Annotated in this window: 50 protein-coding genes (2 of these 50 cut by a window edge); 33 read left to right on the forward strand and 17 right to left on the reverse strand. The window is 68.3% G+C overall.

Going from position 1 to position 57,671, the window contains the following annotated elements:
* The 3 genes in view from QH168_RS02195 to QH168_RS02205 are tightly spaced (each overlapping or abutting the next) and all read right to left on the reverse strand, a layout consistent with a single transcriptional unit that may run on beyond the window.
* On the reverse strand, positions 1-1,119 hold the start of the coding sequence (locus QH168_RS02195; RefSeq protein ID WP_280232675.1) for a DUF5682 family protein. It extends 1,356 nt beyond the left edge of the window; 1,119 of the gene's 2,475 nt are visible here — the first part of the coding sequence; its start codon is at positions 1,117-1,119; its stop codon lies off the left edge, out of view.
* Positions 1,077-2,165: an ATP-binding protein gene (locus QH168_RS02200; protein WP_280232676.1), complete on the reverse strand. Its 1,089-nt coding sequence runs from the start codon at positions 2,163-2,165 to the stop codon at positions 1,077-1,079. Before QH168_RS02200 ends, QH168_RS02195 begins: the two co-directional genes overlap by 43 nt.
* On the reverse strand, positions 2,162-4,669 hold the full coding sequence (locus tag QH168_RS02205) for a DUF5691 domain-containing protein (RefSeq protein ID WP_280232677.1): 2,508 nt from the start codon (positions 4,667-4,669) through the stop codon (positions 2,162-2,164). Before QH168_RS02205 ends, QH168_RS02200 begins: the two co-directional genes overlap by 4 nt.
* 449 nt (positions 4,670-5,118) lie before the next feature.
* Here QH168_RS02205 and QH168_RS02210 point away from each other — a divergent pair, with 449 nt between their 5' ends.
* The 4 genes from QH168_RS02210 to QH168_RS02225 all read left to right on the forward strand — a co-directional run bounded on the left by QH168_RS02210 (position 5,119) and on the right by QH168_RS02225 (position 8,832).
* On the forward strand, positions 5,119-7,545 hold the full coding sequence (locus QH168_RS02210; RefSeq protein WP_280232678.1) for an AAA family ATPase: 2,427 nt from the start codon (positions 5,119-5,121) through the stop codon (positions 7,543-7,545).
* 155 nt (positions 7,546-7,700) lie between these two features.
* Complete coding sequence (locus QH168_RS02215) at positions 7,701-8,033, forward strand: hypothetical protein (RefSeq protein ID WP_280232679.1); 333 nt, start codon at positions 7,701-7,703, stop codon at positions 8,031-8,033.
* A 43-nt stretch (positions 8,034-8,076) separates the two neighbouring features.
* Positions 8,077-8,466, forward strand: coding sequence for a YchJ family protein (locus QH168_RS02220; RefSeq protein WP_280232680.1), 390 nt, complete (start codon positions 8,077-8,079; stop codon positions 8,464-8,466).
* Positions 8,467-8,556: 90 nt separating this feature from the next.
* Positions 8,557-8,832 (forward strand): SelT/SelW/SelH family protein, encoded by a 276-nt coding sequence (locus QH168_RS02225; RefSeq protein ID WP_280232681.1) that lies wholly within the window; start codon positions 8,557-8,559, stop codon positions 8,830-8,832.
* Between the two features lie 32 nt (positions 8,833-8,864).
* On the opposite strand, the gene QH168_RS02230 is transcribed toward QH168_RS02225, so the two are convergent.
* Positions 8,865-9,083 (reverse strand): FmdB family zinc ribbon protein, encoded by a 219-nt coding sequence (locus tag QH168_RS02230; RefSeq protein WP_280232682.1) that lies wholly within the window; start codon positions 9,081-9,083, stop codon positions 8,865-8,867.
* Between the two features lie 111 nt (positions 9,084-9,194).
* Between QH168_RS02230 and QH168_RS02235 the strand changes: the two genes are divergently transcribed.
* From QH168_RS02235 to QH168_RS02265, 7 genes are all read left to right on the forward strand, one after another.
* On the forward strand, positions 9,195-10,343 hold the full coding sequence (locus tag QH168_RS02235) for an ROK family transcriptional regulator (protein ID WP_280232683.1): 1,149 nt from the start codon (positions 9,195-9,197) through the stop codon (positions 10,341-10,343).
* Between the two features lie 171 nt (positions 10,344-10,514).
* On the forward strand, positions 10,515-11,555 hold the full coding sequence (locus QH168_RS02240) for an ABC transporter substrate-binding protein (protein WP_280232684.1): 1,041 nt from the start codon (positions 10,515-10,517) through the stop codon (positions 11,553-11,555).
* The gene (locus QH168_RS02245) at positions 11,552-12,403 is read left to right on the forward strand and encodes an ABC transporter permease (protein ID WP_280232685.1); all 852 of its coding nucleotides are present in this window, start codon (positions 11,552-11,554) and stop codon (positions 12,401-12,403) included. The genes QH168_RS02240 and QH168_RS02245 overlap by 4 nt, the downstream gene beginning before the upstream one ends.
* Complete coding sequence (locus QH168_RS02250; RefSeq protein WP_280232686.1) at positions 12,379-13,101, forward strand: ABC transporter ATP-binding protein; 723 nt, start codon at positions 12,379-12,381, stop codon at positions 13,099-13,101. Before QH168_RS02245 ends, QH168_RS02250 begins: the two co-directional genes overlap by 25 nt.
* 12 nt (positions 13,102-13,113) lie before the next feature.
* Positions 13,114-14,472: an LLM class flavin-dependent oxidoreductase gene (locus QH168_RS02255; RefSeq protein WP_280232687.1), complete on the forward strand. Its 1,359-nt coding sequence runs from the start codon at positions 13,114-13,116 to the stop codon at positions 14,470-14,472.
* Positions 14,473-14,540: 68 nt separating this feature from the next.
* Complete coding sequence (locus QH168_RS02260) at positions 14,541-18,386, forward strand: ABC transporter ATP-binding protein (protein WP_280232688.1); 3,846 nt, start codon at positions 14,541-14,543, stop codon at positions 18,384-18,386.
* Between the two features lie 153 nt (positions 18,387-18,539).
* On the forward strand, positions 18,540-20,108 hold the full coding sequence (locus tag QH168_RS02265) for a carboxylesterase/lipase family protein (protein WP_280232689.1): 1,569 nt from the start codon (positions 18,540-18,542) through the stop codon (positions 20,106-20,108).
* 110 nt (positions 20,109-20,218) lie between these two features.
* Here the strand turns inward: QH168_RS02265 and QH168_RS02270 are convergent, their stop codons facing one another.
* The 3 genes from QH168_RS02270 to QH168_RS02280 all read right to left on the reverse strand — a co-directional run bounded on the left by QH168_RS02270 (position 20,219) and on the right by QH168_RS02280 (position 23,829).
* On the reverse strand, positions 20,219-21,526 hold the full coding sequence (locus QH168_RS02270; protein WP_280232690.1) for a cytochrome P450: 1,308 nt from the start codon (positions 21,524-21,526) through the stop codon (positions 20,219-20,221).
* Between the two features lie 119 nt (positions 21,527-21,645).
* Positions 21,646-22,368 carry a TIGR03089 family protein gene (locus QH168_RS02275; protein ID WP_280232735.1) on the reverse strand — a complete coding sequence of 241 codons (723 nt, stop codon included), beginning with the start codon at positions 22,366-22,368 and terminating at the stop codon, positions 21,646-21,648.
* Positions 22,369-22,407: 39 nt separating this feature from the next.
* Positions 22,408-23,829, reverse strand: coding sequence for an LCP family protein (locus QH168_RS02280; protein WP_280232736.1), 1,422 nt, complete (start codon positions 23,827-23,829; stop codon positions 22,408-22,410).
* Positions 23,830-24,074: 245 nt separating this feature from the next.
* Here QH168_RS02280 and rfbD point away from each other — a divergent pair, with 245 nt between their 5' ends.
* From rfbD to QH168_RS02310, 6 genes are all read left to right on the forward strand, one after another.
* The gene (gene rfbD, locus QH168_RS02285) at positions 24,075-24,956 is read left to right on the forward strand and encodes a dTDP-4-dehydrorhamnose reductase (RefSeq protein ID WP_280232691.1); all 882 of its coding nucleotides are present in this window, start codon (positions 24,075-24,077) and stop codon (positions 24,954-24,956) included.
* A gap of 11 nt (positions 24,957-24,967) precedes the next feature.
* On the forward strand, positions 24,968-25,867 hold the full coding sequence (locus QH168_RS02290; RefSeq protein WP_280232692.1) for a glycosyltransferase family 2 protein: 900 nt from the start codon (positions 24,968-24,970) through the stop codon (positions 25,865-25,867).
* Positions 25,868-25,910: 43 nt separating this feature from the next.
* Entirely contained in the window at positions 25,911-26,990 is a 1,080-nt protein-coding gene (locus tag QH168_RS02295) for an NDP-sugar synthase (protein ID WP_280232693.1), read from the forward strand.
* 170 nt (positions 26,991-27,160) lie between these two features.
* On the forward strand, positions 27,161-27,739 hold the full coding sequence (locus QH168_RS02300) for a TetR/AcrR family transcriptional regulator (protein ID WP_280232694.1): 579 nt from the start codon (positions 27,161-27,163) through the stop codon (positions 27,737-27,739).
* A 331-nt stretch (positions 27,740-28,070) separates the two neighbouring features.
* A complete protein-coding gene (locus QH168_RS02305; protein WP_280232695.1) occupies positions 28,071-29,531 on the forward strand; it encodes a phytoene desaturase family protein in 1,461 nt (486 codons plus the stop codon).
* 120 nt (positions 29,532-29,651) lie between these two features.
* Positions 29,652-30,725, forward strand: coding sequence for an HtaA domain-containing protein (locus tag QH168_RS02310; protein ID WP_280232696.1), 1,074 nt, complete (start codon positions 29,652-29,654; stop codon positions 30,723-30,725).
* Positions 30,726-30,911: 186 nt separating this feature from the next.
* Here the strand turns inward: QH168_RS02310 and QH168_RS02315 are convergent, their stop codons facing one another.
* The 7 genes from QH168_RS02315 to QH168_RS02345 all read right to left on the reverse strand — a co-directional run bounded on the left by QH168_RS02315 (position 30,912) and on the right by QH168_RS02345 (position 37,485).
* Positions 30,912-31,832, reverse strand: coding sequence for a cation diffusion facilitator family transporter (locus QH168_RS02315; RefSeq protein ID WP_280232697.1), 921 nt, complete (start codon positions 31,830-31,832; stop codon positions 30,912-30,914).
* Between the two features lie 199 nt (positions 31,833-32,031).
* Positions 32,032-33,252 carry a mannose-6-phosphate isomerase, class I gene (manA, locus tag QH168_RS02320; protein ID WP_280232698.1) on the reverse strand — a complete coding sequence of 407 codons (1,221 nt, stop codon included), beginning with the start codon at positions 33,250-33,252 and terminating at the stop codon, positions 32,032-32,034.
* Complete coding sequence (locus QH168_RS02325) at positions 33,252-34,475, reverse strand: tobH protein (protein ID WP_280232699.1); 1,224 nt, start codon at positions 34,473-34,475, stop codon at positions 33,252-33,254. The genes manA and QH168_RS02325 overlap by 1 nt, the downstream gene beginning before the upstream one ends.
* Positions 34,476-34,710: 235 nt before the next feature.
* Complete coding sequence (locus tag QH168_RS02330; protein ID WP_280232700.1) at positions 34,711-36,087, reverse strand: phosphomannomutase/phosphoglucomutase; 1,377 nt, start codon at positions 36,085-36,087, stop codon at positions 34,711-34,713.
* A gap of 68 nt (positions 36,088-36,155) precedes the next feature.
* Complete coding sequence (locus tag QH168_RS02335) at positions 36,156-36,536, reverse strand: DUF3499 domain-containing protein (RefSeq protein ID WP_163824197.1); 381 nt, start codon at positions 36,534-36,536, stop codon at positions 36,156-36,158.
* A 142-nt stretch (positions 36,537-36,678) separates the two neighbouring features.
* Positions 36,679-37,158: a metallopeptidase family protein gene (locus QH168_RS02340; protein WP_280232702.1), complete on the reverse strand. Its 480-nt coding sequence runs from the start codon at positions 37,156-37,158 to the stop codon at positions 36,679-36,681.
* 93 nt (positions 37,159-37,251) lie between these two features.
* Positions 37,252-37,485, reverse strand: a complete 234-nt coding sequence (locus QH168_RS02345) for a WhiB family transcriptional regulator (protein WP_029901515.1) — start codon at positions 37,483-37,485, stop codon at positions 37,252-37,254.
* A 378-nt stretch (positions 37,486-37,863) separates the two neighbouring features.
* On the opposite strand from QH168_RS02345, the gene cofD reads away from it, so the two are divergent.
* From cofD to ahcY, 9 genes are all read left to right on the forward strand, one after another.
* Positions 37,864-38,997, forward strand: a complete 1,134-nt coding sequence (gene cofD, locus QH168_RS02350) for a 2-phospho-L-lactate transferase (RefSeq protein ID WP_280232703.1) — start codon at positions 37,864-37,866, stop codon at positions 38,995-38,997.
* On the forward strand, positions 38,994-40,340 hold the full coding sequence (locus QH168_RS02355) for a coenzyme F420-0:L-glutamate ligase (RefSeq protein WP_280232704.1): 1,347 nt from the start codon (positions 38,994-38,996) through the stop codon (positions 40,338-40,340). Before cofD ends, QH168_RS02355 begins: the two co-directional genes overlap by 4 nt.
* Positions 40,337-40,855 carry an NUDIX hydrolase gene (locus tag QH168_RS02360; RefSeq protein ID WP_280232705.1) on the forward strand — a complete coding sequence of 173 codons (519 nt, stop codon included), beginning with the start codon at positions 40,337-40,339 and terminating at the stop codon, positions 40,853-40,855. The genes QH168_RS02355 and QH168_RS02360 overlap by 4 nt, the downstream gene beginning before the upstream one ends.
* A gap of 198 nt (positions 40,856-41,053) precedes the next feature.
* Entirely contained in the window at positions 41,054-42,295 is a 1,242-nt protein-coding gene (locus QH168_RS02365; RefSeq protein WP_280232706.1) for an alkane 1-monooxygenase, read from the forward strand.
* Complete coding sequence (locus QH168_RS02370; RefSeq protein ID WP_280232707.1) at positions 42,292-42,474, forward strand: rubredoxin; 183 nt, start codon at positions 42,292-42,294, stop codon at positions 42,472-42,474. The genes QH168_RS02365 and QH168_RS02370 overlap by 4 nt, the downstream gene beginning before the upstream one ends.
* Positions 42,475-42,498: 24 nt before the next feature.
* Positions 42,499-42,681, forward strand: coding sequence for a rubredoxin (locus tag QH168_RS02375; protein WP_040869242.1), 183 nt, complete (start codon positions 42,499-42,501; stop codon positions 42,679-42,681).
* 40 nt (positions 42,682-42,721) lie between these two features.
* Positions 42,722-43,342 carry a TetR/AcrR family transcriptional regulator gene (locus tag QH168_RS02380; protein WP_280232708.1) on the forward strand — a complete coding sequence of 207 codons (621 nt, stop codon included), beginning with the start codon at positions 42,722-42,724 and terminating at the stop codon, positions 43,340-43,342.
* 285 nt (positions 43,343-43,627) lie between these two features.
* Positions 43,628-44,788 carry an alkane 1-monooxygenase gene (locus QH168_RS02385; RefSeq protein WP_280232709.1) on the forward strand — a complete coding sequence of 387 codons (1,161 nt, stop codon included), beginning with the start codon at positions 43,628-43,630 and terminating at the stop codon, positions 44,786-44,788.
* Positions 44,789-44,878: 90 nt separating this feature from the next.
* Positions 44,879-46,363, forward strand: a complete 1,485-nt coding sequence (gene ahcY / locus QH168_RS02390) for an adenosylhomocysteinase (RefSeq protein WP_280232710.1) — start codon at positions 44,879-44,881, stop codon at positions 46,361-46,363.
* Between the two features lie 71 nt (positions 46,364-46,434).
* Here ahcY and QH168_RS02395 read toward each other — a convergent pair whose 3' ends face one another.
* Positions 46,435-46,671: a hypothetical protein gene (locus QH168_RS02395; protein ID WP_280232711.1), complete on the reverse strand. Its 237-nt coding sequence runs from the start codon at positions 46,669-46,671 to the stop codon at positions 46,435-46,437.
* Between the two features lie 196 nt (positions 46,672-46,867).
* Here QH168_RS02395 and QH168_RS02400 point away from each other — a divergent pair, with 196 nt between their 5' ends.
* The 7 genes from QH168_RS02400 to QH168_RS02430 all read left to right on the forward strand — a co-directional run bounded on the left by QH168_RS02400 (position 46,868) and on the right by QH168_RS02430 (position 55,068).
* The gene (locus QH168_RS02400) at positions 46,868-47,515 is read left to right on the forward strand and encodes a dTMP kinase (RefSeq protein ID WP_280232712.1); all 648 of its coding nucleotides are present in this window, start codon (positions 46,868-46,870) and stop codon (positions 47,513-47,515) included.
* Between the two features lie 78 nt (positions 47,516-47,593).
* Positions 47,594-48,271: an MtrAB system response regulator MtrA gene (gene mtrA, locus QH168_RS02405; protein WP_280232713.1), complete on the forward strand. Its 678-nt coding sequence runs from the start codon at positions 47,594-47,596 to the stop codon at positions 48,269-48,271.
* A 93-nt stretch (positions 48,272-48,364) separates the two neighbouring features.
* Positions 48,365-50,161 carry an MtrAB system histidine kinase MtrB gene (gene mtrB / locus QH168_RS02410; RefSeq protein ID WP_280232737.1) on the forward strand — a complete coding sequence of 599 codons (1,797 nt, stop codon included), beginning with the start codon at positions 48,365-48,367 and terminating at the stop codon, positions 50,159-50,161.
* Positions 50,158-51,981 (forward strand): MtrAB system accessory lipoprotein LpqB, encoded by a 1,824-nt coding sequence (lpqB, locus tag QH168_RS02415; protein ID WP_280232714.1) that lies wholly within the window; start codon positions 50,158-50,160, stop codon positions 51,979-51,981. The genes mtrB and lpqB overlap by 4 nt, the downstream gene beginning before the upstream one ends.
* 64 nt (positions 51,982-52,045) lie before the next feature.
* Entirely contained in the window at positions 52,046-52,678 is a 633-nt protein-coding gene (locus tag QH168_RS02420; protein ID WP_280232715.1) for a ComF family protein, read from the forward strand.
* Positions 52,679-52,921: 243 nt separating this feature from the next.
* Positions 52,922-53,605 (forward strand): ribosome hibernation-promoting factor, HPF/YfiA family, encoded by a 684-nt coding sequence (gene hpf / locus QH168_RS02425; protein ID WP_280232738.1) that lies wholly within the window; start codon positions 52,922-52,924, stop codon positions 53,603-53,605.
* 170 nt (positions 53,606-53,775) lie between these two features.
* Complete coding sequence (locus QH168_RS02430; protein WP_280232716.1) at positions 53,776-55,068, forward strand: acetyl-CoA C-acyltransferase; 1,293 nt, start codon at positions 53,776-53,778, stop codon at positions 55,066-55,068.
* A 105-nt stretch (positions 55,069-55,173) separates the two neighbouring features.
* Here QH168_RS02430 and QH168_RS02435 read toward each other — a convergent pair whose 3' ends face one another.
* The gene (locus QH168_RS02435) at positions 55,174-56,427 is read right to left on the reverse strand and encodes a fatty acid desaturase family protein (RefSeq protein WP_280232717.1); all 1,254 of its coding nucleotides are present in this window, start codon (positions 56,425-56,427) and stop codon (positions 55,174-55,176) included.
* 96 nt (positions 56,428-56,523) lie between these two features.
* A protein-coding gene (locus tag QH168_RS02440) for a fatty acid desaturase (protein WP_280232718.1) crosses the window boundary here: on the reverse strand, positions 56,524-57,671 show its 3' portion. It continues 283 nt past the right edge of the window; only the last 1,148 of its 1,431 coding nucleotides appear in the window; its start codon lies beyond the right edge, outside the window; it ends in the stop codon at positions 56,524-56,526.

Below are 57,671 nucleotides of genomic sequence, written 5' to 3' on the forward strand. Positions count from 1 at the left end.
GCGCAGTGCGGTCGCGACCTTGGTCAGCCAGCGGGCGATGGGCTGCTCGGTCTCGGTGAACAGGTGGTGGTACCAGCCGGGGGAGGTGACGCCAGCACCGTAACCGGAGGCCGCCGACAGCCGCGAATGTGTCCACGGCACCCAGGTGAGTCGGGCCTTCACCTTCGGCAGGCCTTTCAGCAATCGCGTGTCGGGTGCGGCCGGACCGAATGGCTCCACCAGCGCCGGTGCGTGCCAGGCGCCACATACGATCGCCACCCGCTGGGCGCCGCCTTTGAGTGCCTTCCTGATCGTCTGCCGCATATACGCCTCGCGTCGCAGCGTGTGCATATCGATGGTGGGTGAATCTTGTTCTTGTGCGGTGTTATCGCTGGTACCCCCGTTGCCGCGGTCGGCATCGATGTCGGGCGGGTACCGGGTTCGGTCGACCGGTGCGACTTCTGGCGGCATGGCCGCGTCATCGGTGGTCGCGACGGCATCCACCACCGAACCGGACTCGGGGAAGAATTCGGTTCCGGGATCGCCGGGCACAGTGGACGACGACCCCTGATACCGGCCGACACTGTCGCGAATGGCACCCATCGCCTCGGTCAGCGCATCGAAAGTGCTGATGTCGGAGGACGATTCGACGACCGCGTCCCACCAGCGTTCGGGGTCGTCGTATCCGGCCGCGCTGGCGAGTTCGGCGAGCGGGTCGATGCTGTCACCGGGTTCGGCGTCCAGAGCGAGCACCGTGGTGGCGGGCAGATCGCAGAAACGCACCGGCACATCGTGTTCGGCGCCGTAGCGCAGCGCCTGCCACTCCGGGGAGAACAGCGCGAAGGGCCAGAAAGCGGCACGGGTGGGCGTATCCGGCACATAGGCGAGCATGGCGACCGGCGGCACCAGGTCGGGATCATCGATGTAGGCGATGAGCGGATCGGCGTCGGCGGGCCCCTCGATCAGGATGATGTCGGGCGCGTAGTGCTCGAGCGCCAGGCGCAGCGATCGCGCCGACCCGGGGCCGTGATGGCGGATCCCGAATACGCGGGTTCGTGGCCCGTCGATCTCCGGGTGGGCGTCGGCGGACGCCGCGCTCACCCGGTGACCTCCCGGCAGGCGCGATAGAAATCGTTCCATTCGGGCCGATCCCGGACCACGGCCTCCAGATATTCGGTCCACACCACGGCATCGGCCACCGGATCCTTGATCACCGATCCGAGCACCGCGCCCGCCACATCGCCCGCGCGCAGTACGCCGTCACCGAAATGCGCCGACAGCGCGAGGCCATTGGTGATCACCGAGATCGCCTCGGCCGTGGACAAGGTGCCCGACGGCGATTTCAGCCTGGTGCGCCCGTCGGCGGTGACGCCCTCGCGCAATTCGCGGAAGATCCGCACCACACGTCGCACCTCCTCGGCCGCCGCGGGCACCTCGGGCAGCTCCAACGCGGTACCGAGCTGTTCGACCCGCCGGGTGACGATGGCGACCTCGTCCTCCTCGCTCGCGGGTAGCGGCAACACCACGGTGTTGAAGCGCCGCCGTAACGCCGAGGACAGTTCGTTGACGCCGCGGTCGCGGTCGTTGGCGGTGGCGATGACATTGAAACCCTTGGCCGCCTGCACTTCGGCGCCGAGTTCCGGGATCGGCAGCGTCTTCTCCGACAGCACCGTGATCAAGGCGTCCTGGACGTCGGAGGGGATGCGGGTGAGTTCCTCGATCCGGGCGATCGCACCCGTGCGCATGGCGGTGAGCACCGGTGAGGGCACCAGCGCGCCGTCGCTCGGGCCCTCCGCGAGCAGTCGCGCGTAGTTCCAGCCGTAGCGGATCGATTCCTCGCCGGTGCCCGAGGTGCCCTGCACCAGCAGGGTCGAGGCGCCGCTGATGGCGGCCGACAGATGTTCCGACACCCAGGTCTTGGCGGTGCCGGGCACACCGAGCAACAGCAGCGCCCGATCGGTGGCCAGTGTGGCCACCGCGACCTCCATCAGCCGCCGTGGTCCCACGTATTTCGGGCTGATCACCGTGCCGTCGGCGAGGGTGCCGCCGAGCAGATAGGTGACCACCGCCCACGGCGACAGCCGCCACGACGGTGGTCGTGGTCGATCGTCGGCGGCTGCGAGGGCCCGCAGTTCGTCGGCGAAGGCCTGTTCGGCGTGTGGACGCAGCAGAGCGGATTCGGTCACTGCAACTCCTCGAGCATCGTCGATCGGGTAGTGATGTCGTCGGCCAGGCGGTAGAACGCCGCCGTCCACGCCGGGTCGGTGCATCGGCGGGCCACCGACAGCGCGGTGGACGCCGCGGCCGGTGGCAGATGTACCGACGCGGCGGTGAGCAGCGAGCGGTGCGCGGCCGGTGTGGTGCCGTGCGCGCCGGGACGTCGTTCGGCCGCCCGTGCGCGTTCGTGCAGCAACAGCAGCACATGGCGGGCCACCGGCTGCGGCCAGGGGTGCCCGATGGCGGGCAGCAGCGCCTCGATCTCCGACAGCCACGCGCCGTCGAGCCGCAGCACATGCCGGATCCGGTCGGCGAGCGGGAGCAGACCGAACAGTTCGCGGCGACGCAGCATGGCCAGATCCGATGGCACACCGGCGTCGAACAGTGCCCGCGCCCAGCGCGGATCGCGTTCGGCGAGGGTGGCATCGACCCAGCCGTCGAACATCGGCTGACGGAACCGATCCTCGATGGCCGCCGCGGTGGCTCGTTGCGGGGAGCCGAGCGCGGCTTCCCAGTGCGCCAGCGGTGTGGCCGCCACCAGATGACGCAGCCGCGCGGCCGCCGTATCGGGGCCACCGGCCCAGCGATAGCCGAACTCGCCCGCGCGGTCGGAGATGCCGTCGCGGATCGTGGCGTCGTCCAGCTCGTCCGGAATACCGACCTCCAGCCGAGGATGCAGGGTCCGCCGACTCACCCGCACCCAGGCTCCGGCCCGTTCGGTCATGCGCCGTGCGAACGCCGAACCCGACAGCAGCCGCAGTAGCTCGGCCGCGGTACGGCGGACATCGCCGCGCCGATCGTCGAGTGCGGCGTCGAGTAGCGGTTCGTCCTCCGGCGCTATTCCGCCGCGCAGCACCGCGAGCAGCTCGGCTTTCAGCGGCCCCGATTCCGAGGTCCATACCGCCGCTAGGGCGGCGCGCGCGGCGGCCGGTTCGCGCCGGCGGAGGGCGGCCAGCCACGCTGTCCGTTCGAGTGGCAGTCCGAAGCGCCACGCGTCGTCGGATTCGGCCGGTCCGGAGGTGGCGGTGTGTCGGATCAAGGTGCGCCAGGCCGGGTTCCGGGCCGCCAGCCAGCGCCCACGAGTACCGGCGAGGCGTAGCAGCGGCTCCCGGATATCGGCGTGGCCGGCCGCGTACTCCAGTAGCTGGGCACACAGTGCGTCGGGCACGCGGTAATCCGATGGCGCTGCGGCGGCGAGCCATTCGGGTAGGAAGCGCGAACGGTCGCGCAGCAGCTGCGTCAGCCGTTCGGCCGCGGCGCGCGGTAGCTGGGTGCGTGGGTCGTCGTCGGCAGGTTCGGGAAGGGCAGCGGTGTCCGGGAGCGTTCCGCCGCGGGTGAAAGCGGCGTCCAGCGCGGCGGATTCGAGCAGCAGCAGGGCCGGGTCGGTCTCGAGCCGATTCGCCGCCGCCGCGACGGGCGCCGGCAGCGTGCCGGTGCTCGGTGCACGGCGTGCGGTGCCGAGCAGGGCCGCCGAGGCCAATTCTGGCGACGCGATCGCACCACGGCCACCGCCGGCGATCGCGGCGGCTCCCACATCGATCACCTCGCCCGAGGACAGCACCGACAGCGGCAGCAGTCCGCCGTCGGTCCATTCGGCGGTCACCGCGACCGGATGGCCGCCGGAGACGCCGAGCAGCCGCCAGGGTGGTTCGGCGGTCGCCAACGGCAGGGCGGTGCCATCGGGTTCGGCCAGGTACCAGCACTGTTCGCCGGGTACCGGCACCACATCGGACAGCATCATGGGCCATGCACTCAGCCACGGGTCGGCCCCTAGCGCCTCGCCGTATCGATCCAGCGCCGCCGCGATACCCGACCCGGTGTCGCGTGGCACGGTGGTGAACGGTTCGGCAGTGCCGTGCGCGGCGCCCCACAGCGCCCGAAGCGGCGCGGCGGCCGGATAGAAGTGCACATCCGCGTCGGTCATCCCGCCGAGTGGGGGCGCTTCGGCCGCGAATGCGGGCGTATCGAAGCTGTGCTCGATCAGCAGTGCCCAACGCCCGCCGCGCCGCCCGTACAGCCAGGTGCGGCGGGTATAGAGGCGTTCGTCTTCGGTGACGCGCACGCCCAACGTCATCCAGTGATCGCGGACGGGTGGCTCGGCGCGCACCGCATCGGTCTTCGTCGGATAGCCGATATGGGTGCGGACACCCGCGGCCAGCGGCGGTGGCAACTCGTCGAGCCGGCGATGGGCGGTGATCAGCAGATGCAGCCGGGCGTACCGGTCGAGCACCACCTGCGGCCAATCGGACCGGGTGAGTACGGCCGCTGGCACCTGCCGCAGCATCGCCGCGACTCCGGGCGCCTGCGCGTCCACCATCCGCGCCGCCATCGTCTCGAACGCGCCGAACGATCGATCCGACTGCGCCAGCCCGGTCCGCACCTGGTCGGCCAGCCAGATATCGAGTTCGGCCAGTCCCGCGCTCACCCGCACCCGGCGTTGCTGCGCCGTGCCCGGATTCCGGCGCGCCGTCACCGACTCTGCCTCACGTATCCCATGATTCCCCCTGCTCGACGTGCCCCCTGCATGCGGTCCCCGGATTTGTACCGCACCCCACCGACAAGTTCGCCCGATACCCGCCGCGACCTGGGAAATCCAGTGTGCCGTCGAATTATTCGGCACCGGAGCACCCCACGTATCTCTTGCATTGTGGTGTGACCTCTGGCATCCTGACCTGTTCGGCTCGCCCGAGCCACCCGCACAGGGTGCTACACCAACAAGCTGCCCGTCGGGGCTGGCGAGGGGTGGACATCGGAGCGCAGCCCCGCGTTTCGATGGCCAATTCCATCCCCGCGGGCAGTTTCTCATCCGTTTTCTCATCTGTGCCTACGCCCGGCTATCGGGTAGCGTTTCGGACAGCTTTCGTACAGTGCGACCGCGCGCGGGGTGGAGGTGCGCCGCGGTTCGGTGGTGCAGGGGGTGGTATGCGCACGAATTCCGAAACAGAGGCGACGAGTCGGGACGCGCCCCGATTGGCCGAGCTGGTCGCGCGGCGGCTCGCATCCGATCCGGCGGTCACCCCCGATATCGCGCACACCGTGCTCGCGGCGCTCGGCGATCTCGAATCGAGCGAACCCACAGCCGAATTCGGCGCCACCGGCATCTTCCTACGCGCGATCCGGGTGCGCGGGTTCCGCGGCATCGGCGCCGAGACCACTCTCGAACTCGCGCCGGGACCCGGGTTGACCCTGGTGGTCGGGCGCAACGGCAGTGGGAAATCCAGTTTCGCCGAGGCCGCGGAGCTGGCCCTCACCGGCGGCAACCGGCGCTGGGACGGGCGGTCCGCGGCCTGGCGCGAGGGGTGGCGCAACCTGCACGAACCCGAACCGGCGCGCATCGAACTCGACCTACTCGCCGGCGGTGCGCGCCCCGAACTCACCGTCACCAAGGAATGGGCGCCCGGTGCGGCCCTCTCGGAGGCGGAATGGACCCAGCGTACGGTCGCCGGTCGCGCACCGTTTCCCGCTCGGCGCTGGTCGGTGCCGCTGGAGCTGTATCGCCCGTTCCTGTCCTACAGCGAGCTCGGCGCACTGGTCGACGGCAAACCGAGTGAGTTGTTCGATGCCCTGCACCAGTTGCTCGGCCTCGATGAACTCACCATCGCGCAGGAGACCATCCGCCTGCGGCGGCTCGAACTCGAACGCGCCGCGCGCGATTCCCGTCAGGAACGCCTCGAACTGCTCGCGGAGCTGGCCACCGTCGCCGACGATCGCGCCGTCCGGATGGCCGAACTGCTGCGCCCGCCCGCACCGGATCTCGCCGCCGTCGAGGGTGAACTCTTCGGCTCCGACACCGGGGGCGAACCCGACGGCCTGCGCGCCATCGTCCGCCTACGGCTGCCCGCCGAATCCGAAGTGGCCGAGGTCGCGGCCCGGCTCGCCGAATGTGCCGCGGCGCTCGACCGCGACACCACCGCGGACGCGGAGGCCGATCTGCGCATTCTGGAACTGCTCACCCGCGCCCGCGACCACGCCGCGGCCGCTGGCCCCTGCCCCTGCCCGGTGTGCGGACAGGGCACCCTCGACGCGGACTGGTCCCGCGCCGCCGATGTCGCCATCTCGGCGTTGACCGAGCGGGTCGCCGCGCTGGCCGGTGCCCGTCAGGAACTCGACGGTGCGCTGCGCGCGGCCCGATCGCTGCCTGAGCAGCTCCCCACCGAACTGGCCTTCGACCCACGCAATCCACCCAGCGTGGATACCGCAGCGGTCCGCCGTGCCTGGGCGGAGTGGGCGGCGCTCACCGAGACGGAGTTCGCCGCCGACCTGCCCGGCCGGTTGCTGGCGGCCCATGCGCGCCTGGTCGACGAACTCGAACTCCTCCAGCAGGGCACCCGTAAGGAACTCGACCGGCTCGACGAGGTCTGGGCGCCGCTGACCCCGCGCATCGCCGCCTGGCTCGACAGCGCCCGCGCGGTGGCCGCGCACGCGGACGAGTTGCGGACCGTGCGCAGGGCCGAGGAGTGGCTGAAGGCTGCCACCGCGGGCTTGCGCGGCGAACGGATGGCGCCGTTGGAGACCACCGCGCGTTGGGTCTGGCACAGCCTGCGGCAGCAGAGCAATGTGGAACTGGGCGGAATCCGGTTGCAGGGCAATGTCAATACCGCGCGCCGGGTACTGCTCGATGTCACTGTCGACGAGGTGGACGGCGCGGCGCTCGGCGTGATGAGCCAGGGCGAGCTGCATGCGCTCGGGTTGTCACTGTTCCTGCCGCGGGCCACCGTGGAGGACAGTCCGTTCCGGTTCGTGATGATCGATGATCCGGTGCAGGCGATGGATCCGGCCAAGGTCGACGGGCTGGCCAGGGTGCTCGCGACGGTGGCGTGGACCCGTCAGGTGGTGGTGTTCACCCATGACGAGCGGCTGGCCGAGGCGGTGCGTCGGATGCAGATCGATGCCAGGGTGCTCGAAGTGCAGCGGCGGGAGCGATCGCGGGTGGAGGTGCGGGTGTCCGGTGATCCGGTCCTGCGCTATCTCGACGACGCCCGCGCGCTCATCCGCACCCCGCAGTTGCCGCCCGCGATCGCCGACGAACTGGTCGCCACCTGCTGCCGTTCGGCGCTGGAAGCCGCCAGTCTGGCCAGGGCGCGGCGCGAGCTGCTCGCCGGTGGCGTCGACCACCGCGAGGTGCAGCGTCTCATCGACACCGCGCAATCCACCAGGGCGATGGTCGCGCTCGCGGTGCTCGGTCCGTCCGGTCGCATCGAGGACCTGGGTAAACACCTTGCCCGCGAAGGTAAATGGGCCGTCGGCGCGCTCCGTGACGCTACCGCGGGCGCCCATGTGCCGATCGGGCGCAGTATGCACGACCTCATCGCCGATACCGAGAAGCTCGTCGACTGGTTGGCGCGATGAGTGAGGACGCCGGTCCGGCCCGGCGTCGTCGCCGGGGGACCCGCGGTCGGGGTGGGCGTACGCGCCCGAGACCGCAGCGCGGTGCAGCGAACCCGCCGCGTCGCGATGCACGGTCTGGCGAGGCCCGGCCGACCGTCGCGGAACGGTTGGCTGCGGTGGACGATCTGCTCGACGGCACGGTCACCGATGCGGGCGGCCTGTGGTCGCGGGCCACGGCGTGGATTCTGCGGATCGCGCTGGAACAGGTGGTCGACGAATTGTGGGCGCGGGTGGCGCCGGAGCTGGCGCGCTGCCCGATGCGCGCCCAGCTGCTGGCCTTGCGCACCTTCGCGGGACCGCTGACCGCGGCGCGGATCGCGACGCTGTGGTCGGCGCTGTCGTATGCCACCCATCATCACGACTACGAGTTGGCGCCCGGCGCCACCGAACTGCGTCGCTGGCGTGAGGAGACCGCCCGGATCGCCGCCGAACTCGCCGCGGTGCGATGAGCCGGTGCCCGGCGTGCGGTGGGGACGCGCGATGATCGGAACCATGGAGCAGACGCAGCCGTGCCCGTGTCGACGCGGCGAACCGTTCGGCAGTTGCTGTGGGCCGATACTGGCCGGTGAACGCGACGCACCGACCGCCGAGGCATTGATGCGCTCGCGCTATACCGCGTTCGCGATCGGCGACGTCGATCATCTGCGCCGCTCCTGGCATCCGCGCACCCGCCCGAAACGCCTCGAACTCGACCCCGACCAGCGCTGGCTGTTCCTCGAGATCCAACGCACCGAACGCGGCGGTCCGTTCGATGACACCGGCACGGTCGAGTTCACCGCGCATTACCGCGACGGTGCCGGACGCGGAGCACTGCACGAGGTCAGCCGCTTCACCCGGGACAGCGGTGGGTGGGTGTATGTCGACGGAGTCGTCACCGACTGACCGGCCATGGCTCGCGTGCGTAGCGGAGCGTCATACGTAGGGTCTCCGGTCAGGCGTCGTCGGCTGCCATCTGCCCGGTAGGGTTCGCTCATGCCACGTGTCGCGATCGAGTACTGCACCCAGTGCCGCTGGCTGCTGCGGGCGAGCTGGATGGCGCAGGAATTGTTGAGCACCTTCGCCACCGAACTGGGTGAGGTGGCGTTGGTTCCCGGCACCGGCGGGGTCTTCCGGATCACCGTCGACGATGAGCAGATCTGGGAACGCAAGGCCGACGGGGGATTTCCCGATATCGCCGTGCTCAAGCAGCGGGTCCGCGATCGTGTCGCCCCCGACCGCGACCTCGGCCACACCGATCGCCGCGACTGACCCGTCGCCCGCGGCGACCGGACTGTGCGGTGTCAGCCGCAGCAGCCGCCACCGCAACAACCACCCGATGGGCGGGGCGCGGCGACGGGCGCCGGCGCCGCGGCCCGGCCGACCGTTCCGAAGGTGGTGAGCAGTTTGACGGTGTCGTCGTGCCCGCTCGGGCAGGTGGCGGGCGCCGACGACTCGGCCATCGGACGATTCACCTCGAAGGTGTCACCGCAGCTGCGACACCGAAAGTTGTAACTCGGCATCTGCCGAGTGTAGCGGCGCGGCGCTTGGAATCAGCCTGCGCCGAAACCTCCGCCGGGGCGGCGCCGCTCCATACGCTGTGCCCAGCGATCAGCGAGGGTGAGGTGACGGCGATGGCGGACGGCAGCGCCGGATCGGTCCTGCGGGCAGTGCTGGAACTGGGGCCCGCACCGCGCAGCGTCATCGCACGGCATGCCGCGCTGTCTCCGGCCACACTGACCTGGCAGGCCAGAGCGCTGGTCGAGGCCGGTCTGCTGGTGGAGTTGCCGGAGACGACCGGTGCCGGCATCGGCCGTCCGTTCAGTCCGCTGGAGCTGGATATCGCGGGCAATGTGGCGGTGGCGGTGCATATCGCGGCGGGGCAGACCACGGTGGCCGTGGTGGATCTCGGCGGCGGTCTGCGTTCGACCATCAAACTGCCGCATACGTCCACCGCGCCGGAGGTGGTGCTGGCCGCCGCGGCCGCCGAAGTGCGGCGGGTGCGTGAGGAGCTGAGCGGTGTGCGCATCCTCGGGCTCGGTGTGTCCACCGGCGGCTGGGTGGACACCGTCGCGGGCAAGGTCGTGCACCATTCGTTTCTGGGCTGGCGTGATGTGGCGGTGCGGGACTACCTCACCGCGCACACCGGTCTGCGCGCCGAACTCGACAATCACACCAGGGCGTTGGCGCATGCCGAGCAATTGTTCGGCCGGACCAGGGGCGCGGCGAGTTCGATCGTATTGTTCGTCGGCAATGTGATCGACGCGGCGTTCTCCGTACACGGTCAGGTGCATTACGGTCCCCGGTCGGCGGCCGGGTCGATCGCCCGGCTGCTCGGCACGGACAACGCACTGGCGCACGGAGTTCCGCGGCGACCACTGGACGAACTGGCCGATCACGCCCTGGTGTCGGCCGCACTCGCCCGCTCGGCGATCGGCGCACCGGAATTTCCCGCGCTGCTGACGGCGGCGGGCGCGCGTGGCACACTCGCGCACGCGCTGTTCCTCGACCGGGCCTTCGCCCTCGGCGGGGTGGTCGCCGCCCTCGTCGATCTGCTCGACCCCGATGCCGTGGTGATCGCCGATCGCGGCTTCGGTCTGCCCGGTATCGCCGACGCGTACCTGGCGGCGGTCGGCGAACAGTCGGTGGTGTGCGCGAATCCCGAGCAGGTGGTGTTCGGGTCCTCGTTCCAGGGACGGATTCTGGAGATGAGCGCGGCGGCGGTCGTCCTGCACGGTGTATTCGACGCGCCACTCACCGCGCTCGCATCGCGCGTCGTTTGATTCCGACTAATTTTAAGACGAACGAAAATTGACGGCGGACACCGCTATTCGTCAGAGTTCTCCTATGAAGATTTCGACCGCCGGGTTCGCCGGATTCGTCGCTCTCATCAGGTGTTGCCCGGTCGATTGATCCCGGAAACCCCTATCGAGAATCGAACTCAGGAAGTCACCTTGCGATTCACAATTCGACGAATTGCGCTGGCCGCCGTCGCGGCCGGTCTGCTCGCCTCATGCGCGACCGACGACGGCGGCGATATCGCGCTGACCGCCGCGCTGCCGGACTCGGTTCCGGCCGGAACCGAAGTGAAGGTGTCGGTGCGCACCACCCGCGTCGCGCTGGAAGCCTCCGGCGAACTGGGCAAACTGCCGTTCACCGTCACCGATTGGCCCGCGGTCTCGGCGGGCCCCGATGTCATCCAGGCCTTCCGCGGTGGTGCGGTCGATATCGCCTCCAATGCGGGCATCCCGCCCATCCACGCGCACGCCACCGGCCTCGACGCCAAGATCATCGGCGTCAAGGTGCGCGATCTGCCGAACTATCAGCTGGCCACCGCGCCCGGTTCGAATATTCGTCAGATCGCCGACCTGCGCGGGAAGCGGATCGCGTTCTCTCCCGGTCAGGCGCAGGGCGTGGTCGTGCTGCGCACCCTGAAATCGGCGGGTATCGGCCTGGACGAGGTCGAGCTGGTGGAACTGAACAGCCCGCAGTTCCTCACCGCCCTACAGGGCGGTCAGATCGATGTGGCGCCACTGGGTGAGCCGTCGCTGACGAAGTACCTCGCGCAATACGCCAGCCAGGGCGCCACCGGTGTCGAGACCAAGGAGGTCGATGCGCTCTCGGTCATCTGGGCGCCGACCGCGGTATTGCAGGATTCGGCGAAACTCGCCGCGGCGAAGGAGTTCGTCAAATTCTGGGCCCGCGGTGAAGTATGGGCCTGGGAACATCCGGAAGAATGGATCCAAGCGTATTACGTGAAAGATCAAGAAGTCTCCGCCGATGATGGGCGCAGAATTCTCGAAACCACGCCGAAACCGTATTTTCCGGAAAATTGGGACGAGGCCATCGCCTGGGAGCAGGAAACGATCGACCTGGTTACCGAATCCGGCTATTTCGGTGAATCCTTCGATGCGGAGGAACTCTTCGACCGCCGGTTCGAATGCATCGCCGCCGACGCCGTCGCGCCGCAGTACCGGACCGAGGACGCGTCATGACCATCGCGCTGCCCCGCTCGGTGGCCACATCCGCTGTGCCCGTCCGCGCCGGATTCGTCGACCGCCGCCCGCTGCGCCGGTTGGGTACGGGCAAATCGGTGCCGTTCGCACGTCTGTCCGGTGTCGTTGCGGTGCTCGCGATCTGGGCGGGTGGTGTGTATTTCGGAGTGTTCGACGAACGCAAGCTGTCGGCCCCGTGGACGGTCGTCGAGACCGGCTGGGACCTGCTGATCAACGGTTCGCTGCTGGCCAATATCGGCGCCTCGCTCGAGCGTGCCGCCATCGGGCTGGTCATCGGTGTCCTGATCGGCACCGGGCTCGCCCTGGTCGCTGGCCTGTCCCGAGTCGGTGAATCCCTGGTGGACGGGCCGATCCAGCTCAAACGGTCCATCCCGACGCTCGGGCTGGTCCCGCTGTTGATCCTGTGGCTCGGGATCGGCGAGACGTTCAAGATCGTGCTGATCACCCTCGGTGTCATCGTGCACATGTACATCCAGACCCATGCCGCGCTGACCACGATCGATAAGCGATTGGTGGAACTGTCGGAGGTGCAGGGTGTTTCGCGGTCGACGTTCATCCGGCAGGTCGTGATCCCCGGCTCACTGCCCGGGTTCTTCCTCGGCCTGCGGTTGTCGGTGACCGGCGCCTGGCTGATCTTGATCGTGGTCGAGTCGGTCAATGCGATCGACGGCCTCGGCAAGATGATGACCAACGCGCAGAACTACGGGCAGGCCGATGTGATCCTGGTCGGCCTCGCCGTCTACGGTGCATTCGGCCTCGCCTCCGACGCCGGTATCCGGTTGCTCGAGCGAAGGGTGCTGTCATGGCGTCGAACGATCGCGAACTAGAGGTCGAGGTGCGTGCGCTGACCCGCGCGTTCGGCGCCCGGCGGGTGCTCGACGAACTCGATCTGCGCATCCCGCACGGCCAGTTCGTCGCACTACTCGGTCGCAGCGGCTCCGGTAAGAGCACGCTGCTGCGGGCGCTGGCCGGCCTGGATTACGACGTCGACGGCTCCGGGGCGCTGCGGGTACCGGCCAAGACCTCGGTGGTGTTCCAGGATTCCCGGCTGCTGCCCTGGCAGCGGGTGCTGGCCAATGTGCTCTACGGACAGCCGCGTTCGCGGCGGGCGGCGGGCGTGAAGGTGCTCGGCGAGGTCGGTCTCGCCGGTCGGGAGAAGGCCTGGCCCGCCGAACTGTCCGGTGGTGAACAGCAGCGGGTGTCGCTGGCCCGCTCGCTGGTCGGTGAACCGGATCTGCTGCTGGCCGATGAACCCTTCGGCGCGCTGGACGCGCTCACCAGGATCAAGATGCACGAGCTGCTGCGTGAGCTGATCCGGCGGCATCGCCCGACGGTGCTGCTGGTCACCCATGACGTGGACGAGGCCATCGCGCTCGCCGACCGGGTCCTCGTGCTCGACGAAGGACGCATCGCCGTCGACGTGACGGTCGAGCTGCCCGGCGAGCGTGATCCGAGCCTGCCCGAGTTCCAGCACATCCGCCGTACCCTGCTCGCCTCGCTGGGCATCGCCCCGGCCGCGGTCTGAAAGGACCCTCCCATGACCAACGACAACTCCTCGAAGTTTTTGCATCTGAACGCGTTCCTGATGTCGGTCGGCCATCACGAGGCGGCCTGGCGACTGCCCGACAGCGATCCGCTGGCCCATATCGATATCGACCACTATGTGCGGCTCGCACAGACCGCCGAACGCGGCAAGTTCGATTCGATCTTCTTCGCCGACAGTCCGGTGCTGATGGGTGATCCCGGCCGCCGCCCGAGCGGCAAGCTGGAACCGACCGTCATCCTGACGGCGGTGGCCGTGCAGACCAGTCGGATCGGCCTGATCGCCACGGCGTCCACCAGCTACAACGACCCCTACAATCTGGCCCGCCGATTCGCCTCGGTCGATTGGGTCAGCGGCGGTAGGGCCGGATGGAACATCGTCACCACCGCGGGCGCCGACGCGGCCCGCAACTTCGGACTCGACGACACCCCCGACCACACCCTGCGCTACGACAAGGCCGCCGAATTCGTCGAGGTCGCGACGAAACTGTGGGACAGCTGGGCCGATGACGCGGTGATCGCGGACAAGGCGCTCGGTATCCACACCGATGCCGCGAAGGTGCGCAAGATCGCCCATCGCGGTGAGTTCTTCTCCGTCGACGGCCCGCTCAACGTACCGCGTTCGCCGCAGGGCTATCCGGTGCTCGTGCAGGCCGGCTCATCGGAGGACGGCAAGAATTTCGCCGCCCGCTACGCCGAGGCCGTGTTCACCGCACAGCAGACGCTCGAGGACGGCAAGGCGTTCTACGCCGACCTCAAAGAGCGCACCCGTCGTCTCGGCCGTGACCCGGAGACGATCAAGATCCTGCCCGGCATCGTGCCCGTCATCGGGGACACCGAAGCGCACGCCCGTGCACTCGATGCCGAACTGTCCCGGTTGATCTCGCCGGAGTACGCGCGTAAACAGCTGGCCGAGCGGTTCAGGCTGCCGATCGCCGAACTCGATCTCGACAGCGAACTGCCGGCGGATCTGCCCACCGAGGACGATATCCAGGGCGCCAAGAGCCGGTTCACCCTGATCGTGAATCTCGCTCGCCGGGAACGCCTCACCCTGCGCGAACTCATCAGCAGGCTCGGCGGCGGGCGCGGCCACCGCACATTCGCCGGGACGGCCGAACAGGTCGCCGACACCATCGAGGAATGGTTCCGTGAGGGTGCCGCGGACGGTTTCAACGTCATGCCGGCGGTGCTGCCGTCCGGATTGGACCGGTTCGTCGACGAGGTGGTGCCGATCCTGCAACAGCGCGGACTGTTCCGCACCGAATACACCGAGACCACGCTGCGCGGCCACTACGGCCTCGACCGTCCGGTGAACCAGTACGACACGGACGAGGCGCTCGCCGCGGCGCAGTGAGGGGCGCCCCGGCTGTGGTGCCGGGGCGAACAGCGGCCGGGCGGGCCGGAAGGAGATCGGGAAACCCAGTGACAGCGGCGGAGAACAAGAGCGCGCAGACGGCGCACGGGCAGGGCGTGGCCGGTAACGCCGTGCCGGGCGGATCAGGCTGGTTGCGTTATCTGTGGCGGCGTTGCCTCGCCCATCCGAGGCTCGTCGTGGCCGCCGCTCTCGGCGCGGTGCTCGCGGCCGTGCTGACCGCGGCGCTGCCGCTGATCGTGCGGCATGTGGTGGATTCGCTCACCACGACCGCCGCCTCGGTGGCGCCATGGGTGGTGTTGCTGCTCGCGGTCGGGGTGGTCCGGTTCGGTGCGTCCTTCGCGCGGCGGGTCGCGTCGTCGAAGCTGTCGCTCGGTGTTCAGCACGATCTCCGCCGGGACGTGTTCGCCGCGCTGCTGCGATTGGACGGCCGCGATCAGGCGGCATTGCGGACGGGGCAGGTGGTGAGCCGGGCGATCACCGATGTCACGTTGATCCAGATGTTCTTGCAGCTGATCCCGATGGTGACGGGCAATATCGTCCTGCTCGCCGGTGCGCTGGCGGTGATGGCCGTGCTGTCCCCGCCGCTGACGCTGATCGCGCTGCTGGTCGTGCCCGCCCTGTGGTTCATCACCCGCCGCAGCCAGCGTCAGCTGTTCCCGGCCAACTGGGATGCCCAGGCCCGCGCCGCCGAGGTGGCGATGCAGGTGGAGGCGGCCGTCGCCGGTGTGCGGGTGGTGAAGGGTTTCGGACAGGAACAGCACGAGATCGAGGGCCTGGAGTCGCGGGCCCGCGATCTGTTCCGGTCCCGGCTGCGGGTAGCGCGCATCACCAGCCGGTTCGCCCCCGCCATGCAGGCCGTGCCCGCGGCGGGGCAGGCCCTGATCCTCATCGCGGGTGGGCTGCTGGCGCTGCGGCACTCCATCACCCTCGGCACCTTTCTGGCGTTCATGACCTACCTCGGCTCGTTCGTCGGCCCGATCCGCCAGTTCTCCATGCTGCTCACAGTCAGCCAGCAGGGCAAAGCGTCCCTCGACCGGGTCCGTGAGGTGATCGAGACCGCGGTGCCGGCCGAAGATCCGGCGCCGCCGACCCCGGTGGGCGCACCGCCGCGCGTCGAATTCCGTGGCGTCGGATTCGGTTTCGACGACAAGGCCGTGCTCGACGGCGTCGACCTCACCGTCGAGCCGGGGGAGACGGTGGCGATCGCGGGCGGGGCGGGCAGCGGCAAATCCACGCTCGTGCAGTTGCTGGCGCGCCTGTACGACCCGGATGCGGGCAGTGTGCGGTTCGACGGCGTCGACCTGCGCGCTCTGCCCGGCGCCCGCGCCCAGGTGGCGATGGTGTTCGAGGACACCCACCTGATGGCGGGCACGGTGCGCGCCAATGTGGCCTACGGCAGGCCCGACGCCGACGACGAACAGGTCTGGCACGCCCTGTATCTGGCCGCCGCCGACGAGTTCGTCGCGGCCACACCCGACGGGCTCGACACCCGGATCGGTGAGCGCGGCCAACGGCTGTCCGGTGGTCAGCGTCAGCGCATCGCCCTGGCCCGCGCCCTGCTCACCGACGCCCCGATCCTGGTGCTCGACGATGCCACCTCGGCCATCGACGCCGAGGTCGAGGAGTTGATCTTCACCAGGATCGCTGCGGAGGTCCAGCGGCGCACGACCATCGTGGTCGCGCACCGGATATCGACGCTGGAACTGGCCGACCGGGTGGCGGTCCTCGACGCCGGGCGGATGGCCGAACTCGGCACCCTGCGCGAACTACAGGATTCGGGGGAGTTGTTCCGCGCGTTGTTCACCCCGCCGGAAGCCGAGGGCATCGGCCCCGATGCCGCAGCGGTGCGGCCGGATTCGCCGACCGAACCGCTCTGGGTGGAGCCCGCCTGCGACGATGACGACGCCCGCACGCTCGAACAGGTGGCCAAGGCCTTCTCCCAGCGCGCGGCGGGCGCGCCGGGAGCGGTCGGCCGCGGGGCCGGGGCCGGTATGCTCGCCGCCGCGCCACCCAGCGGCGATGTCAGGGCGCTGATCGATCGGCTGCCACGGTTGCACGGCGAACCCGAGGTGGCGCATTCGTTTTCCCGCACGCCCGATCACGAGTTCGCCCTGTCCGGACTGTTGCGACCGTTCGCCTGGCCGCTGCTGGCGGGGCTCGGTCTGGTCGGGCTCGACGCGCTGGCCCAGGTGCTGATTCCGTTCCTGGTCCGCTACGGAATCGACCACGGAGTGCTGGCAGGCGCCGCCGAGGTGGTGCTGATCGCGGCGGCCGGTGCGCTCGCGGTGGTGGCGCTGGATTGGGCGCTGGGTGTCGCGCAGGTCAGGGTGACCGGCCGCGCCGGTGAGCGGCTGCTGTACGGGCTGCGGATCAAGGCATTCGCCCACTTGCAGCGGCTCGGATTGCCGTATTACGAGCGCGAACTCGGCGGCCGGATCATGACGCGGATGACCACCGATGTCGACGGATTGTCGGCATTCCTGCACACCGGTCTGGCCACCGCACTCACCAGCACCGTCACCATCGCGGGTGTGGTCGTGGCGCTGCTGGTGATCGACGCCGCGCTGGCCTCGGTGGTGCTGGCCCTGCTGCCGATCCTGATCGTCTCGACGATCGTCTTCCGCAGCTTGTCGGTGCCCGCCTACAACCTGGCCCGCGACCGGGTCGGCGTCGTCAACGCCTACCTCCAGGAGAACGTCGACAACATCAAGGTCACCCAGGCCTACCGGCGCGAAGCGGTGAATCAGGCCGAATTCGAGCGTCGCTCTTCGGCCTACCGTGCGGCCAGGCTGCGCAGCCAGACGTTGATGGCGGTGTTCTTCCCGTTCATCGAACTCGTCTCGGTGATCGCGACCGCTGCGGTTCTCGCCGTCGGCGTGCACGATGTCCGCGCCGGACTGCTCACCGCAGGCACCCTGATCGCCTTCCTGCTCTACATCGACCTGCTGTTCTCCCCGATCCAGCAGCTCTCGCAGGTCTTCGACAGCTATCAGCAGGCCGTGGTCGGCGTCGACCGGCTCGGTGAGCTGATGCGCACCGAGGTCACCACACCGGAGGCCGCCGAGGCACGCGCGGTCGACCGGCTGGACGGCGCGATCGATCTGCGCGGCCTCGGGTTTGCCTATGCGGCCCGGAATTCCGCCGCGGGTTCGGCGGCCGCCACCGTGCTGTCCGGGGTGGATCTGCGGATCGAACCCGGCCAGAAGGTCGCGCTGGTCGGCGAGACCGGCGCGGGTAAATCGACCCTGGTGAAGCTGTTGGCCAGGTTCTACGACCCGACCGAGGGCGCGGTGCTCGTCGACGGCGTCGACATCCGCCGCTACCGTCTGCGCGACTACCGCAAACGGCTCGGTGTGGTGCCGCAGGAACCGTTCCTGTTCGGTGACACCGTGCGCGCCGCCATCGCCTATGGCAGACCCGAGGCCACCCCGGCCGAGATCGAATGGGCCGCCCGCGCGGTGGGTGCCCACGAGATGATCGCCACTCTCGAACACGGCTACTACCAGCCCATCGGTGAACACGGCCGCAGCCTGTCGGCGGGACAACGTCAATTGCTGGCGCTGGCGCGAGCCCAGCTCGGGGAACCCGACATCCTCATCCTCGACGAAGCGACCGCCTCGCTCGATCTCGCGACCGAAGCGAAGGTCAGGGCGGCGGTGGACGTGTTGACCGCGGGTCGGACCACGATCGTGGTCGCCCACCGGCTGGCCACCGCGGCCGATGCGGATCTGATCGCGGTCGTCGGCGGCGGACGGCTGCTCGAGACCGGCACCCATGCGGAGTTGCTCGCCCGCGACGGCGCCTATCGGAGGTTGTGGGCGGCGTATGTGGGTGAGCGCACGGCGCCGACCGAGCCCGCCGTGGGCCGCCGCCGGGCCCTACCGGTCCGCTGAGGTGATCGAGCAGACAGCGCGTCCAAATCAGCGGCCTGAACTGCGGACCGGCGTGTCGTCGGCGACCCGCCGGTCCGATCGGGCCGTGCGATGGCCTCGGCAGCGGCGAACATCGTCGTACCCTCGATAGACACAGGCGTGAGGAGGACTGCGATGAGCACCGAGTTGATCCGAGCGACAGCCACGCAGGACGAGTCCGGGCCGGTGACCGAGACCGAGTACGGCCGGGTGCGCGGACGGCGTGACGGCGAGGTGTTCGTCTGGCGCGGCATCCCCTACGCGGCCGCACCGGCGGGCCCGCACCGGTTCTCGCTGCCGCGCGCACCGCAACCGTGGGACGGTATCCGCGAGGCGACCGAGTTCGGCGATATCGCGCCGCAGAACATGGACAACACCGTCCCCATCGATAAGGGCCTGCGGATGGGGGAGGACTGTCTGTGGCTCAATGTCTTCGCCCCGGCCCGCCTCGATGACGCCCCGCGCCCGGTCATGGTGTGGTTGCACGGCGGCGCCTACTGCCTCGGCACCGCGGCGCAGGGCATCTACGACGGCCGCAAACTGGTCGAGACCGGCGATGTGGTGCTGGTGACCGTCAACTACCGGATCGGCGCGCTCGGATTCCTCGATCTGTCGTCGCTGTCGCCGGACTTCGTGCCCAATCTCGGCCTGCACGATCAGCTCTACGCCCTCGAATGGGTGCAGCGCAATATCGCGGCCTTCGGCGGCGACCCGGACAACGTCACCCTCTTCGGCGAGTCCTCCGGCGGCGGTTGCGTGACCGCACTGCTCACCGCACCCCGTGCGGCCGGCCTGTTCCATCGCGCGATCGCGCAGAGCCCGCCCGCGACGACGGTCTTCGGTCTCGAACGTGCCGCCAAGGTGGCCGACCGGTTCATGGAGCTGATCGACCTGCCCCGTGAGCGGGCCGCCGAACTGCTCGAATGTCCGATCGACCGGATCATCGACGCGGCCTCGGTGCTGATCGATGAGGTGCCGATCCAAGCGCCGGGCACCCTCGCGGCTGCCCCTGTCGTCGACGGCGATCTGCTGCCCGGTTATCCGACCGACCGTTTCCGTGCCGGACTCTCGCATCAGGTGCCGCTGATGATCGGCACCAACAAGGACGAGGCCTCGCTGTTCCGGTTGTTCCGTTCCCCGATCATGCCGGTGACGCCGGAGGCGGTGAACGCGATGCTCAACGGCGTGCAGGACAGCCACCCCGGTATGTCGCACGAACGCGTCGCCGAGATCACCTCGGCCTATCCGGATCTGGCCACACCGCGTGGCGCGCTGGCCATGTCCACCGATGCCGCGTTCCGTATGCCCGCGCACTGGGTCGCCGATGCCCACTCCCGGCACTCCCGCACCTGGATGTACCGGTTCGACCACGCCACGCCGATGTTGCGCGCGGCGCGGGTCGGCGCCGGGCACGCGACCGAATTGCCGTACGTTTTCGGCAATTTCGGCACCTTCAACCATGACCCGACGTTCTGGTTGGGCGGTCGCAAGGTGGCCACCGAGGTATCCGGCCGGATGATGCGACGCTGGCTGGCCTTCGCCCGGCACGGTGTCCCGGCGGCACTCGACGGTTCCAAGCATTGGCCGCCCTACCACGCGGCCACCCGCACCACGCTGCTCATCGATGCCGTCGACCGCGTCGTCGACGATCCCGAACACGATCTGCACACCGCATGGGGTGAGCAGGCGGTCGGCTTCGCCTGACCGGTGTTCGATCGGGCGCACCGCGTGTTCGGTCTCGTGTCGCTCGAAAATCGGAGTAGACCGGCTGCTGTCATGGGTTGTGTTCGAAGCCGCGTTCGGCCACCGGTCGCTCAGACGGTCGATGGTTCGGGGCTGCGCGCACGTGGACCCAGGTTCACCCGCATGTGTTCGTAGCCGTGCAGGGTGAACAATTGCCTGCGACGTGGGGGACCGTCCAGGCGCAGGTCGGGGAAGCGTTCGAAGAGACCACGCAGGGCGTGGGTGGCTTCCATGCGGGCCAGGCTGGCGCCGAGGCAGACGTGGATACCACTGCTGAAGGTGAGATGGTCCTTGGCATCGGCGCGGGTCACGTCGAAACGAGCCGGGTCCTCGAAGACCGCGGGGTCGCGGTTCGCCCCTGCCAGTGACAGCACGATGGTCGCACCGGCGCGCAACGGCACACCCTCCAGCTCCAGATCCTCGAGTGTGTTGCGCGCCGTGGTCTGGACCGGTGGATCGAACCGCAGCACTTCCTCGATCGCGTTCGGCCACAGCTCCGGTTCCTCGCGCAACCGGGCCAGCTGCCCGGGGTGGGCGAGCAGCTGGGCGACACCATTGCTGATCAGGTTCACCGTGGTCTCGAAACCGGCCCCCATCAGCAGACTGGCGGTCGCGATGAGTTCTTCGGTATCCAATTCGCCCGCGGTGACCAGGGTGCTCAGAATGTCGTCGCCGGGCGTGCGGCGCAGGTGTTCGATGTGGTCGATCAGGTAGCGGTTCATGAAATGGGTGGCATCCATCGCGCGGTTGTGCGCCCGCCAGGAGATCCCCAGGTCCAGCAGCGGGGTCATCCGATCGCCCCAGCGCAGGAACATCTCGCGGTCCCGGTCGGGGAAGCCGAGCATCTCGGAGATGATCGCGATCGGCACCTGCGCGGCATAGGACTCCACCAGATCCGCGCTGCCGTTGGCGGGTAGCGCCTCGAGCAGTTCGGCGGTGACCGTCTCGACCCGGTCGCGCAGTCTGCCGATGGCGCGTGGCGTGAAGGCCGAGGACACCGGTTTACGCATCCTGGTGTGCTCGGGTGGGTCGATCACCAGCATCGACGGCGGTTCCACCGGGTTCGGCGGTACCGGGAAATGTCCGGCCAGCCGACGCAGCGGTCCCGGTAGCGCGAAACTCTCCGGGGTGCGTACCCCGAACCGGTTGTCGCGCAGAATGGTTCGGATCAAACCGTGGTCGAAGCTGGCCCAGGCGATGGACGCCCGCTGCAAACGGCCCGCGCCGCGTAACTGCTCTATCAGCGGATACGGGTCGTCGACCCCGTCCGGCCCGCCCATCAATTGCGCGAACGCGTCACCACGACGCGCCTGCGTGCGCAGGACCGCACGCGGCATACCGTGCATCGACAACCACCGGAACGAATACTGTGGCTTCATCTCTCACCCGACCCCGTCGTCTGATGTGTGCGATATCACCACCGTACGGAACGCGCGCATCAGCGGGAACGTCCCGGAGTCGGACAATCGACCTATACCACGGTAGGAGCCGGGCGCGCCTATCCCCGCAGTGCAGTGACCCGTTCGGTCTCCACGCGCCGCTCGCGCAGCGCCGGATCCGGGTTGACCACCTGCACCAGCGAGGCGCCCGCCGCGAGAACCGCAACGAAGCCGTCGATGAGTTCGGCCGGGGTATCCCACGGTGTGCTCGACAGCACCCGGTCGCCCTCGGAGAACCCTTGGCGCAGCGCCGATGTGCGGGCCTGCGCCAGAACCTCGGAGACCGACATCCCATCCAGGGCGATACCGATCCCGCCGGGCAGGAACTGATCGCCGTGCACCCGCACCGAGGTGGCGAAATCGGTGACGCCCACCGGCAGATCGCGCACCGGCATCCCCATCGGGTCCAGCGACAGCACCGCGACCTCGCCCGCGCCGTCGGTGTCGTCGAGCCGGTCGACGGTGGCGAGGGCCAGATCCGCGTCGGGATCGGGATGCAGGACCACCTCCGTCCCGGCCCACCAGCAGCCGAGCAGTACGGCGGCGGTCTGCCAGTGCGCGGGCAGCAGGACCGCGACCCGCGCGCCCGGGGTGAGCCCGAATTCGTCGCGGACCAGGTTGGCGGTCTTGGCCGCCCAGTTGGCCAACGTCAGACCGGACAGTTCGATCCTGGCCCCGGTGGCATCGTCGTAGTAGGTGACGCGCGGACCCGCGGGTTCGCGCGCGAGGATCGGGTCCAGCACCGCCTCGGTGAGGGTCGGTGTCTGCTCGAGATCACGCATCGGCTGATTCACGCTCACTGGCTGGTTCATGCACGGTGGCTAATTCACGCATGTCGGTCCGTTCTTGCCTGCATCGATCGGCGGAGCGGGCGGTACGGGGGTGGCGGAGGTCGACGGAGTGTCGAAGTCGAACATGCCGCCCGCCTCCGACCCGGGACCAGAATAGTCGCTCGCCAGCACCACGCTCACCGTATCCGCCGGAACGGAATCATCGGCGAGCACCGTCAGCCCGCCGAGCGCCTCGGCGACGGCCTTCGCCTTCGGATCCGAGGTCGAGGCGGCGAGCACCCGGCTGCTCGTGACCGATTCGCCGGTGTAGTTGTCCACCTCGCCCTGCTGGAAACCCTTGGCGCTCAGGGCCTGCGACACCTCGCCCGCGAGGCCGCCGACCAGGCTCGCGTTGAAGACGTTCACCGTCACCGTCGACGGCGCGACGGCCGGTTCGTCGGACTCCTCGCTCTCCTCCCCGACCAGGGAGGCCACATAGTTCTTCACCGCCTTCGGCTCCACCCGGACCACCGATTCACCGTCGGCGGTGGTGCCGTTGAGATCGGCCACCGGGATCGTCTCGAAGGTGACGTTGCCGCCGGTCAGATCCTGGAGCTGCTGCAAGAACGCCAGCACATCCCAGTCCTCGTCGAGCACGATGGTGCGCCCGACGGCCTCGCTCAATTCGCTCAGCCTGCTCGGATTGCTCAAGGTGTCCTTGCTCAACACCTGCTGCACCAGCTGGGCCATGAACACCTGCTGGCGCACGATCCGGTCCAGATCGCCGCGCGGCAGATCATGGCGCTGCCGGACGAAACTCAGCGCGCGCGGCCCGTCGAGACGCTGTCTGCCCGCCGGGAACGAGGCGCCCGACATCCATTCGTCGACCGGATTGTTCAGGCAGACGTCCACCCCGCCGACCGCATCGGTGAGCAGTACGAACCCGAGCAGGCTCACCTCGGCGTAATGGTCGACGGTGATGCCGGTGAGCCCGGCGACCGTCTTCACCAGGGCTTGCCGGCCCGACTGGGTGGATTTGCGTTCGGCTTCCTGTTCGGAGACGCCGTCGTCGAGCAGTTCCTGCTGCTCCTGCTGTTTGGTGATGCCGTAGGCGGAATTGATCTTGCCCTTGCCGAGGCCGGGGATGTCGACGTAGGAGTCGCGGGGGATGGAGATGGCGGTGGCCGAACTGCCGTCGTTGGGCACCCGGACCAGCACGATGGTGTCGGTATTGGTGCCGATCTCGTCACCGGCGTGCAGCATGGCGCGTTCGGTCTCGGTGAGTGGATTGCCGTGGGCGTCGGTGCGCGAATCGACGCCGACCAGCAGGATGTCGACCGCGCCGTCCTGACCGCCGCCGAGGCCGAGGTCGGAAATGCGTTCGATATTGGAGATGAGGCTGTCCACACTGCGCCAGGCCAGCCCGGTGAGCACCAGCACGAGTACAGCGATCACCGCGACCAGTGCACGCACCGGGCCGAACGAACTCGATTCCCACGCGGTGTCCGACGTCGGCGCGCCGCCCCCGTTTGCCGCGCTCCTCCGCTGCGCCACCTGCGATCCTCTCCACCGCACCGGATCCGCTAGACGGACCCGGTGTCCGATTCCAGTCCTTTCGACTCAGCGTCGCTCATGACACCCAGCCCCGTCACGAGGCTAACCAACGGCAACGGTGGTGGAGCCGAACCGCTGGTGTCACGGCGTGCCAGACTGGCCGGATGACCGCCGCCATACCGCCTCGGGACCCGTCCGACCCAGCCCTCATCGAGCGCGTCGTGGTGACCGGTGCGGGCGGGCTGCTCGGCCACGAGCTATGCCGGCTCGCGCCCGGGGCGCGCGCGTTCGGCCGTCGCGAGCTCGATATCACCGATGCCGATGCGGTGCGCGCCGTCATCCGGCCCGGTGACGTGGTGCTCAACTGTGCCGCGTTCACCAATGTCGACGCAGCCGAATCCGAGCCGGAGGCGGCTTCGGCGGCCAATGCGACCGGCCCCGCCGTACTGGCCGCCGCCTGCGCCGGGGCCGGAGCGCGGCTGATCCACATCTCCACCGACTACGTCTTCGACGGCACGGCCACCCGGCCGTACGAGACCACCGATCCCACCGCGCCGCTGTCGGTCTACGGGCAGACCAAACTGGCCGGTGAACAGGCCGTCCTCGCCTCGGCGGCCCAAGTGCACGTGGTGCGCACCTCCTGGGTGTTCCGGGCGGCGGGCGGTGATTTCGTGGCGACCATGCGGCGCCTGGAACGCGAACGCGACACCATCGATGTGGTCGACGACCAGCTCAGCTGCCCCACCTACGGCGGCGATCTGGCCCGTGCCCTGCTGGAACTGGCGCGCACCCCGGACGCACCGCGCCTATTGCATGCCACCAACGCGGGCACCGCGAGCCGATTCGAGTTGGCGCGAGCGGTTTTCGCCGGGGTGGGCGCCGATCCGGAGCGGGTACGGCCCTGCGATTCGTCGACATTCCCCAGACCCGCTCGGCGCCCGGCGTATTCGGTGCTGTCGGACGCGTCTTGGCTCGGTGCGGGTTTGACGCCGCTGCGCCCTTGGCGTGGCGCGCTCGAAGCCGCACTGACCGAGCACGCACGTTAGGCTTGACCGCTGTGAGCCCCTCCGATTCCACGGGTCAGCCGAGCCTGGCCGTCGTCACGGTCACCTACTCGCCCGGTGAGCACCTCGAGCATTTCATCAGCACGCTTGCCACCGCCACCGCGGAGAAGCCGCAGGTGATCCTGGCCGACAACGGCTCGGTCGACGGTGTGCCCGAGCTGGTGGCCGAGGCCAACTCGCATGTGCGGTTGCTCCGTACCGGCGGCAATATCGGCTACGGCGGCGCCATCAACCGGGCCGTCGCCGAACTGGATCCGTCGATCGAATTCGTGATCATCTCCAACCCGGACATCCGCTGGGGCAGCGACGCCATCGATGAGCTGCTCGCCGCCGCCGAACGCTGGCCACGCGCCGGTGCGCTCGGTCCGATGGTCCGGGAACCGGACGGCAGCGTCTACCCGTCGGCGCGTTCGGTGCCCGGCCTGCTCGACGGCGCCGGTCACGCCATCCTCGGCTCGATCTGGAAGTCCAACCCGTGGACGGTGCGCTACCGCCAGGAGAACGAGCAGATCTCCGAACGGTCGGTCGGCTGGCTGTCCGGGTCCTGCCTGCTGGTGCGGCGCGCCGCATTCGACAGCATCGACGGCTTCGATTCGCGCTACTTCATGTACATGGAGGACGTCGACTTCGGCGACCGGATGGGCCGTGCGGGCTGGCACAACGTCTTCGTGCCGACCGCCGAGGTCACCCATGCCAAGGGGCATGCCGCCGGCCGTCATCCCGAGTTGATGCTGCCCGCCCACCACGCGAGCGCCTACCGGTTCCAGGCCGACCGGCATCCGCACTGGTGGCAGGCCCCGTTGCGGTTGGCGCTTCGGGTCGGACTTGCGGTCCGCTCCCGGATTGCGGTTCGATCTGCGCTGCGTGCGAAGGCGCGTGACGAAGCTTCGTGAGTGCACCGCTCGCGGACGATCCACTGTGAACAGAGGACCCTCGATGTCAGGACATTCAGGCACCGACGCCGTGATTCTGGTCGGCGGTCAGGGGACGCGGCTGCGTCCGCTGACCCTGTCGGCGCCCAAGCCGATGCTGCCGACGGCCGGACTGCCGTTCCTGACCCATCTGCTCGCCCGGATCGCCGAAGCGGGCATCACCCATGTGGTGCTGGGCACCTCGTTCAAGGCCGAGGTGTTCGAGGAGCATTTCGGTGACGGCGCCGATCTCGGGCTCGATATCGAGTACGTCACCGAGACCGAGCCGCTGGGCACCGGTGGCGGTATCCGCAATGTGCTGCCCAAGCTGCGCGCCGACAACGTCATGGTGTTCAACGGTGATGTGCTCGGCGGCACCGATCTGGGCGCGATCCTCGATACCCACGAGTCCACGAAGGCCGACGTCACGCTGCATCTGGTGCGGGTGAGCGATCCGCGTGCCTTCGGTTGTGTGCCGACCGACGAGGACGGCCGGGTCACCGCGTTCCTGGAGAAGACCCAGGATCCGCCGACCGATCAGATCAATGCCGGATGCTATGTGTTCCGGCGCGAATACATCGAGAAGATCCCCGCGGGGCGTCCGGTGTCGGTGGAACGCGAGGTGTTCCCCGCCCTGCTCACCGAGGGTGCCAGGCTCCAGGGGCACGTCGACACCTCGTACTGGCGCGATATGGGCACTCCCGAGGATTTCGTGCGCGGGTCGGCGGATCTGGTGCGCGGTATCGCGCCCTCACCGGCATTGCCCGGTCAGCGCGGTGAATCGCTGGTGCATCACGGTGCCGGGGTGGCGCCGGGTGCGCTGCTGATCGGCGGTACGGTCGTCGGCCGTGGCGCCGAGGTCGGTGCCGGGGCCCGCCTCGACGGTGCGGTGCTGTTCGACGGTGCGCGGGTGGAGGCCGGGGCGACCGTCGAACGTTCGATCATCGGGTTCGGTGCGCGGATCGGTCCGCGGGCGCTGGTCCGCGATGCCGTCATCGGTGACGGTGCGAGTGTCGGCGCCCGCTGTGAGCTGCTGCGCGGTGCGCGGATCTGGCCGGGGGTGGAGCTCCCCGACGGCGGTATCCGCTTCTCCACCGACGTCTGATCAGGACGCCCACTTCTCCGGGTGCAGGAAGTGCTGGGTGATGGCATTGGCGTGGCCGTGGCCGAACTTGTGTTACCGATCACATGGCCGCGTCGGTGCGGTGACCTGCGGCGCCCCGCGCGCGAGCTAACTAGCCGAGCTAGCGTGTCTAGCGCTGCTAGAATTTCAGCGTGACCACCCGTACCCGTAAGGACCGTGAGCGCGCCGAGCGGCATCAGCGCATCATCGACACCGCCCGTGAACTCGCCGAGACGCAAGGGTGGGAGGCCGTGACGGTACGTAGGCTCGCCGACCGGATCGAATACAGCCAACCCGTTCTGTACAGCCATTTCACCGGGAAAACCGCCATCGTGACGGCGGTCGCCGAACAGGGTTTCGTCGAACTCGCCGCCCTCCTGCACGGCGCTCGCGTCGCCGCGACCACTCCGGCCGACGCCTTGGCCGCCGTCGTCACCGCCTATCTCGACTTCGCCGCCACCCACCCCGCCCGCTACGACGCGATGTTCCTGATGCGCACGGAACTGACCTTCGGCCCGGACGCCCCCGAACCCCTGCGCGCCTGCTACGCCGAAATCGAACAGGCCTACGCACCGTTCGCCGGGGCGGCCGATGTCGAAACCGGGACCGAAGTGACCTGGGCCGCCATCCACGGCCTCGCCACCCTCGACCAGGGTGGGCGCCTGCGCCCGCAATGGCGTGCCGAGCGGATGAAAGTACTGCTCGCGCAGCTGACCTCGGCCACCGACTGAACACCGCGCAATACCCGCACGGTGGCCGCGCGGCAGCGATTCTTCGGCGCCGATCTGGTCGACACCGACACGGGCGCGGTGCGGTCGGATCGCGTGGTGCTGTCGTGGGATGCGCGACCTATGCGGTGGCGTTCGGCGGCACGGTACCGCTGCTCGACGCGTGGGTGCCGCGGTTGCGCCCGGACCGTTCCGCATCGCGACTCGGGTGTGTCCAGCCGGACAGATGACCGGTCGGATGAAAGTCGCCGCCGGTGCCCGTCGGGCCCCACGCTGTCACGGGTGTGAATCCGCCGACGGCGCACGCTCGATGAGCGCACGGCACAATCGGGGGATGGCTGATGTGGTGGTGGTCGGGTCCGGGCCGAACGGGATGGCGGCCGCGGTGGTGCTGGCGCGGGCCGGGTTGTCGGTGGAGGTGTACGAGGCGCAGGACACGGCAGGGGGCGGATGCCGGACCGCCGAGGTGACGCTGCCGGGATTTCATCACGACACCTGCGCCGGTGCACATCCGATGGCGTTGGCGTCGCCGGTCTTCCGCGCGTTCGATCTGGCCGAGCACGGGGTGGAACTGCTGACGCCGGAGGCCTCCTACGCGCATCCGCTCGACGGGGGACGCGCCGGGGTCGCCTGGCGCGATCTGGACCGCACCGCCGCGGGGCTCGGGGTGGACGGCCGGGCTTGGCGGTCGCTGTTCGGGCCGCTGGTACGTGACTGGTCGCAGGTGGTGGATCTGGCGATGTCGGATCTGCGGCATATGCCCGCGCTGTCGCCGACCGCCGTCCGGTTCGGGCTGCGGATGCTGGAGCAGGGGTCACCGCTGTGGAATATCCGGTTCCACGAGGAAGAAGCGCCCGCCCTGCTCTCCGGTGTCGCCACCCATGCGATCACCGTGCCGCGCGCCCTGCCCGCCGTCGGTGCCGGTCTGCTGCTGGGCACGCTCGCGCACGCCGGTGGCTGGGTGATCCCGCGCGGCGGCAGCCAGACGATCATCGACGCGCTGGTCGCCGAACTCGAACGGCTGGGCGGCCGGGTGATCACCGGACATCGGGTCGACTCGCTGGACGAATTCCGTGACGCCCGCGCGATCGTCCTCGATACCGCGCCCGCCGAACTACTGCGCATCGGCGGCGAACGCCTTCCCGACCGATACCGGCGCGGGCTCGATCGGTTCCGCTACGGCGGTGCGGCCTGCAAAGTGGATTTCGCGCTGTCCGGTCCGGTGCCGTGGCAGGCCGAAGGTGTCGCCTCGGCGGGCACGGTGCATCTGATCGGCACCCGCGCCGAGGCGACGGCCGCCGAACGCGCCGTGGCCGCGGGCCGACACGCCGAACGGCCCTATGTGCTGTCCATTCAGCCCGGCGTGGTCGATCCGAGCCGCGCGCCCGAGGGCAAACACACCTTCTACACCTACGCCCATGTGCCCAACGGCTCCGATCGCGATATCAGCGACACCGTGATCGCACAGGTCGAACGGTTCGCCCCGGGATTCCGCGATCTGATCCTCGCGACGAACGTGCGCACCGCCGTCGAGATGCCAGCCCACAATGCCAACTACATCGGCGGCGATATCTCCGCGGGCGCGATGACGCTGCGCCAGACCGCCTTCCGCCCCTTACCCCGCTGGAACCCGTATGCCACCCCGCTGCCCGGCGTCTATCTGTGTTCCTCGGCCACACCGCCGGGACCGGGTGTGCACGGAATGTGCGGGCTGCACGCGGCCCGCCATGTCCTGCGTTCGAGGTTCGGTGTGCGGACCGATCCGCTCGAACTGCTGCGCGGCTCGGCCGCTTGACCGGGGCCTCGGCCCCGTACACCGGTCGAGCCGCCGCGCGGTGACTGTGGCGGGTGTCCCAGCTCAGTAGGGCCGAACGTCCCTACTGACGCGCCTGGCCCGCGTCGTAGATTCGAAGCCGTGAGAACGACACTGCTCGCGGTCGTCGCCATCGCCGCGGTCACCGGTACCGGGACCGTCGTCGGCGTGGCGCCCACCGTCGCCGCCCAGCCCACACCAGCGATCGAACTGTTCACCGCGGACGGCCGGACCCCGCTGTCGGATACACCCGTACACGTTGGCGACACCATTGTCGTCCAGGGTAAGGGTTTCGATCCCGAGGCCAATACCTCCGGTCTGCCCGTTCCGGTCCCGCCGGGTGTTCCGCATGGCGTCTTCGTCACCTTCGGCGCGTTCGCACCGGATTGGCGTCCCTCACAGGGCGCGCCGAGCAGCGCCCGTGCCGCGCAGCGTTCCGCGGTGAAATGGGTGCTGTCGGAGTCCGCGCTGAACCGCGTGCCGAGCGCACCGTTCGATTTCCAGCGCACCATCCGCCACCAGTGGGTCGAACTGGAGCCCGACGGCGATTTCACCGCGACGCTCCAGGTGCGGGTGCCCGAGCAGATCCCCGCCGACGCTCGCTTCGGCGTCTACACCTACGGCGCCGCCGAAGCGGTCGACGCCGCCCAGGAACTCGCGGCGCCCGTGGTATTCGATCCGGTGCCGGGCCCGAACGCACCGGCGCCACCACCCGAGGATCTGCGCTGGGCCGTCGCTCCCGGGTTCGAGAACACCATCACCGACACTCTCCAGGGCACGCTGGCCGGTTCCGGCGGTGCGGGCGTCCACGAGGATGGCACCCTCGGATTCACCTTCGACTCCGCCGACCTCGACGCCACCGGCTACGGCATCGTGCGATACCGCGGCACCGCCATCGCCGCGACCCGCTTCCATCTCGGCGAGATCGCGCTGGCGAATCCGTGGATCGAATTCACACCCGACGGCACCTGGCTGAGCGCCGAGACCTCCACCTCCGACACCGTCGGCGCGGATTCGCTGGCCCGCACCCGGCTCGCCCGCCTCGATACCGGCCCGGCTGCGGGCACCACGAGCTGGACCGCCGTTCCCGCGCGCTTCGAGCCGATGCTGCGGCCGAATTCGCTACTGCCGTACGCCAACACTCAGGCCGCGCCGATCAGTTTCCGGATCGGCTGACGCACAGCGAGAGCGTCCTCGCCGTATCACCAGTGCGGCGGTGATCGGTTCAGCTGTGAATCCGGTACGGGCCGGAATCATCTGACCACGATGCCGTTCACATGGAACAGCGGCAGGACGAGCAGGCTGCGATCGGCCGGGCGGTGGCCGCGGGCTGTGGGTTTCGATCACGGCCCGCCGCTCGCCTCAGGCGGGTTGCGTCCGGTACAGATCCGGTTCCAGATAGATCACCCTTGCCGCAGGGACGGCTGCGCGGACGCGCGCCTCGGCGTCGTCGATCGCGGCCGCGATGGCGGCGATATCGAGGCCGGGCGCGACGGCGACCTTCGCCGCCACCAGCAGCTCCTCCGGGCCCATGTACTGGGTCTTGAGGTGGATGAGGCGGTCGATGCGCTCGCCGTCGACCAGGTTCTCCCGGATCGCGCGATCCTCGTCGGGGGTCGCGCCCTCACCGATGAGCAGGCTCTGCATCTCCACGATCAGCACGATCGCGATCACACCGAGCAGCACACCGATGGCCAGCGTGCCGATACCGTCGAAGACCGCGTTATCGGTGATCATGGTCAGTCCGACACCGCCGAGGGCGAAGATCAGACCGATCAGCGCGCCGGTGTCCTCCAGCAGCACCACCGGCAGCTCGGGGCTGCGGGAGTTGCGGATGAACCGCCACCAGCTGGCGTTGCCCTTGAGTGGGCGCGATTCGCGGACCGCGGTGGTGAAACTGTAGGTCTCCAGACCGATCGCGATCACCAGGATGACGATCGCGACGATCGGTGAACTCAGCTCCTCGGGATGCTGGATCTTGTGGATGCCCTCGTAGATCGCATACACCGAGCCGAGGGTGAACAGCACCAGCGCGACGACGAACGAATAGAAGTAGCGGTTGCGCCCGTACCCGAACGGATGCAGCTCATCGGCCTCCTGCTCGGCCCGGCGCTGACCGAACAGCAGCAGGCCCTGGTTGGAGGTATCGGCGACCGAGTGCACACCCTCGGCGAGCATGGACGCCGAACCGGTGATCGCCGCACCGACGAACTTGGCCACCGCGATGCCCGCGTTCGCCACCAACGCGGCGACGATCGCCTTCTTCCCACCACCAGCCGACATCCGGGCTGCCCTCCTGTTCGATGTGCCGCACCATCGCCGCGGTGCGCGGTCGGGGCCCCTTCGATCCGCCACGGACCGGAGCAGGCCGCGCATCAGACTATTCGAGACCGCCGCGATTCGCTGTCTCGGATCCTGAACCCGGTGCTACCGGGCTGCCGGTCGGGGTTGCGTGCCGAGGCCGTGACCGATCGCCTCGTGTTCAGGGCGTCCCGCCGACGCAGGCGCAGAACACCTGCGCGGGCCCGTCCACCGCTTGTGCGCGGACTTCGCTGTCGGCGGCCGAGATCCAGGCCGCGGCACCGCGTTCGAGGACGAGTTCGGAATCCTCCTGGAACAGCCGCACCGAACCCGCGGTGCACAGCACGATGCCCGGACCGGCCTCGGTGAGCGGCACCAGCGCCGAACCCGCGGTCAGATCGAAACGGCGCAATGCGAATTCCGGTGCGGGCGTGCGATAGCGCACCGATCCGTCACCGGCCGGTTCGGGCAGTACCACCGGCAGGTCGATCGGCTCGAAGTCCAGCACCCGCAACAACTCCGGGACATCGACATGTTTGGGGGTGAGACCGCCGCGCAGCACATTGTCGGAGTTGGCCATGATCTCGACGCCGAGTCCGCGTAGATAAGCGTGCAGATTCCCGGCGTCGAGGAACAGGGCCTGGCCCGGTTCCAGGGTCAACCGGTTGAGCAGCAGCGCGGCCAGCACGCCCGCATCGCCCGGATAGTTCTCGGCGAGTTCCAGCGCGGTCCTGGCCTCGGGCGCGAATTTGCGTTTCCGGCTCGACAGATAACGCACGCAGCCGTCGAGCACCTGCGGCAGCAGGGTGGCGAGTACGTTCTGCGGCAGGGTGATCCAGGTGGTGAACAGGGTGCGCAGGCCGTCGGAATCCGGCTGGGCGGCCAGCAGATCCGCATAGGATTCCAGGCCCGCGACGTCGAGCGCGCGCAGCAACTCGACGGTACGGCGGGGCTCGCGGAATCCGGCCAGCGCCTCGAACCGCTCCAGCGCCACCACCAGTTCCGGTTTGTGGTTCTCGTCGCGGTAATTGCGCATCGGCGAGTCCAGCGGCACCCCGGCCTGGTTCTCCCGGTGGAAACCGGCCTCGGCCTGCGCGGAACTGGGATGCGCCTGAAGCGACAGCGGTTCCTCGGCGGCGAGGATCTTGAGCAGGAATGGCAGCCTGCCACCGAATTCCGGTGCGGCGGCGCCGAGTTCACGATCAGGGTCGGCGGAGACCAGCTCCAGCAGGGAGGTGGTCGACCCGTTGCCGATACGCACCTTGGCCGGATCGGCGGGATGGGCGCCGAACCACAGTTCGGCTTCCGGATGGGCCGAGGGAACCGGGCGACCGCACAGCTTGGCGAGCGAGGTGCGCGAGCCCCAGGCATAAGAGCGCAGCGCACCGACGAGTTCGTGCACTAGTAGCGTCCCCCGTCGAACTGATCGGAGCCGAATTGTTCGGGGGCGGGACCACTGGTGACCTCACGGGCGCCGATCAGGCGCAGATAGGCCGCGGTCATCTCCAGGCGGAGGGCGAGTACAGCCAGTCGTTTCAGCTCGCCACCGAGGGCGAGGGCATCCGCCTCGGCTTCCTCCGGTTGCGGTGCGGCGGGATCGGTCAGATCACTGCGCAGCAGGTCGAGGTCCGCGGCGACCAGATCGGCGTCGACGAGGCCGGAACCGGCGCCGGAGAAGACGGCGAGCTTACGGCGCGCGACCACCTCGTCGGGGTCGGTGCTCAGCACGAACACCCGCATCCGTTCCACCGGCGCCGGGCCGTCGAGCTGTTCGTCGTGGAAGAGCGGATCGTAATCGGGTGCGGATTCACCTGCGGCGGCGATCATGCGCGGCTGGGCCGCGACGGCGACGGTCAGGTCCACCGCGGTGGCGATCCGGCCCGCCGACTGCACCAGCACCTCGGCGGCGTGCCCGGCGAGTTCGGTGGCGGCGGGGGAGTCGCCCGCCAACACCAGCCCACGCTGCTGCATCCGGGTGGCCAGGGTCTTGGCGGGATTGCGGAACACTTCGTGCTGGGGGCCGTCGCGCAGGGCCTCGGCGTCGACCAGATCGGCGAGATCGCTCAAGGTGGGCAGCGCGGGCCCGCTGCGGGTCGGGTCGACGGCGCGCAGTACGGCGATGCCGACCGCGAGATAGCGCAGCAGCCGGTTGTGGTCGAGGACGGGCAGCCGCGGTGAGAGCAACGCCGACCGCCCGGCGGCCACCGCGCGCAGCGGACCCTCGTGCGGTGCGGCCACCACGACCTCGGCGCCACGACGCTGGGCCCGGTCGACGGCGTCCACGAGGCGTGGATCACCCGCATCGTCACCGGCGACGATCACCACGTCGAGCGGACCGACCCACGGTGGGACGGCGACCACGGGCACGATCGGCAGACCGGCTCCGTCGCCGAGCGCGGCGATCAGCATGCGGGCCGCGCGGGTGGCTCGGCCGGGACCGCAGACGAAGACCAGACTGCGTGGTCGCAGACCATCGAGCCGCTCCAGGATGCCCTCGTCGACGGCGGCCGCGGTGGCGCGGATCTGGGCGCCGCCGGATGCGGCCGAGCGCAGGGCGCCGCCGCTGTCGGCTGCCTCGAGCGACTCCGCGTCGTCGAGGTCGAGCACCGGTGTTCCAGCGATCATCGGGCGTCCCACCTCCCCTCATCGCGCTGTGTTCGCCGTCGACCCGCACCCTTCGGTGTCGTGCCCACCGGGACCGTCCCTCTCCGGATGGGGCCGGGCGAATCCAAGGTCTGTGCTTCCACTATTCCAGTCGGGAACCGGCTATGTCCTGGATCCCCGGTCGGGAAGGCCAGTCTGCCTTCCGTCTCGAATCCTGAGCATGTGATTCCTTCTCTCGGTAATTCCACTATCCCAGTCAGGAACGCACGATTGTGAGGATCTCGGTCACGAGTGCGTCTACTTCCTCCGGCGATCTGGCTTCGACGTTGAGACGTAGCAGCGGTTCGGTATTGGAGGCGCGCAGGTTGAACCAGGCGTCGGCGGGCAGCTGGACCGTCACGCCGTCCAGCCGGTCGACCGAGACCGCCCGATCGGCGAATGCGTCCAGTACCGCACTCGTGCGTGCGGCGGCGTCGTCGACGGTGGAGTTGATCTCCCCGGACGCGGCGTAGGTGTTGTAGGACGACATCAGCTCCGAGACCGGCCGGTCCTTCTCACCGAGCGCGGCGAGTACGTGCAAGGCGGCGAGCATGCCGGAGTCGGCGCCCCAGAAGTCGCGGAAGTAGTAGTGCGCGGAGTGCTCGCCGCCGAACACCGCACCGGTGGCGGCCATCTGCTGTTTGATGAACGAATGGCCGACCCTGGTGCGCACCGGTGTGCCGCCCAGCTCGGTGACCAGTTCGGGCACCGAGCGCGAGGTGATCAGGTTGTGGATGATCACCGCGCCCGGCTCCTTACCGAGTTCGCGTTCGGCGACCAGCGCGGTGATGGCCGAGGGCGAGACCGGATCGCCGTTCTCGTCGACGACGAAGCAGCGGTCGGCGTCGCCGTCGAAGGCGAGACCGATATCGGCGCCGGATGTGCGGACCAGCTCCTGGAGATCGACCAGATTCTTCGGGTCCAGCGGGTTGGCCTCATGGTTGGGGAAGCTGCCGTCGAGTTCGAAGTACAGCGGCACGATCGTCACCGGCGCCAGGCTGCCGAGCACCGCCGGCACCGTGTGCCCGCCCATACCGTTGCCCGCGTCCACCGCGATCTTCAGCGGACGGATATCGGTGAGGTCGACGAGTTCGCGTAGGAAGGTGGCGTAATCGCCGAGCAGGTCGGTCTCGGTGGCGCTGCCGCGGGCGCCGTCGTAGCCGGGCACGCCCGCGGTGACCTCGGCGGCGATGGTCGCGAGGCCGGTGTCCTGGCCGACCGGAAGCGCTTTGGCGCGGCACAACTTGATGCCGTTGTAGCGGGCGGGGTTGTGGCTGGCGGTGAACATCGCGCCGGGGCAGTCCAGTGTGCCGGAGGCGAAGTAGAGCTGGTCGGTGGAGGCCAGGCCGATATGCACCACATCGAGGCCCTGGCCGAGCACGCCATCGGCGAAGGCGGCCGCCAGTTCGGGGGAGGAGTCGCGCATATCGTGTCCGATGACGACACGTCGCGCGTTCTCCGCGCGCATCAGCCGCGCGAACGAGGCCCCCACATCGGAGACGAATCGGGCATCGATCTGGTCACCGACCACACCGCGGACGTCGTAGGCCTTGATCACCGCGTTCACGAAATCGGCAGAGCGGGCGACTGTCATAGCGAACACCCTAATGCCAGGGCGTGGCGGCGCCGACATGGTCCCGGCAGTTGCCCGCGGGCACGGCCTCAGCTGGGCGGATCGGGCAGGACGCGCAGATGTCCACGGCGGCCGGTGCGGGTGGCGCGCGGCGGCGGGGGCGCGTAATCACGGTAGCCGTGTTGATCGGGTTCGGGCGGACGGCGGCGCAGCCCGGCCTCGCGAACCGCCTCGGCGAGGGCGGTCAGATCGTCGTCGTCGGGTGTGCTGGAGGAGAATCCGCCTTCGTGCCGGACCATGTCCCAGCCCTTGGGCGCGGTGATGCGGGAGGCGTGCGTTTCGCAGAGGTCCCAGGAGTGGGGTTCGGCTACCGTCGCGAGGGGTCCGACCACCGCGGTCGAGTCCGAGTAGACATAGGTGAGCGTCGCGACGGCCGGATTCTTGCAACCTGGTCGGCAGCAACGACGCATGGGAATCACGCCAGTGAGAGTAACCCGCTCGGCGGCCGTGGGTGGGGAGACACGCTCAGTGAATCCCCGCCGATCGGCGCGTCGCAGGCCGTCCGGCCGCCGTCAGTGGCTGATTTCGCGCCGCTGCGCGCGCGGTCGCACATCAGCTCGGATCGGGATCGATGACGTCGGGATCGACGCCGAGATAGGTGGCGATCTGCTGGACCAGAACCTCGCGCAGCAGTTCCACGAGATCGTCCGGATCGCCGGCCCGCAATTCGAGCGGTTTGCGGAACAGGACCACTCGTGCCCGGATGGGGGTGCCGTGCCGGTCGACTCCCGCGGGGATGAGTCGTGACAGCGGCACCGGTCCGTCGGCCACGACCTCGTCCGGCCAGGTGACCGAATCAGGGTGCAGCGGACGGATTTTCGGCACATCGTCGACCGCGATATCGAGCTTGGTCAGCCGATCGTGCCACCGCGAATCCAGCGGAGCGAACGCCTCGAGCACGAGGCGGTCGAACTTCTGGCCGCGGGTGCGCCAGGCGGGGACGGTCGGTGGCAGCATCGGTCCGCGTACCCCGCGGCCACGGCGGGTCACCGACCTGGCTGTCGGGGGACGTCGGTTGCGGGAGCGTGCCATACCCGAAACGTTAGCCAGCTACCGCGACCCACTGTCGGCCCGCCCCGGCCACACGCACCGAGGCGGGCTCGCCGGGACCTCGACGGCCCGGATTCAGCCGATGCCGCGCTTGAGCCTGCGGCGCTCGCGTTCGGACAAACCGCCCCAGATACCGAAGCGTTCATCGTGTGCGAGTGCGTATTCCAGGCACTCGTCGCGAACCTCGCACCCCATGCAGATCCGTTTCGCCTCGCGGGTCGAGCCGCCCTTCTCGGGGAAGAACGCCTCCGGATCGGTCTGGGCGCACAGGGCGCGTTCCTGCCACTGTTCTTCGATGGACTCGAACATCTCGTCGAAACCCGGTACGACCAAGCTGAGTCGGGGGGCCGAATCTCGCTCACCCCCCTCATGGTCATTCCACCCGGCCTCTGCGCAGACGCTACGTGCTGCGCCTGCCGTGGAATCGGTTTGCGATACGCCGCCCGGCATGCCCGAAGGGGCCAGCTCATTGGCCATCGCTCCGCCTCCTCACTGTGTGTTAGCGCAGAATGCTTCTTTCCGCCGGACCAACACGCCTACCGACGGCACTACTCCGCGACGTTGTCTCGCGGACATCCCCGAGCATGCCGCCCCGGCTCGAACATTCGTTCGAAAAACCGTTCGCGCGTTGAACTCTCGCGCGATCCCGGAATGACATGACTGTGATTAGACACGCCGGACGCGTCGATGGTCAAGCCGCTGTCGCTATTCCGTTACTATCCGGCAGCGCTTTCGAAGACGATCTTGAACCGTCATATAGCAAATGAGCAGCAAATATGGCTCGAAGCGCGGCCGATCCGGGGGCGCATAGGCTATGCGGATGTGACTTCAGAACAAGCGGACATCGCACCGGGCAATGCGCTCCGCATCGCCGTCCTTGTCGGCGGAGTGGGTGGTGCGCGGTTCCTTCAGGGTGTTCGGGAACTACTGCCCGATGCCGAGGTTTCGGCCATCGTCAATGTCGGTGACGACGTGTGGATGCACGGGCTCCGTATTTGTCCCGACCTCGATACCTGCATGTATACCCTCGGTGGCGGAATCGATACCGAACGCGGCTGGGGCCGGGTGGGCGAAACCTGGCACGCCAAGGAAGAGCTGGCGAAATACCATGCGCAGCCGGACTGGTTCGGCTTGGGTGACCGTGATATCGCCACCCACTTGGTTCGAACGGAAATGCTGAACGCCGGTTACCCGCTCTCGGCGGTCACCGAGGCGCTGTGCAATCGATGGCAACCGGGTGTGAAACTGATCCCGGCAACCGATGATCGTTGTGAAACCCATGTCGTTGTCAGTGACCCGGACAACCCTGGCGAACGCCGCGCGATCCATTTCCAAGAGTGGTGGGTTCGATACCGAGCGGGCATCGAGACACATGGATTCGCCACAATCGGCGCGGATCAAGCCAAACCCGCACCGAATGTGATCGATGTCATAGGTGCCGCTGATGTGGTCTTGCTCGCACCGTCGAACCCGGTGGTGAGCATCGGCTCCATCCTCGCGGTGCCCGGCATCCGTGGCGCGTTGCGCACCACCGAGGCGAAGGTTATCGGCATCTGTCCGGTCATCGACGGAAAACCGTTGCGCGGCATGGCCGATGAGTGCCTGTCGGTCATCGGGGTGGAGACCTCCGCGGAGGCGGTCGGCCGCCATTACGGCGCGCGCTCGACGACCGGCATCCTCGACGGCTGGTTGATCCACAGCACCGACACCGCGGACGTTCCCGGTGTCGAGGTCCGCAGCGTGCCACTGCTGATGACCGATCCGCCGACCACCGCCGAAATGGTGCGTGCGGCACTGGATCTGGCAGGAGTGAAGCCATGACCGGGCCTGTCGACCACGCCGCGGGCGAGCTGCGCCTGCTGCCGATCACCGGACTGCCGGAGTTCCGGCCCGGCGACGATCTCGCCGGACATCTCGCCGCCGCCGCCCCGTGGCTGGCCGACGGTGATGTGCTGGTGGTCACCAGCAAGATCGTCGCCAAGGTCGAGGGGCGCATCGTCGCGGCGCCACTGGACCCGCAGGAGCGCGATACCGCGCGCCGGGCCCTGGTCGATCAGGAGGCGGTGCGGGTGCTGGCCCGCAAGGGGCGCACGCTCATCACCGAGAACCGGCTCGGCATCGTGCAGGCCGCGTCCGGGGTGGACGGGTCGAATGTGGAGCAGGGCGAATTGGTGCTGCTGCCAGCAGATCCCGATGCCAGCGCGAAGGCGCTGCGCTCGGCGCTGGCCGAGCGGCTCGGGATCGAGGTGGCGGTGGTGATCACCGACACGATGGGCCGGGCCTGGCGCAACGGTCAGATCGATGCGGCCATCGGCTCGGCCGGGCTGCGGGTGCTGCACGACTATGCGGGCGCGGTGGACGGACAGGGCAACGAGCTGCATGTCACCCAGGTCGCCGTGGCCGACGAGCTGGCCGCCGCCGCCGATCTGGTGAAAGGCAAACTCGGCGGCGTGCCGGTGGCCGTGGTGCGCGGTCTGTCCTATGCCGACGACGCCTCCAGCGCAGCCGATCTCGTGCGGCGCGGCACCGACGATCTGTTCTGGCTCGGTACCGCCGAGGCGATCGAGCAGGGGCGTTCGGAGGCGGTACTGCTGCGGCGGTCGGTGCGCGAGTTCGCGAGCGACCCGGTCGATCCGGAGCGGGTGCGGGCCGCGGTATCGGTCGCATTGACCGCGCCCGCACCGCATCACACCCGGCCGGTGCGGTTCGTCTGGCTGCGTGACCGCGCGCGTCGGGAGCGGCTGCTGCACGCGATGGCCGACAAGTGGCGGGCCGACCTCACCGCCGACGGGCTGCCCGCCGATCGGGTGGAGCGCCGGATCGCCCGCGGCCGGATCCTTTTCGACGCACCCGAGGTGATCATTCCGTGCTGCGTGCCCGACGGCGCGCACGACTATCCCGACGATCGACGCCGGGCAGCCGAGCAGACCATGTTCACCGTCGCGGTCGGTGCCGCGGTGCAGGGGCTGCTGGTCGCGCTGGCCACCGAGGGGCTCGGCAGCTGCTGGATCGGTTCGACTATCTTCGCGCCGGAGACCACGCGGGAGGTGCTCGGCCTGGACGGCGACTGGAATCCGCTGGGCGCCATCGCGATCGGTCATCCGCTCGAGGAACTCACACCGCGTCCGCCGCGGGCGCCGGGTGCGGCCCTGGTGGAGCTGTGAGCGCGGATTCGCTGCACGCCTCGGCGACGGCCCTGCTCGAATCGTGGTCGCCGGGTACGGGATCGGAGGCCTCGCTGCGGGAGGCGATGCTCGCGTTCCTCGGCTCCGCGCCGCGCGGCTGTCTGCGTGAGCATGCGCCCGGTCACATCACGGCCTCGGCGGTGGTGTTCTCCGCCGACCGCGATGAGGTGCTGTTGACGCTGCATCCGCGGGTCGGGCGCTGGATCCAGCTCGGCGGGCACTGTGAGGAGGGTGATGCCACCGTGGCCGACGCCGCGCTGCGCGAGGCCACCGAGGAATCGGGTATCGACGGGCTGCGGCTGGCGCCGCGGCTCTACGGTGCGCAGGCGCATCCGATCACCTGCTCGCTCGGGGTGCCGACACGTCATCTGGATCTGCTGTTCGAGATCACCGCGCCGAAGGGTGCGGTGCCGGTGCGCAGCGCCGAATCGACCGATCTGCGGTGGTGGCCGATCGATGCGCTGCCGGAGAATGCCGATGTGCTGATTCGCTGAGTGTCGACTGCCATGAGGGCGCCCGCACGGTGTGTGCGGGCGCCCTTCTCATGTCCGGATGTCACCGGTCGGCTCCGGGGTCACAGATGCTTTACAAATCAAGCTATTTGTATAGACGAAGGACAAACTGTCGCCTATCGTCAACTTCAGGTGGTAGTGCACATCACATGTGATGTGTGTCGCTTGAAGGAGACGATGATGTCTACTGATGCCGAAACCGCAGGTCTGGCGCCCGAGACGCCCGCCTGGCGGGACCGGAAACGGTATATGTGGCTGTGGGGGCTGTTCGCGCCCACCGGACTGTTCACCATCGGGCTACCGCTCATCTGGGCGCTGAACGAACTGGGCTGGACCGGATTGGCCCATGTGCCGTTCTGGCTCGGCCCGATCCTGGTGTATCTGGTCATTCCGCTGGCCGATATCTTCTTCGGCCCCGACGGCTCCAATCCGCCCGATGAGGTGATGGAGTACCTGGAAAACGACAAGTACTACCGATACCTCACCTACCTCTACCTGCCGTTCCAGTACGCCTCGCTGATCATGGCCTGCTATCTGATCACCGCGAGCGATCTGCGCTGGCTCGGGATCGACGGCGGGCTCATGGTGGTCGACAAGATCGGCCTCGCCGTGACGGTCGGCATCATCGGCGGCATCGGTATCAACACCGCGCACGAACTCGGCCACAAGAAGGTCGATCTGGAGCGCTGGCTGTCCCGGATCGCGCTGGCCAAGTCCTGCTACGGCCACTTCTACATCGAGCACAACCGCGGCCATCACGTGCGCGTGGCCACACCGGAGGACCCGGCGAGTTCTCGGGTGGGGGAGACCTTCTGGGCGTTCTGGCCGCGCACCGTCGTCGGCGGCCTGCGTTCGTCGTGGCGGCTGGAGAAGGCCAGGCTCGAGCGGCTCGGCAAGAAGCCGTGGACGTTACAGAACGAAGTGCTCAGCGCCTGGCTGATGTCGGTGCTGCTGTTCGCGGTCCTGATCGCGGTGTTCGGCATCGAGGTGCTGCCGTATCTGCTGCTCCAGGCCGTCGTCGGATTCAGCCTGCTCGAAGCGGTCAACTACCTCGAGCACTACGGCCTGGTGCGGCAGCGGACGGCGAGCGGGCGCTATGAACGGCCCGCGCCCACGCACAGCTGGAACAGCGACCACATCGTGACCAATATCTTCCTGTACCACTTGCAGCGCCACAGTGACCATCACGCCTACCCGACCCGGCGCTATCAGACGCTGCGCAGCTGGGACGGTGCGCCCAATCTGCCCAGCGGCTACGCGAGCATGATCCTGCTCGCCTACTTCCCGCCGATCTGGCGCCGGGTCATGGACAAGCGGGTGCTCGCCCATTACGACGGCGATATCACCAGGGCCAATATCCACCCGGCCAAACACGACCAGGTGCTGGCCCGATACGGCTCGACCGCGGGAGGTACGGCATGAGCGCGTATCGGTGTCCGGTGTGCGAGTACGTCTACGACGAGATCACGGGCGAGCCGCATGAAGGCTTCCCGGCGGGGACGCCGTGGTCCGCGGTTCCCGACGACTGGTGCTGTCCGGACTGCGGGGTGCGGGAAAAGATCGATTTCGAATCGGTCGGCAGCGATCAGGCACGACGGTAGTCCGGCGAGCGAAGAGGTGACGATATGACCGAATACAAGCTGTATCAGTGCATCCAGTGCGGCTTCGAATACGACGAGGCCGAGGGCTGGCCGGAGGACGGCATTGCGCCCGGCACTCGCTGGGACGATATCCCCGACGACTGGACCTGCCCGGACTGCGGCGCCGCCAAGGCCGATTTCTTCATGGTCGAGATCGAGCGGTCGTGAGGTTTTGACTGCGGCAGACGCCCGTGCCAGTGTCGCAGGCATGCCGCGCAACGGGTCGAGAGTCACCTATCAGGAGGCCGCGCGGGAGCTGTTGCGCAGTTCGGTCCTCGATGCCATGCGCGAACTGCTCACCGAGCGCGACTGGTCCAAGATCACCCTCGGTGACGTGGCCACTCGCGCCGGTGTCAGCAGGCAGACGCTGTACAACGAATTCGGCTCGCGGGCCGGACTCGCCCAGGCCTACGCCCTGCGCTTGGCCGACGACCTGGTCGATCATGTCGGGGCCGCCATCGACGACAATGTCGGCGATGCCCGCGCGGCCTTCCGGCAGGGTCTGTCCGGCTTCTTCCTCGGCGCCGCCGCTGATCCGCTGGTGCGCTCACTGGTCGCGGGCGAGGTCAAACTCGATCTGCTCCGGCTGATAACCCTCGACGCCGAGCCGCTGGTCGAACACGCCACCGAACGATTGTCGGTGGCGTTTCAGCACAGCTGGGTCGATGCCACCGCCACCGAGGCCGATGTGCTCGCCCAGGCACTCGTGCGGATCGCCCTGAGCTATATCCCCACCCCACCCGCACCCGGCCGCGATGCCCCCGAGGAACTGAGCGCCTTGCTCGGGCCCTATGTGGAGGCGATTCTCGCGGCCCGCGAATTGCGGTAGCTACCGCGCTGCCGGGCCGGTCCGTCCGCGCGCGGAGGCGATCCACCGTGAACGCAGAGTGCCCCTTCGGTTACGGCACGGTGGCCCTTTCGGGTGTGCGGTGAATTCGCACGGCCGTTTGCGGCCGGTATGCGGTGACCTCGATCACAGGGTTGATCGAACAACGGCCTTCTATCAGGGCTGTAACGGTCGCCACGTTTGGGGGTCAAGGAAAGGTGTAACGGACCACACGTCTGAGACTATGGATGTCCGTTGGTGTCAGGGTTCATTTTTAGCGGGGCAAGCGTGCAAACGGTTGGCAAACCGAGGGGATCGGCCGATCCCAAACGCCATCTGTGGTTTCTCGGTCTCATCGCGCCTGCGTGCGCTTTGCTGCCCTCTCAACTGGTGTTGCACACCGGGTTGACGGTCTTCTGGTGGATCGGGCCGATCATCGTGCTGATCGTGATCCCGCTGCTGGATCAGCTGGTCGGCGAGGACGGCAGCAACCCCCGCGACGAGGATTACGAACTGCTGTCCAACGACCGCTACTACCGGTGGTGCACCTATCTGTTCCTGCCGATCCAGCTGGCCGGACTCATAGTCGCGGGCTATCTCTGGTCCGGTGACGAGCTGAGCGTCACCGACAAACTCGGGCTGGCCACCACCCTCGGACTCGTCTCCGGTATCGGCATCAACGCCGCGCACGAACTGGGCCATCGGGTCGAGAGCCTGGAACGCTGGCTGGCCAAGATCGCGCTGGCGCAGTCGGGGTACGGCCACTTCTTCGTCGAGCACAACCGCGGCCATCACATGCGGGTGGCCACGCCGGAGGATCCGGCCAGCGGCCGGTTCGGTGAATCGCTGTGGGAATTCCTGCCGCGCAGCGTGTCCGGTGGTTTCCGGTCCGCGATCCGACTCGAGCGCGCCCGGCTGGCTCGCCGTGAGCTGCGCTGGTGGAGTGTGCACAACCACATCCTGCAAGCCTGGTCGATGACGGTGGTGCTGTTCGGTGGGCTGCTGCTGGCGTTCGGTCTCGAGATCCTGCCGTACCTGCTGCTGCAAGCCGTGATCGGGGTGATGCTGCTGGAGACGGTGAACTATGTCGAGCACTACGGCCTGCTGCGCGAACGCACCCCCGGCGGCCGCTACCGGCGCTGTTCACCGCGCGACAGCTGGAACAGCGACCGGCTGGTGACCAACATCTTCCTGTTCCATCTGCAACGACACAGCGATCACCACGCCAATCCCGGCCGTCGCTATCAGACGCTGCGCAGTTCACAGCAGGCGCCGCAGCTGCCGGCGGGCTACGCCACGATGATCCTGCTCGCGGCCATTCCACCGCTGTGGCGACGGGTGATGGATCCGCGGGTGCTCGCGCACTACGGCGGCGATATCAGTCGTGCCAATATCGCGGCGCGCAAGCGGGATCGGTTGCTGGCGCGGCACGGAGCCACCGCCTCCTGAGTTCGGCTCCTCGGTTGCCGGACACCGCTGTCGCCGAAGCGACTAGCCTGGCTTCGGAACCGATATCCGGAGAGAGGCTGATCCAGGCGCATGACGACCTCAGAACTTCCCGCACGTACGTCGCTGACCGCCGATGTTCGTCACGGCATCGACTACAAGGTGGCCGACCTGTCCTTGGCCGAATTCGGTCGTAAGGAGATCCGCCTGGCCGAGCACGAGATGCCCGGTCTGATGGCCCTGCGTCGTGAATACGCCGAGGTGGAGCCGCTGAAGGGCGCGCGCATCTCGGGTTCGCTGCATATGACGGTGCAGACCGCGGTGCTGATCGAAACCCTCACCGCGCTCGGCGCCGAGGTGCGCTGGGCCTCGTGCAATATCTTCTCCACCCAGGACCATGCCGCCGCCGCGGTGGTCGTCGGCCCGAACGGCACCGTCGACGAGCCGAAGGGCACCCCGGTGTTCGCCTGGAAGGGCGAGACGCTCGAGGAGTACTGGTGGGCCGCCGAGCAGATGCTGACCTGGCCGGACGCACCGGCCAACATGATCCTCGACGACGGTGGCGACGCCACCATGCTGGTGCTGCGCGGCGCGCAGTTCGAGAAGGCGGGCGTGGTGCCACCGGCCGATGAGGACCATTCGGCCGAGTACACCGTGTTCTTGAACCTGCTGCGCGAGCGGTTCGAGACCGATAAGGGCAAGTGGAGCGCCATCGCCGAGAGCGTGCGTGGTGTCACCGAGGAGACCACCACCGGCGTGCTGCGGCTGTACCAGTTCGCCGCCGCGGGTGAGCTGGTGTTCCCGGCCATCAACGTCAACGACTCGGTCACCAAGTCCAAGTTCGACAACAAGTACGGCACCAGGCATTCGCTCATCGACGGCATCAACCGCGGCACCGATGTGCTGATCGGCGGTAAGAAGGTGCTGATCTGTGGTTACGGCGATGTGGGCAAGGGCTGCGCGGAATCGCTTGCCGGACAGGGCGCCCGGGTGCAGGTCACCGAGATCGACCCGATCAACGCGCTCCAGGCGCTGATGGACGGCTACGACGTCGTCACCGTCGAGCAGGCCATCGGTCAGGCCGATATCGTCATCACCTCGACCGGCAACAAGGACATCATCACCCTCGACCATATGAAGGCGATGAAGGACCAGGCCATCCTCGGCAATATCGGCCACTTCGACAACGAGATCGATATGGCGGGGCTGGAGCGTTCGGGCGCAACGCGTTTGAACATCAAGCCCCAGGTCGATCTGTGGACCTTCGGTGAATCCGGTAAGTCGATCATCGTGCTGTCGGAGGGCCGTCTGCTGAACCTCGGCAACGCGACCGGCCACCCCTCGTTCGTGATGAGCAACAGCTTCTCCAACCAGGTGATCGCACAGATCGAGCTGTGGACCAAGCCGGACGAGTACGACAACGAGGTCTACCGCCTGCCCAAGCACCTGGACGAGAAGGTCGCGCGCATCCACGTCGAGGCGCTCGGCGGCACGCTCACCAAGCTCACCAAGGACCAGGCCGAATACATCGGTGTGGATGTCGAGGGCCCGTACAAGCCCGACCACTACCGCTACTGATCCGCTGAGACGCGAGTGGCCCGTCGACGCATTTCGTCGACGGGCCACCGGCGTTCATACCGTTGACGCGCTCAGCACACGGTGCCCGGTGTGCAGCCCCGGCCGATCTGGGCCAGCAGCTCGAGTACGTCGACCACCATGTCCGCACTGCCCGTGGCGCTGCCGGTCCCGCTGTCGTCGACGGGGGCGTTCGCGACGGGCGCCGCGGGTTCCAGCGCCAGGGGCGCGGCGGTGGCGGTGCCACCGGCGACGGTGACGCCCAGAATGACCGCGATGGCGGCGGTGTGCAGGGCGCGCTTGATCGACATATGTTCTCCCTGTGAGGTGTGGAGCCGGTGTGCTCCGCGGCCGGAGATTGTCCGGGCCTACCGACCATGCCCGCCGTGACTCTCGGCGGCCAGACCCGAATCCTGTGGTCGCGATCGCGGTCGCCGCGCCCATCGTGCAGCACGGTGCCGGTAGTGGGTTTCCGGCCCGGGACCAGCGCCGAGTACCCTGCTGGCCATGGGTGAACTGATCGCGGTCGAAGGGCTCGACGGCGCCGGAAAACGGACGCTGATCGACGGCCTGCTCACCGATCTGCGCGCGCGGGGTCTGCGCGCGGGCACCCTCGCCTTTCCCGCCTACGGCCGGTCCATCCACGCCGATCTCGCGGCCGAGGCGCTGCGCGGCGCCCACGGCGACCTCGCCGCGTCCATCAACGCGATGGCTGTGCTGTTCGCACTGGATCGCGCCGATGCCGCCGCGGAGTTGTCGAACCTGTTGGACGGCAACGACATCGTGGTCCTCGACCGCTATGTCGCCTCCAATGCGGCGTATTCGGCGGCGCGGGCCGAACAATCGGCCGACGGCGAAATCGTCGACTGGGTGGGCGATCTGGAGTTCGGCAGGCTGAAACTGCCGGTTCCCGCGCTCACCGTACTGCTCGACATTCCCACCGAGGTCGCCGCCGAACGAGCCCGCAGGCGTGGCGAACTCGACGCCACCCGGGCGCTGGACGCCTATGAGCGCGACGGCGGCCTACAAGCGCGCACCGGCGCGGTGTACCGGCAGCTGGCCGACCGCGACTGGTACGGCCCGTGGTGGACATACCGATCCGATGACGATCGAGAGGCCCTACGCGCCCGTTGTGTGGAAATCCTGGGCGAATAGGGTTGGATATGCGGCGCGCGTGCACCAGTAATGCGCGTGGTGGCCCGATACTGGCGTGGGAGATGACAACATAGAGATATGAAGCCGAAGATTCTGGTCGTCGACGACGATATGGCACTCGCGGAGATGCTCACGATCGTCCTGCGCGGGGAAGGGTTCGACCCGCATGTGGTCGGCGACGGCACACAGGCGCTGTCGGCGGTGCGGGAGATCCGTCCCGATCTGGTGTTGCTGGACCTGATGCTGCCCGGTATGAACGGCATCGACGTATGCCGCGTGCTCCGGGCCGATTCGGGCGTCCCGATCGTGATGCTCACGGCCAAGACCGACACGGTCGACGTCGTGCTCGGTCTGGAGTCCGGCGCCGATGATTACATCGTCAAACCCTTCAAACCGAAGGAACTCGTCGCCCGCGTGCGGGCGCGCCTGCGTCGCACCGAGGAGGAGCCCGCCGAGCTGCTCACCATCGCCGACATCGTCATCGATGTACCGGCCCACAAGGTGAGCCGCGACGGTGCGCAGATCTCGCTGACCCCGCTCGAGTTCGACCTGCTGGTGGCGCTCGCGCGCAAACCGCGGCAGGTGTTCACCCGCGAGGTGCTGCTCGAACAGGTGTGGGGTTACCGGCACGCGGCCGATACCCGCTTGGTGAACGTGCATGTCCAGCGCCTGCGCGCCAAGGTCGAAAAGGATCCCGAGAACCCGGAGATCGTGCTGACCGTGCGTGGGGTGGGGTACAAGGCCGGACCGCCGTGATCGGTAGTCGGTCCGGGTCGATGACTCGGAGGCGGCGGCTTGCCTGAGCACGAAGGCGGCCGCCTCGCCTCGCTTCAGCGAGGGCTCGCGCCGGTGGGCGCGTGGTTCAAGGGCGTCGGGACCTCCCTCGGCCATCTGTGGCGGCGATCGCTCCAGTTGCGCGTCATCGTGTCGACGTTGACGCTGTCGTTGATCGTCATCACCATTCTCGGTGTGGTGCTCACCAGCCAGATCACCGATCGGCTGCTCGACGCCAAGATCAACGCGGCGGTCGAGGAGATGGACCGTGCCCGCGGCACGGTGCAGAGCCAGTTGCAGGGCGCCCACGACCCCGCGCTGATGCGACAACGCCTCGCCGACGCCCGCAGCGTGCTGTCCGACAGCGGCGGTGAGACCCGCTCCGGTAGTGCGGCGGGCAGCTTCGATTCGGCGTTGAGCGTCGTCGGCGGCACCCCGCCACAGCAGATCGCGGTCGGCCCGATCGACCAGATACCGGACGAGCTGCGCCGGTTCGTCCAGGGCAATCAGGTCAGCTACCAGTTCGCCACGGTGTCGGACCCCGACGGCTATCGGGGGCGGGCGCTGATCATCGGCAGCCCGAGCGCCGACAATCCGACGCTGGAGACCTACCTGATCTTCCCGCTGGCCAACGAGGAGCGCTCGCTGGCGCTGATGCGCGGCACCATGATGGTCGGCGGCCTCGTCCTGCTGGTGCTGCTGGCCGCGATCACCGCACTGGTCACCAGGCAGGTGGTGCTGCCGATCCGGTCGGCGGCGCGGATCGCGAGCCGATTCGCCGACGGGCGGCTGCGGGAGCGGATGCTGGTGCGCGGTGAGGACGATATGGCGCGGCTGGCCGAGGCGTTCAACGAGATGGCCGAGAGCCTGTCCAACCAGATCACCCAGCTCGAGGAGTTCGGCAATCTGCAACGCCGGTTCACCTCCGATGTCAGCCATGAGCTGCGCACGCCGTTGACCACGGTGCGCATGGCCGCCGATCTGATCCACAGCAGCAGCGAGGACCTCGATCCCGCGCTGGCGCGCAGTGCGGAACTGCTGGTCACCGAACTGGACCGGTTCGAAGGACTGCTCAACGATCTGCTCGAGATCAGCCGCCACGACGCCGGTGTGGCCGAACTCCAGGTGGAATCGCTCGATGTGCGCATGTGCGTGCGTGCCGCGATCTCCACGGTGCGCCATCTGGCCAAGGAGTCCGGGGTCGAGGTCGTCACCGATCTGCCGGAGGAGCCGGTGGTGGCGGAGGTCGATCCGCGGCGAGTGGAGCGGGTGCTGCGCAATCTGCTGGCCAATGCCATCGACCACAGCGAGGGTAAGCCGGTGCTGATCAGGATGCGCGGCGACAGCGAGGTCAATGCGGTCGCGGTGGTCGTGCGCGATCAGGGCGTCGGCCTGCGTCCGGGTGAGGAGAAGCTGGTCTTCAGCCGCTTCTGGCGTTCGGACCCGTCGCGGATGCGGCGCTCCGGCGGTACCGGGCTCGGATTGTCGATCAGTGTCGAGGACGCCAACCTGCACGACGGCAAACTGGAGGCCTGGGGCGAACCGGGCGTCGGCGCCAGTTTCCGGCTGACGCTACCGCTGGTGCGTGGTCGCAAACTCGGCAAGAGCCCGCTGCCACTGGAGCCCGGTGCGCGCAAGGCCCGCGGCGCGGCGCCGGACCCGGAGGCGAACGGCACGGAGGCGACCGCCGAGCAGACGGCACCGGGCACACCTGCCGCCGCCGGCACGAGCGAGGCTCAGGCGTCGGGTCCCGCCGACTCGCACGGTCAACCGTCGGACCCGGGCGACGGTGCCAACGCGGCGCCCGGCGGCGACTCCTCGGGGTCACCCACCGATGCCGTGCTCACCGACACCGGAGACAAACAGCCATGACCATGCGGTCCACCGATTCCAGCCATTCGCGGCGCGGGCGAATCCTCGCCGCGCTGGCGATGACGCTGGCCGGGGTGCTGCTGCTGGGTGGTTGCGCGAGCCTGCCGGAATCCTCACAACCGCAGGCACTCGGCACCATCAACCGGGAGCCCACCTCCGCGGGTCCGCCCGCGCCGCTCGAGGGCCGCGATCCCGGCCTGCTCCTGTTGGATTTCCTACAGGCCAGCGCGGACCCGACCACTCGGCATCTGGCGGCCCGGCAGTACATGAATCCGTCGGCGGCGACCAAATGGAACGACGCGGCGGGCACGGTGATCGTGGAACGGCCCGACACCCTGCTGGAAGAACGCACCGAGAACACCGCCACCTACCGGATTCGCGCGCAACGCGTCGCCGAACTCGCCCCCGACGGTGCCTACCGGGCCATCGACGGACCGCCACTCGAGTACAAGGTCGAGATGAGCCGGGTCGACGGTGAATGGCGTATCGATGATCTGCCCGACGGTGTCGTCATCGACAAGCCCGCCTTCGCCAAGTTCTATCGCCGGTACGTGCTGTACTTCGTCGATCCGACCGGCAACGCGGTGGTCCCCGATCCGCGCTGGATCGCCTCGCCGAAGGATCAGCTCACTCAGCGGCTGCTCACCCTGCTCGGTGAGGGACCGCAGCCAGCCATCGCGCCGGTGGTGCTCAATCAGCTCGACGCCGGGCGGGTGACGTTGCGCGGTCCGATCACCAAGGCCAATGGTGATCCCGACGAGGTCGGCGTCGGCCTCGGCGGTGTGCGCATCGACTTCGCCGGAGCCTCCGAACTCGCGCCGCGTGAACGTGAACTGCTCGCCGCCCAGGTGGTGCTCACCCTCGCCAAGGCCGACATCCTCGGTCCGTACCTGCTGCTGGCCGACGGTAAACCGCTCGACGAGCGGTTCGCGGCCAACGGCTGGTCGGTCGCCGATGTGCACCAGTTCAGCCCCGAGGCGTACGCCCAGAACCGGACCGGTCTGCACGCCCTGCGTGATGGCGCCCTCGTCGAGGTGAACAATGGCGGAACAGCCCCGGCCCCCGGCTATTTCGGTGCGGTGCGCAATCTGCAATCGGCCGCGCTGACTCCCGACGGGCAGTTCGTCGCCGCGGTCGCCGACGCCGGGCGTCCCGCACCGGAGCCGCCACGCACCCTGATGGTGGGTAGCTACGGCGGCAATCAGTTCCCGGTCGCGGAGGGGACGACCATCAGCCGTCCGTCGTGGTCGGTCGACGGCTCGGCGGCATGGGCGGTGATCGATGGTGAGCGGGTGATCCGGGTGGTCAACGACCGCTCCACCGGTAACGTCTCGGTGCAGGACGTGGACACCTCGGCGCTGACCAGCGGTTCCAGTGGGATGCGGTTGCCGATCACCGAGATCAGGATCGCGCGCACCGGTGTGCGGGCCGCGCTGATCGCGGACGGCAAGGTGTACGTGGCGGTGGTCGAACGACGTCAGGACGGTAGATTTGCGCTGACCTCGCCGCTGCCCATCGCGGTCGGTCTCAGCACGCCAGCGGTCTCGTTGAACTGGCTGACCGGCGACACCATCATCCTGGCGCGCGAAGGCGATGTCGACCCGATCAGCACGGTGTCGATCGATGGCTCCCAGCTCATCTCGCAGACCACCCGCAACCTCACCCCACCGGTACGGTCGGTCACCGCCGCCCCCGACCATCAGTACGTCGCCGACTCGCGTGCCGTCCTGGAGTTCACCACCAATCCCGAAGGCGGCGAACAATACTGGCGTGAGGTCCCCGGCCTCGGCGCCAGCGCGGTACCGGTTCTTCCCGGCTGATCACCCGGCCGCGGCGGGTGCGGACCCGGCCGTTCGTGTCGGTGGGTGCGGGCACACTCCGAGGATGCGGACGCTACTGGATCTGGTGCTGCCCGTGGAATGTGCCGGTTGCGGGCTCGCCGGTATCGGTTGGTGCGCGCGGTGCGCCGCCCATCTGGCCGCAGCGCCGTGCCGAGTGCGCCCGCGCACCGATCCGGGTGTCCCGTGCTGGACGCTGAGCCGCTACGCGGGCCCACCACGGCGCGCGATACTGGCCGCCAAGGAGCGTCGACGCCGGGATCTGGCCGAACCACTCGGTCGCGCGCTGGCCGGTGGGCTGGCCCGATTGCGGGCCCATACCCGCCCGCTGGTGCTGGTTCCGGCGCCGAGCCGGCGGGCCGCGGCGCGCCGGCGTGGCGGCGATCCGGTGGCGCGTGCGGCCCGCGCGGCGGCGAGTTGGCTGCCGGATAGCCAGCTGCGGCCGATATTGGGTGTGTGGCGCGGTGTACACGATTCGGTGGGGCTTTCCGCTGGTGAACGCAGGCACAATCTGCGAGGCCGTATCATCACCGCCCCGCAGCCGGGAATCACGGCAAACGCCCAGGTCGTAGTGGTAGACGATGTGCTGACGACCGGCGCGACGGCCGCGGAATCGGTGCGTGCGCTGGCTGGCGCCGGAGTGCCGGTACACGCCGTGTTGACGCTGTGTGCGGCTTGACTTCAGGAAATTTGCGTGAACAGTGGCGGACCAGCGGTTGTCGTACTAGCGTCGCGGTCACACACCCGAACCGGCAGTTTGGAGGTGGGTCTCGGACAACTGGTGCCGAGCGTCTGTCATCCGACGAGATCGATCGGCACTGCTCAATCCCGCCGCACGCCAGTCGAGTCGTGCGGCCAGATCCGGGAGGTACGCGTGACGACTTCTTCACGACCTTCAGTGCAAGATGTAGATCCTTCGACGCTGGAAGCTCAGCGGGACGACCAACCCGAAGCGGACCGCCAACGAGCCACCCGCGCCGACATCGTGGTGAAGGGCCGCAATGTCGAGGTGCCCGACCATTTTCGAATCTATGTGTCGGAGAAGCTATCTCGACTGGAACGATTCGACCCGTCGATATTCCTGTTCGACGTCGAACTGTTCCACGAGCGCAATCGTCGTCAACGCAAGGCCTGTCAGCGCGTGGAGATCACCGCCCGAGGTAAAGGTCCGGTCGTGCGCGCCGAAGCGTGCGCCGACAGCTTCTACGCCGCTTTCGAATCGGTGACGGCGAAACTGGAGAGCAGGCTGCGCCGGACCAAGGATCGCCGCCGGGTGCACTACGGCGAGAAGACGCCGCTGTCGGTCGCCCAGGCCACCGCTGATCTGGTGGACGACGCGCTGTTCGAACCGGGCGGCGGCGCCCATGAGCATCCGGACGAGGGTCGCGGCCGGGATACGGGCGAACATACGGACTACGCGGCCGGGCCCGGGCATATCGTGCGGACCAAGGTGCATTCGGCGACGCCGATGACCGTCGACGACGCGCTCTATCAGATGGAACTCGTCGGACACGATTTCTTCCTCTTCCACGACAAGGAGACCGACCGTCCCTCGGTGGTCTACCGCAGACATGCCTTCGACTACGGTTTGATCCGACTGGCCTGACGGTCACGGCCCGCGGCGGGTCGAGCCCCGCCGTCCACGGCCATCCGATATTTCCCGACGACCCGGTCGGTGCGCACGCACCGGCCGGGTCTCGTCGTTTTCGGCGAACCCCTCGACGGTCAACTTACTTGGGAGTAAGTTGAATGGACCGATGGCTGAAAGGAATTCGCATGGCCTCCAGAGCTGCTCGCCGTGCCGTGATCGTCTCCGGCGCACGCACCCCGTTCGTCCGGGCGTTCACCGATTACACCCGGCTGGATTCGATCGACCTCGCCGATATCGCGGTGCGCGGCCTGCTGGAACGTACGGGTCTGGCCGGTGATCAGGTGCAGGCCATCGTGTGGGGTGGGGTGGTGTTGCCGAGCGCCGCGCCGAATATCGCCCGCGAGATCGCCCTGGATCTGAAACTGGATCCGGGATGCGAGGGCTACACGGTCACCCGGGCGTGCGCGTCCGGTTTGCAGGCGGTGACATCGGCGGCGGCTGCGATCGAGCGTGGTGAATACGACATCATGATCGCGGGCGGCAGTGATTCCACCAGTGGCGCCGAGGTCAAACTGCCGCAGAAGATCGTGCACGCGATGGCCCCGCTGGCCTTGGGTAAACCGAAGCCGAAGGATTATCTATCGGCTATATCGCAGCTCGCGCCGTTCACCGATCTGCTGCCGACGCGACCCAAGATCGCCGAACGCACCACCGGCGAGGTGATGGGGGAGTCGGCCGAGAAGATGGCGCGTATCCACGGCATCGACCGCGCCGCCCAGGACGAGTTCGCCGCCCGCTCCCATCATCGTGCGGCCGCCGCCATCGCCTCCGGACGCTTCGATGGCGAGGTGCTGGCGGTCGATACCCCCGACGGCGTCCGGATCACCCGCGACGGCTTGGTCCGCGCCGATACCAGCGTCGAGAAGCTGGCCAGGTTGAAGCCGGTGTTCGCCGAGGACGGCAGCGTCACCGCGGGTAATGCCAGCCCGCTCACCGACGGCGCGTCGGCGGTGCTGCTGATGAGCGAGGAGACCGCGGTGGCGCTCGGCTATCGTCCGCTCGCCGCGTTCCGTTCCTGGAGCTATGTCAGCGTCGATCCCACCGATCAGGTGCTCATCGGTCCGGCGATCTCCATGCCGCGCGCACTGGACAAGGCGGGCATGACCCTGGCCGATATCGACCTGGTCGATATCCATGAGGCCTTCGCAGCGCAGACCCTGTCGGTGTTGTCGGCATTGGCCAGCGACGAATGGGCCAAGACTCGCCTGGATCGCGACACCGCCGTCGGTGAGGTGGATATCGACACGCTGAACGTGCACGGCGGTTCGGTATCCATCGGCCACCCGTTCGGTGCGACCGGTGCGCGGATGGTGACGACCGTGGCCAACGAGCTGGCGCTGTCCGGCAAGCAGACGGCGCTGCTCGGGATCTGTGCGGCGGGTGGCATCGGCGCATCGGCGGTCCTCGAGCGGGTCTGAACCGGACGCACAGTGAAAGATCCGCCCGAGTCAGGACTTCGGGCGGATCTGCACTCTCGCTTGCCTCGCGCGCCATCCCCTGTCGGTCTGCGCACGCTCGGCGGTCTAGCCGATCGGCAGTGCCCTACGGGCGAAGCGCCTGCGCCCTTCGGCCAATGCCGTGCGCAGGCCGCGGCGGCGGCCGGTCACCGGGTCGTAGGAGGCGGTGGTGTTGCCGTTGAACTTGCGCTCGGAGGCGGTTTCGGGCGCATCGTCGGCGGTGTCGCGCAGGTACTTGTTCGGCAGCGACAGCTTGAGGATGGTGCGCCAGGATTTGAAGTACTGCACCGGCAGTGAACCGGTGGTGTAGGGCAGGTCGTACTTCTCGGCCAGCGCGCGCACCCGCACGGCGATATCGGCGTACCGGTTGCTCGGCAGGTCGGGGAAGATGTGGTGCTCGATCTGGTGGCTCAGGTTGCCGGTCATGAAGTGCATGACCGGGCCGCCGGAGATGTTGGCGCTACCGAGCATCTGCCGCAGGTACCACTCACCCTGCGTTTCATTGTCGATATCGGCCTTGGTGAACTTCTCCGCACCGTCGGGGAAGTGGCCGCAGAAGATGACGGCGTTGGTCCAGACGTTGCGGACCATATTGGCGGCCAGGTTCGCGGTGAGCGTGCTGAAGAACGCGGGGCCGGTCAGCAGCGGGAAGACGACGTAATCCTTGAGCGTCTGCTTGCCGATCTTGGTGAGCACCTCCGACCGCTTGCGCTCGAATTCGGCGCGCTCCGGAGTGCCGGGCTGGTATTTGCCCGCGGCGAGCTTGCCCAGCTCCAGATGCTGGATGGCGACGCCGTATTCGAAGAACAGCTGCAACACCAGGTTGTAGATCGGGTTGCCGAGGTAGAACGGCCGCCAACGCTGGTCGCGGGTGACGCGCAACAGGCCGTAGCCGATGTCGTCGTCCATGCCGAGCACATTGGTGTACTTGTGATGCAGGTAGTTGTGGGTGTGCTTCCAATGCTTGGCCGGGCCGGTGTTGTCCCATTCCCAGGAGCTGGAGTGGATCTCCGGATCGTTCATCCAGTCCCACTGCCCGTGCATGACGTTGTGCCCGATCTCCATGTTCTCGATGATCTTGGCGGTGCCGAGCAGGGCGACTCCGGCCAGCCAGGCCGGTGGCAGGAAGCTGGCGAACAGCACCGTGCGGCCGCTGATCTCGAGCGCACGCTGCAACCGGATGACATTGCGGATGTAGCGCGCGTCCCGTTCACCACGTGAGGATTCGATTTCCCGCCGAATCGCATCGAACTCCGCGCCGAGTGCTTCCACATCGGCTTCGGTGAGGTGCGCGTACTCCTTGACATCCGAGATCGCCATGGCGGTTACAGTACCGTAAGTTACGAGACCGTAGGTTATCGAGAACTCCGCCGAAACTGTGGCAAATCCCGCATTGCGATTACCCGGTCAGAGCTGTTATTTTGCCGCGCGCCGCAGACGGTATTCGCGACGCAGTGACTCGCGTTCGGCCTTGGCCTTCTCCTTCAGCGAGCGCTTGGCCTCGCGCAGCACATCCTTCTCGTGGCGCGCCTTCTCCTTGAGGGCGCGCTTGGCTTCGCGCAGCACCTCTTTCTCGTGCCGCGCCTTCTCCTGCAACACCGTCTTGGCCTCGTGCAGGGCCGACCGCAGGCCGCGACGGCGACCGGTCGCCGGGTCGATGGACCAGTGCAGATGTTCGGTCCCGGTCCAGGTGGTGACCGGGGCGGGCAGGGTGATTCCGGCGAATTTGCGTTCGGAGGAGGTCTCGGGCGCATCGTCGGAGGTGCGGCGCAGGAACCGGTCCGGGAGGGCGAGTTTGTGGATGGTGCGGAACGCCAGCAGGTACTGCTTGCCCAGCGAGCCCGTGGTGTAGGGCAGGTCGTACTTGTCGCACAGCTCGCGCACCCGCGCGGCGACCTCCGGGTACCGGTTGCTCGGCAGATCGGGGAACAGGTGGTGTTCGATCTGGTAGCAGAGGTTGCCGCTCATGAACGCCATGGTCGGCCCGGCCTTGAAATTGGCGCTGCCGAGCATCTGACGCAGATACCATTCGCCGCTGGTCTCGCCCTCGAGCTGTTCGATGGTGAACTTCTCGGCGCCGTCGGGGAAATGGCCGCAGAAGATCACCGCGTAGGCCCACAGATTGCGGATCAGGTTCGCGGTGGCGTTGGCCTTCAGCGTCGAGGTGAAGGCGGGGCCGGTGAGGGCGGGATAGAACACGAAGTCCTTGGCGACCTGCCTGGCGATCTTGCGGCCGAACACGATGTTCGGTTCGGACCGCAGCTGACGCGGCGGCACGCCGGACAGTTCCTTCTCGATGCTCCAGTCGTGCAGCGCGATGCCCCACTCGAAGGTCGCCGCCAGGATCAGGTTCGCCACCGGTTGCACCAGATGCACCGGCCGCCACGGCTCGTCCCTGGTCATCCGCAGGATGCCGAAACCCAGGTCCTCGTCCTTGCCGAGGACGTTGGTGTAGGTGTGATGGGAGTAGTTGTGCGCCCGGCGCCACTGCGCCGACGGGCCGGTCATATCCCATTCCCACGTACTGGAGTGGATTTCGGGATCGTTCATCCAATCCCACTGAC

It is taken from the genome of Nocardia cyriacigeorgica (genome assembly GCF_029868385.1).
Classification (GTDB): Bacteria; Actinomycetota; Actinomycetes; order Mycobacteriales; family Mycobacteriaceae; genus Nocardia; species Nocardia cyriacigeorgica_F.

What these genes read in the sequence shown, in the direction of transcription:
- QH168_RS02210 (WP_280232678.1), top strand. Translation starts at nt 5,119, where the DNA reads ATGCGCACGAATTCCGAAACAGAGGCGACGAGTCGGGACGCGCCCCGA.
- QH168_RS02220 (WP_280232680.1), top strand. Translation starts at nt 8,077, where the DNA reads ATGGAGCAGACGCAGCCGTGCCCGTGTCGACGCGGCGAACCGTTCGGC.
- QH168_RS02225 (WP_280232681.1), top strand. Translation starts at nt 8,557, where the DNA reads ATGCCACGTGTCGCGATCGAGTACTGCACCCAGTGCCGCTGGCTGCTG.
- QH168_RS02230 (WP_280232682.1), bottom strand. Translation starts at nt 9,083, where the DNA reads ATGCCGAGTTACAACTTTCGGTGTCGCAGCTGCGGTGACACCTTCGAG.
- QH168_RS02235 (WP_280232683.1), top strand. Translation starts at nt 9,195, where the DNA reads ATGGCGGACGGCAGCGCCGGATCGGTCCTGCGGGCAGTGCTGGAACTG.
- QH168_RS02245 (WP_280232685.1), top strand. Translation starts at nt 11,552, where the DNA reads ATGACCATCGCGCTGCCCCGCTCGGTGGCCACATCCGCTGTGCCCGTC.
- QH168_RS02250 (WP_280232686.1), top strand. Translation starts at nt 12,379, where the DNA reads ATGGCGTCGAACGATCGCGAACTAGAGGTCGAGGTGCGTGCGCTGACC.
- QH168_RS02255 (WP_280232687.1), top strand. Translation starts at nt 13,114, where the DNA reads ATGACCAACGACAACTCCTCGAAGTTTTTGCATCTGAACGCGTTCCTG.
- QH168_RS02265 (WP_280232689.1), top strand. Translation starts at nt 18,540, where the DNA reads ATGAGCACCGAGTTGATCCGAGCGACAGCCACGCAGGACGAGTCCGGG.
- QH168_RS02270 (WP_280232690.1), bottom strand. Translation starts at nt 21,526, where the DNA reads ATGAAGCCACAGTATTCGTTCCGGTGGTTGTCGATGCACGGTATGCCG.
- QH168_RS02275 (WP_280232735.1), bottom strand. Translation starts at nt 22,368, where the DNA reads ATGCGTGATCTCGAGCAGACACCGACCCTCACCGAGGCGGTGCTGGAC.
- rfbD (WP_280232691.1), top strand. Translation starts at nt 24,075, where the DNA reads ATGACCGCCGCCATACCGCCTCGGGACCCGTCCGACCCAGCCCTCATC.
- QH168_RS02295 (WP_280232693.1), top strand. Translation starts at nt 25,911, where the DNA reads ATGTCAGGACATTCAGGCACCGACGCCGTGATTCTGGTCGGCGGTCAG.
- QH168_RS02305 (WP_280232695.1), top strand. Translation starts at nt 28,071, where the DNA reads ATGGCTGATGTGGTGGTGGTCGGGTCCGGGCCGAACGGGATGGCGGCC.
- QH168_RS02315 (WP_280232697.1), bottom strand. Translation starts at nt 31,832, where the DNA reads ATGTCGGCTGGTGGTGGGAAGAAGGCGATCGTCGCCGCGTTGGTGGCG.
- QH168_RS02325 (WP_280232699.1), bottom strand. Translation starts at nt 34,475, where the DNA reads ATGATCGCTGGAACACCGGTGCTCGACCTCGACGACGCGGAGTCGCTC.
- QH168_RS02330 (WP_280232700.1), bottom strand. Translation starts at nt 36,087, where the DNA reads ATGACAGTCGCCCGCTCTGCCGATTTCGTGAACGCGGTGATCAAGGCC.
- QH168_RS02335 (WP_163824197.1), bottom strand. Translation starts at nt 36,536, where the DNA reads ATGCGTCGTTGCTGCCGACCAGGTTGCAAGAATCCGGCCGTCGCGACG.
- QH168_RS02340 (WP_280232702.1), bottom strand. Translation starts at nt 37,158, where the DNA reads ATGGCACGCTCCCGCAACCGACGTCCCCCGACAGCCAGGTCGGTGACC.
- QH168_RS02345 (WP_029901515.1), bottom strand. Translation starts at nt 37,485, where the DNA reads ATGTTCGAGTCCATCGAAGAACAGTGGCAGGAACGCGCCCTGTGCGCC.
- cofD (WP_280232703.1), top strand. Translation starts at nt 37,864, where the DNA reads ATGGTCAAGCCGCTGTCGCTATTCCGTTACTATCCGGCAGCGCTTTCG.
- QH168_RS02355 (WP_280232704.1), top strand. Translation starts at nt 38,994, where the DNA reads ATGACCGGGCCTGTCGACCACGCCGCGGGCGAGCTGCGCCTGCTGCCG.
- QH168_RS02365 (WP_280232706.1), top strand. Translation starts at nt 41,054, where the DNA reads ATGTCTACTGATGCCGAAACCGCAGGTCTGGCGCCCGAGACGCCCGCC.
- QH168_RS02370 (WP_280232707.1), top strand. Translation starts at nt 42,292, where the DNA reads ATGAGCGCGTATCGGTGTCCGGTGTGCGAGTACGTCTACGACGAGATC.
- QH168_RS02375 (WP_040869242.1), top strand. Translation starts at nt 42,499, where the DNA reads ATGACCGAATACAAGCTGTATCAGTGCATCCAGTGCGGCTTCGAATAC.
- QH168_RS02380 (WP_280232708.1), top strand. Translation starts at nt 42,722, where the DNA reads ATGCCGCGCAACGGGTCGAGAGTCACCTATCAGGAGGCCGCGCGGGAG.
- ahcY (WP_280232710.1), top strand. Translation starts at nt 44,879, where the DNA reads ATGACGACCTCAGAACTTCCCGCACGTACGTCGCTGACCGCCGATGTT.
- QH168_RS02395 (WP_280232711.1), bottom strand. Translation starts at nt 46,671, where the DNA reads ATGTCGATCAAGCGCGCCCTGCACACCGCCGCCATCGCGGTCATTCTG.
- QH168_RS02400 (WP_280232712.1), top strand. Translation starts at nt 46,868, where the DNA reads ATGGGTGAACTGATCGCGGTCGAAGGGCTCGACGGCGCCGGAAAACGG.
- mtrA (WP_280232713.1), top strand. Translation starts at nt 47,594, where the DNA reads ATGAAGCCGAAGATTCTGGTCGTCGACGACGATATGGCACTCGCGGAG.
- lpqB (WP_280232714.1), top strand. Translation starts at nt 50,158, where the DNA reads ATGACCATGCGGTCCACCGATTCCAGCCATTCGCGGCGCGGGCGAATC.
- QH168_RS02420 (WP_280232715.1), top strand. Translation starts at nt 52,046, where the DNA reads ATGCGGACGCTACTGGATCTGGTGCTGCCCGTGGAATGTGCCGGTTGC.
- QH168_RS02430 (WP_280232716.1), top strand. Translation starts at nt 53,776, where the DNA reads ATGGCCTCCAGAGCTGCTCGCCGTGCCGTGATCGTCTCCGGCGCACGC.
- QH168_RS02435 (WP_280232717.1), bottom strand. Translation starts at nt 56,427, where the DNA reads ATGGCGATCTCGGATGTCAAGGAGTACGCGCACCTCACCGAAGCCGAT.